Annotated in this window: 51 protein-coding genes and 3 tRNA genes (2 of these 54 cut by a window edge); 42 read left to right on the forward strand and 12 right to left on the reverse strand. The window is 52.2% G+C overall.

Annotated elements, in window-relative coordinates:
* From H1S01_RS00565 to H1S01_RS00580, 4 genes are all read left to right on the forward strand, one after another.
* Window positions 1-288: the 3' portion of a hypothetical protein gene (locus H1S01_RS00565; protein WP_341478999.1), read on the forward strand. Its footprint begins 81 nt before the window's first position; only the last 288 of its 369 coding nucleotides appear in the window; its start codon lies off the left edge, out of view; the stop codon is at window positions 286-288.
* Between the two features lie 69 nt (window positions 289-357).
* Window positions 358-1,116 (forward strand): glycosyltransferase, encoded by a 759-nt coding sequence (locus H1S01_RS00570; protein WP_188038192.1) that lies wholly within the window; start codon window positions 358-360, stop codon window positions 1,114-1,116.
* Entirely contained in the window at window positions 1,097-1,480 is a 384-nt protein-coding gene (locus H1S01_RS00575) for an EamA family transporter (protein ID WP_188038193.1), read from the forward strand. Before H1S01_RS00570 ends, H1S01_RS00575 begins: the two co-directional genes overlap by 20 nt.
* Window positions 1,447-2,928 (forward strand): ArnT family glycosyltransferase, encoded by a 1,482-nt coding sequence (locus H1S01_RS00580; RefSeq protein WP_188038194.1) that lies wholly within the window; start codon window positions 1,447-1,449, stop codon window positions 2,926-2,928. Before H1S01_RS00575 ends, H1S01_RS00580 begins: the two co-directional genes overlap by 34 nt.
* Window positions 2,929-2,991: 63 nt before the next feature.
* Here H1S01_RS00580 and H1S01_RS00585 read toward each other — a convergent pair whose 3' ends face one another.
* Window positions 2,992-3,402 carry a sulfite exporter TauE/SafE family protein gene (locus H1S01_RS00585; RefSeq protein WP_188038195.1) on the reverse strand — a complete coding sequence of 137 codons (411 nt, stop codon included), beginning with the start codon at window positions 3,400-3,402 and terminating at the stop codon, window positions 2,992-2,994.
* Window positions 3,393-3,770, reverse strand: coding sequence for a sulfite exporter TauE/SafE family protein (locus H1S01_RS00590; protein WP_341479016.1), 378 nt, complete (start codon window positions 3,768-3,770; stop codon window positions 3,393-3,395). The genes H1S01_RS00585 and H1S01_RS00590 overlap by 10 nt, the downstream gene beginning before the upstream one ends.
* A 212-nt stretch (window positions 3,771-3,982) precedes the next feature.
* On the opposite strand from H1S01_RS00590, the gene H1S01_RS00595 reads away from it, so the two are divergent.
* The 23 genes from H1S01_RS00595 to H1S01_RS00705 all read left to right on the forward strand — a co-directional run bounded on the left by H1S01_RS00595 (window position 3,983) and on the right by H1S01_RS00705 (window position 25,945).
* A complete protein-coding gene (locus H1S01_RS00595; protein ID WP_188038196.1) occupies window positions 3,983-4,738 on the forward strand; it encodes a ZIP family metal transporter in 756 nt (251 codons plus the stop codon).
* 75 nt (window positions 4,739-4,813) lie between these two features.
* Window positions 4,814-5,542, forward strand: coding sequence for a GerMN domain-containing protein (locus tag H1S01_RS00600; RefSeq protein WP_188038197.1), 729 nt, complete (start codon window positions 4,814-4,816; stop codon window positions 5,540-5,542).
* A gap of 306 nt (window positions 5,543-5,848) precedes the next feature.
* The gene (locus H1S01_RS00605) at window positions 5,849-7,177 is read left to right on the forward strand and encodes an N-acetylmuramoyl-L-alanine amidase family protein (RefSeq protein WP_188038198.1); all 1,329 of its coding nucleotides are present in this window, start codon (window positions 5,849-5,851) and stop codon (window positions 7,175-7,177) included.
* 85 nt (window positions 7,178-7,262) lie between these two features.
* Complete coding sequence (gene murI, locus H1S01_RS00610; protein ID WP_188038199.1) at window positions 7,263-8,114, forward strand: glutamate racemase; 852 nt, start codon at window positions 7,263-7,265, stop codon at window positions 8,112-8,114.
* 27 nt (window positions 8,115-8,141) lie between these two features.
* Window positions 8,142-9,137, forward strand: coding sequence for a 2-hydroxyacyl-CoA dehydratase family protein (locus H1S01_RS00615; protein WP_188038200.1), 996 nt, complete (start codon window positions 8,142-8,144; stop codon window positions 9,135-9,137).
* A gap of 97 nt (window positions 9,138-9,234) precedes the next feature.
* Window positions 9,235-9,978: an acyl-CoA dehydratase activase gene (locus tag H1S01_RS00620; protein ID WP_188038201.1), complete on the forward strand. Its 744-nt coding sequence runs from the start codon at window positions 9,235-9,237 to the stop codon at window positions 9,976-9,978.
* 102 nt (window positions 9,979-10,080) lie between these two features.
* Window positions 10,081-10,920, forward strand: a complete 840-nt coding sequence (locus tag H1S01_RS00625) for a fumarate hydratase (RefSeq protein ID WP_188038202.1) — start codon at window positions 10,081-10,083, stop codon at window positions 10,918-10,920.
* A gap of 31 nt (window positions 10,921-10,951) precedes the next feature.
* Entirely contained in the window at window positions 10,952-11,512 is a 561-nt protein-coding gene (locus tag H1S01_RS00630; RefSeq protein WP_155475768.1) for a Fe-S-containing hydro-lyase, read from the forward strand.
* A gap of 58 nt (window positions 11,513-11,570) precedes the next feature.
* The gene (gene rph, locus H1S01_RS00635) at window positions 11,571-12,302 is read left to right on the forward strand and encodes a ribonuclease PH (RefSeq protein ID WP_188038203.1); all 732 of its coding nucleotides are present in this window, start codon (window positions 11,571-11,573) and stop codon (window positions 12,300-12,302) included.
* 295 nt (window positions 12,303-12,597) lie between these two features.
* Window positions 12,598-13,239 carry an XTP/dITP diphosphatase gene (locus H1S01_RS00640; RefSeq protein WP_188038204.1) on the forward strand — a complete coding sequence of 214 codons (642 nt, stop codon included), beginning with the start codon at window positions 12,598-12,600 and terminating at the stop codon, window positions 13,237-13,239.
* A 121-nt stretch (window positions 13,240-13,360) separates the two neighbouring features.
* Window positions 13,361-13,645: a hypothetical protein gene (locus H1S01_RS00645; RefSeq protein ID WP_341479000.1), complete on the forward strand. Its 285-nt coding sequence runs from the start codon at window positions 13,361-13,363 to the stop codon at window positions 13,643-13,645.
* Window positions 13,646-13,854: 209 nt separating this feature from the next.
* Window positions 13,855-13,931, forward strand: a tRNA-Arg gene (locus tag H1S01_RS00650).
* Window positions 13,932-13,938: 7 nt separating this feature from the next.
* Window positions 13,939-14,013, forward strand: a tRNA-Gln gene (locus tag H1S01_RS00655).
* Window positions 14,014-14,081: 68 nt separating this feature from the next.
* A tRNA-Leu gene (locus H1S01_RS00660) sits at window positions 14,082-14,164 on the forward strand.
* Window positions 14,165-14,418: 254 nt separating this feature from the next.
* Entirely contained in the window at window positions 14,419-15,717 is a 1,299-nt protein-coding gene (tig, locus tag H1S01_RS00665; protein ID WP_188038205.1) for a trigger factor, read from the forward strand.
* A gap of 61 nt (window positions 15,718-15,778) precedes the next feature.
* Window positions 15,779-16,375 carry an ATP-dependent Clp endopeptidase proteolytic subunit ClpP gene (gene clpP / locus H1S01_RS00670; RefSeq protein WP_155475771.1) on the forward strand — a complete coding sequence of 199 codons (597 nt, stop codon included), beginning with the start codon at window positions 15,779-15,781 and terminating at the stop codon, window positions 16,373-16,375.
* A 19-nt stretch (window positions 16,376-16,394) separates the two neighbouring features.
* Window positions 16,395-17,657 (forward strand): ATP-dependent protease ATP-binding subunit ClpX, encoded by a 1,263-nt coding sequence (gene clpX, locus H1S01_RS00675; RefSeq protein WP_188038206.1) that lies wholly within the window; start codon window positions 16,395-16,397, stop codon window positions 17,655-17,657.
* A gap of 245 nt (window positions 17,658-17,902) precedes the next feature.
* Window positions 17,903-19,612, forward strand: a complete 1,710-nt coding sequence (gene lonB, locus H1S01_RS00680; protein WP_188038585.1) for an ATP-dependent protease LonB — start codon at window positions 17,903-17,905, stop codon at window positions 19,610-19,612.
* Between the two features lie 113 nt (window positions 19,613-19,725).
* Window positions 19,726-22,161: an endopeptidase La gene (gene lon / locus H1S01_RS00685; protein WP_188038207.1), complete on the forward strand. Its 2,436-nt coding sequence runs from the start codon at window positions 19,726-19,728 to the stop codon at window positions 22,159-22,161.
* Window positions 22,162-22,295: 134 nt separating this feature from the next.
* Window positions 22,296-23,039, forward strand: a complete 744-nt coding sequence (gene yihA / locus H1S01_RS00690) for a ribosome biogenesis GTP-binding protein YihA/YsxC (RefSeq protein ID WP_188038208.1) — start codon at window positions 22,296-22,298, stop codon at window positions 23,037-23,039.
* A 172-nt stretch (window positions 23,040-23,211) separates the two neighbouring features.
* Entirely contained in the window at window positions 23,212-24,258 is a 1,047-nt protein-coding gene (locus H1S01_RS00695; RefSeq protein WP_341479017.1) for an ABC transporter substrate-binding protein, read from the forward strand.
* Window positions 24,259-24,314: 56 nt separating this feature from the next.
* On the forward strand, window positions 24,315-25,112 hold the full coding sequence (locus H1S01_RS00700) for an ABC transporter ATP-binding protein (RefSeq protein ID WP_341479001.1): 798 nt from the start codon (window positions 24,315-24,317) through the stop codon (window positions 25,110-25,112).
* A gap of 2 nt (window positions 25,113-25,114) precedes the next feature.
* A complete protein-coding gene (locus tag H1S01_RS00705) occupies window positions 25,115-25,945 on the forward strand; it encodes an ABC transporter permease (RefSeq protein ID WP_188038211.1) in 831 nt (276 codons plus the stop codon).
* Between the two features lie 206 nt (window positions 25,946-26,151).
* On the opposite strand, the gene H1S01_RS00710 is transcribed toward H1S01_RS00705, so the two are convergent.
* The 3 genes from H1S01_RS00710 to iorA all read right to left on the reverse strand — a co-directional run bounded on the left by H1S01_RS00710 (window position 26,152) and on the right by iorA (window position 30,169).
* Entirely contained in the window at window positions 26,152-27,465 is a 1,314-nt protein-coding gene (locus H1S01_RS00710; RefSeq protein ID WP_188038212.1) for a phenylacetate--CoA ligase family protein, read from the reverse strand.
* 92 nt (window positions 27,466-27,557) lie between these two features.
* On the reverse strand, window positions 27,558-28,172 hold the full coding sequence (locus H1S01_RS00715; RefSeq protein WP_188038213.1) for an indolepyruvate oxidoreductase subunit beta: 615 nt from the start codon (window positions 28,170-28,172) through the stop codon (window positions 27,558-27,560).
* The gene (iorA, locus tag H1S01_RS00720; protein ID WP_341479002.1) at window positions 28,169-30,169 is read right to left on the reverse strand and encodes an indolepyruvate ferredoxin oxidoreductase subunit alpha; all 2,001 of its coding nucleotides are present in this window, start codon (window positions 30,167-30,169) and stop codon (window positions 28,169-28,171) included. Before iorA ends, H1S01_RS00715 begins: the two co-directional genes overlap by 4 nt.
* A 112-nt stretch (window positions 30,170-30,281) precedes the next feature.
* Here iorA and H1S01_RS00725 point away from each other — a divergent pair, with 112 nt between their 5' ends.
* The 12 genes from H1S01_RS00725 (at window position 30,282) to H1S01_RS00780 (ending at window position 45,406) form a co-directional block, all read left to right on the forward strand.
* Window positions 30,282-33,458: an efflux RND transporter permease subunit gene (locus H1S01_RS00725; protein WP_188038214.1), complete on the forward strand. Its 3,177-nt coding sequence runs from the start codon at window positions 30,282-30,284 to the stop codon at window positions 33,456-33,458.
* 257 nt (window positions 33,459-33,715) lie between these two features.
* Window positions 33,716-35,560, forward strand: coding sequence for an asparagine synthase (glutamine-hydrolyzing) (gene asnB, locus H1S01_RS00730; RefSeq protein WP_188038215.1), 1,845 nt, complete (start codon window positions 33,716-33,718; stop codon window positions 35,558-35,560).
* A 243-nt stretch (window positions 35,561-35,803) separates the two neighbouring features.
* The gene (locus tag H1S01_RS00735) at window positions 35,804-36,556 is read left to right on the forward strand and encodes a hypothetical protein (protein ID WP_188038216.1); all 753 of its coding nucleotides are present in this window, start codon (window positions 35,804-35,806) and stop codon (window positions 36,554-36,556) included.
* A gap of 158 nt (window positions 36,557-36,714) precedes the next feature.
* Complete coding sequence (locus H1S01_RS00740) at window positions 36,715-37,371, forward strand: energy-coupling factor ABC transporter permease (protein WP_188038217.1); 657 nt, start codon at window positions 36,715-36,717, stop codon at window positions 37,369-37,371.
* Window positions 37,364-37,696 carry a PDGLE domain-containing protein gene (locus H1S01_RS00745; RefSeq protein WP_243236868.1) on the forward strand — a complete coding sequence of 111 codons (333 nt, stop codon included), beginning with the start codon at window positions 37,364-37,366 and terminating at the stop codon, window positions 37,694-37,696. Before H1S01_RS00740 ends, H1S01_RS00745 begins: the two co-directional genes overlap by 8 nt.
* Entirely contained in the window at window positions 37,693-39,165 is a 1,473-nt protein-coding gene (cbiQ, locus tag H1S01_RS00750) for a cobalt ECF transporter T component CbiQ (RefSeq protein WP_188038218.1), read from the forward strand. The genes H1S01_RS00745 and cbiQ overlap by 4 nt, the downstream gene beginning before the upstream one ends.
* Window positions 39,166-39,379: 214 nt before the next feature.
* Window positions 39,380-40,561, forward strand: a complete 1,182-nt coding sequence (locus tag H1S01_RS00755; RefSeq protein WP_188038219.1) for an ABC transporter substrate-binding protein — start codon at window positions 39,380-39,382, stop codon at window positions 40,559-40,561.
* Between the two features lie 269 nt (window positions 40,562-40,830).
* The gene (locus H1S01_RS00760; RefSeq protein WP_188038220.1) at window positions 40,831-42,021 is read left to right on the forward strand and encodes an ABC transporter substrate-binding protein; all 1,191 of its coding nucleotides are present in this window, start codon (window positions 40,831-40,833) and stop codon (window positions 42,019-42,021) included.
* Between the two features lie 56 nt (window positions 42,022-42,077).
* Window positions 42,078-42,959: a branched-chain amino acid ABC transporter permease gene (locus tag H1S01_RS00765; RefSeq protein WP_170291750.1), complete on the forward strand. Its 882-nt coding sequence runs from the start codon at window positions 42,078-42,080 to the stop codon at window positions 42,957-42,959.
* A 9-nt stretch (window positions 42,960-42,968) separates the two neighbouring features.
* Window positions 42,969-43,955: a branched-chain amino acid ABC transporter permease gene (locus H1S01_RS00770; RefSeq protein WP_188038588.1), complete on the forward strand. Its 987-nt coding sequence runs from the start codon at window positions 42,969-42,971 to the stop codon at window positions 43,953-43,955.
* Window positions 43,936-44,715 (forward strand): ABC transporter ATP-binding protein, encoded by a 780-nt coding sequence (locus H1S01_RS00775; RefSeq protein WP_188038221.1) that lies wholly within the window; start codon window positions 43,936-43,938, stop codon window positions 44,713-44,715. The genes H1S01_RS00770 and H1S01_RS00775 overlap by 20 nt, the downstream gene beginning before the upstream one ends.
* Window positions 44,702-45,406, forward strand: coding sequence for an ABC transporter ATP-binding protein (locus tag H1S01_RS00780; RefSeq protein ID WP_155475788.1), 705 nt, complete (start codon window positions 44,702-44,704; stop codon window positions 45,404-45,406). Before H1S01_RS00775 ends, H1S01_RS00780 begins: the two co-directional genes overlap by 14 nt.
* Window positions 45,407-45,489: 83 nt before the next feature.
* On the opposite strand, the gene H1S01_RS00785 is transcribed toward H1S01_RS00780, so the two are convergent.
* Window positions 45,490-47,475, reverse strand: a complete 1,986-nt coding sequence (locus H1S01_RS00785) for a methyl-accepting chemotaxis protein (protein ID WP_188038222.1) — start codon at window positions 47,473-47,475, stop codon at window positions 45,490-45,492.
* A 275-nt stretch (window positions 47,476-47,750) separates the two neighbouring features.
* Between H1S01_RS00785 and H1S01_RS00790 the strand changes: the two genes are divergently transcribed.
* The 3 genes from H1S01_RS00790 to H1S01_RS00800 all read left to right on the forward strand — a co-directional run bounded on the left by H1S01_RS00790 (window position 47,751) and on the right by H1S01_RS00800 (window position 52,273).
* Window positions 47,751-48,176 carry a rod-binding protein gene (locus H1S01_RS00790; protein ID WP_188038223.1) on the forward strand — a complete coding sequence of 142 codons (426 nt, stop codon included), beginning with the start codon at window positions 47,751-47,753 and terminating at the stop codon, window positions 48,174-48,176.
* A gap of 97 nt (window positions 48,177-48,273) precedes the next feature.
* Window positions 48,274-50,781, forward strand: a complete 2,508-nt coding sequence (locus H1S01_RS00795; protein WP_188038224.1) for an AAA family ATPase — start codon at window positions 48,274-48,276, stop codon at window positions 50,779-50,781.
* Window positions 50,782-50,902: 121 nt separating this feature from the next.
* Window positions 50,903-52,273, forward strand: a complete 1,371-nt coding sequence (locus H1S01_RS00800; protein ID WP_188038225.1) for a glycosyltransferase family 39 protein — start codon at window positions 50,903-50,905, stop codon at window positions 52,271-52,273.
* A gap of 29 nt (window positions 52,274-52,302) precedes the next feature.
* Here H1S01_RS00800 and H1S01_RS00805 read toward each other — a convergent pair whose 3' ends face one another.
* The 6 genes from H1S01_RS00805 to H1S01_RS00825 form a co-directional block, all read right to left on the reverse strand.
* Window positions 52,303-52,488: a hypothetical protein gene (locus H1S01_RS00805; protein ID WP_188038226.1), complete on the reverse strand. Its 186-nt coding sequence runs from the start codon at window positions 52,486-52,488 to the stop codon at window positions 52,303-52,305.
* A complete protein-coding gene (locus H1S01_RS21800; RefSeq protein WP_279286922.1) occupies window positions 52,475-52,609 on the reverse strand; it encodes a hypothetical protein in 135 nt (44 codons plus the stop codon). Before H1S01_RS21800 ends, H1S01_RS00805 begins: the two co-directional genes overlap by 14 nt.
* 23 nt (window positions 52,610-52,632) lie before the next feature.
* A complete protein-coding gene (locus H1S01_RS00810) occupies window positions 52,633-52,956 on the reverse strand; it encodes a hypothetical protein (protein ID WP_188038227.1) in 324 nt (107 codons plus the stop codon).
* A gap of 155 nt (window positions 52,957-53,111) precedes the next feature.
* Entirely contained in the window at window positions 53,112-54,410 is a 1,299-nt protein-coding gene (locus H1S01_RS00815; protein ID WP_188038228.1) for a glycosyltransferase, read from the reverse strand.
* A 127-nt stretch (window positions 54,411-54,537) separates the two neighbouring features.
* Window positions 54,538-56,649: an anaerobic carbon-monoxide dehydrogenase catalytic subunit gene (gene cooS, locus H1S01_RS00820; RefSeq protein WP_188038589.1), complete on the reverse strand. Its 2,112-nt coding sequence runs from the start codon at window positions 56,647-56,649 to the stop codon at window positions 54,538-54,540.
* A 181-nt stretch (window positions 56,650-56,830) separates the two neighbouring features.
* Window positions 56,831-57,671: the 3' portion of a coiled-coil domain-containing protein gene (locus tag H1S01_RS00825; RefSeq protein WP_188038229.1), read on the reverse strand. 98 nt of this gene lie beyond the right edge of the window; only the last 841 of its 939 coding nucleotides appear in the window; the start codon falls outside the window, past its right edge; the stop codon is at window positions 56,831-56,833.

Consider the following 57,671-nt stretch of genomic DNA (forward strand, 5'->3'; position numbering starts at 1 on the left):
CCCGGAAATCATTTGCTTTGGAAACGGACACACGGCAATATCATTCTCGGCTTTACCAAGGAAGGGGGGCGGATGTACCCCGTAGGGATGCCCGTGCTGATCGTGACCAATCAAGAAGAAACCGTAGGTATTGGACGGATTCTCCGTTGCGAAATCCATGCGCTGCCGAATGGGAAGCAGACGACAGTAGTGGAATTCTCTGTGGTTCGGATGTTTGACCCTGACGAGGGTCCCGTCATATCGAAGGTGTTCAAAGAGATGTACGGTTATTTGCCGGAGGGGTTATAGGCCGATCGTCCCTTTGCAAAGCACCCATAGAAAACCTAAAAATGGAATCAGTTTCTGTAGAGGAGGGCGTTGGCCCTGTATATTCTGTTACCGGCTTACAATGAAGCAAAAAGCTTACCTGGTTTGATGCCGAAGTTCGCTGATCTGCTCCCCAAATTTCCTGACTTGCATGTGATCGTGGTGGATGATGGTTCAAAAGACGGTACAGCTGAAATCGCCGAAAGTTATCAACGGCTCTATCCAGTGACGGTGCTGCGTCATGAAGTGAACAAAGGTCTGGGCAGAGGTATGATGACAGGCCTGCGCTGGATCGCCGAAAACGGGTCGAGTGACGACGTCGTCGTCACGATGGATGCCGATGATACCCATGATCCGAGCATCATCCCGGCCATGGTGGAGAAAATCAAAAAAGGAACCCATGTGGTTATCGCTTCTCGCTACCAGGACGGCGGCGAGCAAATCGGACTATCCTTTTTCCGCAAGGTGATGTCCTGGGGAGCCTCCACGCTGCTCGGTTTCATCTTTCAAATCGATGGTGTAAGAGACTATTCTTCCGGCTTTCGGGCCTATAAGATCGGTGTTCTACAAGTTGCCTTCCAACGTTTTGGAGAATATTTTATCGAAGCCAGCGGTTTTCAATGCATGGCCGAGATCTTGCTGAAGCTGCGTACATTAGGGCTTCGCTTTGATGAGGTGCCTTTGGTGTTGCGCTACGACCGGAAAGCAGGACCGAGTAAAATGCCTGTACTGGAGACGGTGCTGCAGTATTTTTTCTTGGCTCGAAAAGTTTCCAGATTGGAGATCGTCCATGAAAAACGCCTTGGGTAGCGGATTCTATACGATCCTCATTTCGATTTTTTTGGGTGCCTGCGGGCAGGTGCTGCTTAAACTCGGTGCGAACCGACTCGCCATTGAGCCGGGTCCCTTGTGGGAAACGTTGGTTCAAGGGTTATTGCAGATGGCGAAAAATCCCCTCATTATCGGGGGGCTTTTCCTTTTCGGCTGTAGTTCCATTCTCTGGATTATGGCCGTGTCCAAAGTTCAGCTGAGTTTAGCCTATCCCATGGTCAGTTTATCCTATATCATCGTGCTTTTCGCCTCTTGGGCTCTATTGGGAGAGCCGGTAACGTTAATGCGAATCGGCGGGGTGCTAGTCATTTGTTTTGGCGTTTTCCTGATCGCGCAGAGTTAAGGGAATTGCGTTGGAATTTTTCCCTATGGGCGCTCACTATCATCGTCTTGATCGGTTTCGCCATGCGGCTAAAAGGCATTGAGAACCCTTTTGTCGATTTTCATGGCTGGCGTCAAAGCGATACGGCTGCCGTAGCTCGCTATTTTTATGAGCGGGAATTTAATCTGCTCCGTCCACAGCTTCCCTATTATGGAGCGCCGCCCAACTATGCCGAGTTGGAATTCGGTTTGGTTCCAGGCATCACGGCAGCATTGTATTACATATTTGGGGAAGTTCCCTGGGTAGCCCGTTTCGTAATCATCGCTTTTTCCTTGTGGTCCTTGCTGTCGGTCTACCGGATCGGCCGCCAGATCTGGGGTGAATGGGCTGGCCTCGCCGCCGCCCTTACTTTGGCTGTTCATCCCTTGTATGTTTATTTTTCTCGATCCTTTCAACCGGATGTACCCATGATTTCCCTTTCCCTGGCTGCGATGGCTAATTTCCTTGCCTGGGAAAAGGAGGCGGACCGCCGGTATATGTGGCGGGGCGTCCTATGGATGACCTTAGCTGTTCTCGTTAAACCGCCGGCAGCCATATTCTACCTGCCCCTCTTTTTCTGGTGGCTCAGGGCACGTGGGCCTAAATGGGAGGCGGGGCTCGCTTATGTCATCATTCCCCTTTTGTTTACGGCGGCTTATCTGCGGGCTATTCATGGCATCGCAGAACACCCTTTTGTATCAGGGCTCACTACTTCCTTTGCGGCAAGGCTCTGGCAAGAAGGGATTCCTCTCGATTGGTTTGCCGACGTCGGACGAGGTACTTTCTTTTTCGCCGTTACCCCATTCTTTATCATTCCCGCGATGATCGGTCTGCTGCGGGGCCTTTTTTCGCAAGAGCGCTTTTGGATCGTTAGCTGGATTGCTGCCCTGGCGGCATTCTTTCTGTTAGTCGGTAATCATGTCTTAAACAACCTGCAGTACTATTTCCTACCGGCAGTTCCCCTAGTCGCTCTGCTCACAGGGGCGACGGTCGACATGAGCTTGTCCGATTATCGGAGTTGGAAGCCGAGAGCGAGTTTGCTATTGCTGCTGTTGGTGGGCGGTTCTTTTCTCGTCTCTGCCTCATTTCAACGGTGGCTGCCGGAAAAGTGGCTGCGGGACCAGCCTTGGACCTATGAGCGTTGGTACGATGTCGACGAAAAGACGCTGAATATCGGTCTCGCTCTGGATAAGGCGACTCCATCCGAGTCGTGTCTGCTCATCAACGAATACTCGCCTCGCAGTCTCTTTTACAGCCGTCGCTTTGGTTGGTTTATCGACCCAGCCGAGTTTTCCGAGGATTTTCTCGAGGAGGCTCGTAAGGGAGGCGCTGACTATCTCGTCTGGATAAACGAAAAGCCGCCTCAAATCGGCGGCCTGCGGGAAGGGAAATGGTTTTCAGAGGGATTTTGGTTGATCCCGTTGAGGTAGCGAATACCCGATAACTCACCGGTAAATATCGAAGCGGTAACGTGTTGGCCGGTCGGTCTTATACTATGGGTTGCCCTGCCGTTCACTCGGTTGTTTTCCATTAGTGAGATCAGCTTGCCTTTTCGGCCGATAGAAAATCTCATAAGCACCCATGGCGACTAAAAAGATGCCGAAGACCTTCCGGAGAACTGGCCCTGGGAGATAGGCAGCTAGCGAGGCGCCGCCCACAGCACCGATGACGGCGGTCAAAGCCAACAAAAAGGCAAGACGAGGTCGAACGTTGCCATTCTTAAAATGGGTCACCAAGGCTACTGCTGACATAGGCAGAAAGGCTGTCAAGGCAACTGCTTGAGCTTGATGTTGTTCCACGTCCATGAGCAGGATCAGTGCCGGGACGAGCAGTGTACCTCCGCCCACAGCGAGCCCGCTCAATATTCCCGATAAGAGCCCCACGACAATCAGCATTATCTCCATAAGAGTCGCACCCCCGCAACGACCATCACGATCCCTAGTAGCATACGCAGGTGTTGGGGAGAGAACTTGTTCATCATTTTCGCCCCAATGTAAGCGCCTACCATGCCGGAGAGAGCGACCGAAAGGATCAATGACCATGCCAGGTATCCTTTTCGCCAGTATATAAAGGCGCTGGCTACCGATGTAGGCAGGATGATCGCCAGTGAAGTTCCATGGGCTTGATGCTGTGATACTCCCAGCAAAAAGACCATGGTGGGGATGACGATGGTCCCTCCGCCGATACCGATCAGGCCGTTGACCAACCCGGTGACGAGTCCTGATATGATTAGGATGATATTCGTCTTACCGTTTGCAAGATTAAAAATAATTTCGACCTCCGGTAAAAGCTTTCCCTCGCCATACTTCTTTTATCATGCACGGCAATTTTCCGGCTTTCCGTGAGCGATCTATTTCCCACCGTTCAAGGCGTCCCGCCTTTGAGCAGGTGGGTTTTTCTTTTTGGATGGGGAGCGGGATTCGTTCTTTTTCCCTCCAGGCACCATTATATATCTACAGAAATTCGGCTTTGGAGGGTCCCTTGATGGCTGAACTGCTTCGTGGCGTCGTACCACAGATGCTATTTGTTAGCTTGATTGCAGGGCTGGCGACGACGGCTGGAGCCCTCGTGGTCCTCATGCTCGGGGTGTTGGGAAAGCGAACCTTAAGCGTCATGCTCGGTTTTGCCGCCGGTGTCATGTTGAGCGTCGTCCTCTTCGATTTACTGCCTTCTTCCTATGCTTGGGGCGGTTTAGAGTCTATGCTGAGCGGTTTTTGTCTCGGTCTGATCATTCTTGCCGTGACCGATGTGCTGTTGACTCGTTTTACCTTGTCCAGCCGAAGGGGGAAAGAAGCAGGCCCGTTGCGTAAGATGGGCTATCTCATCGCCCTGGGTATTTCCTTGCACGATTTTCCCGAAGGGATCGCTATCGCTGCTGGTTCGGCTGCAGAAACCCATTTAGGCTGGCTCGTCGCCTTGGCGATTGGCTTACATAACATCCCCGAAGGCATCGCGACAGCAGCTCCTCTTAAAATGAGCGGGTTGTCGACATGGAAAATCTTTTTGTTGACGTTGGGCATGGCCCTGTTTACCCCTTTAGGTACGCTGCTCGGTTTTGGCATACTGGCTGTTTCCACGAAAATGTTAGCGCAGATGCTCAGCCTCGCCGGCGGGGCCATGGTGTACTTGGTTTGGGACGAGTTGTGGCCCGAGGCGAAGAAGCTCTCTCCCAGCCTCGCTCTGGCAGGGATCGCACTAGGAGGTACGGCCATGAGTACCATTTCGCTGCTCCATCATTAATATGAAAATACTGGAATAGTTTTTTTCCCTTGTCCATATGTATGAACCAAATGACTGCAAAGGGAGGAAGTATATATGGACAGGGAACGGAGCTGGTCCGCCGGTATCATCTTGCTGGTATCAGCGCTGGTGATTGCCTTTGGTTTAGGCGGATGCCAAGCGATTGATCGGTTTGTATCGATGAAAGCAGACTTTAAGGCCAAAGAAACAGGTCTAGCGGCAAAAGAACAGGAGAAGAGCCCGAGCCTGACTCCAGAACAGGTGATCCCTGTAGAGAGTAAAGAACAAGCGATACCTGCCGGGCAAGAGCAAGCGTTGACCTTGTACTTCGCTGACCCGAAAGGACAAAACTTAATCTCTGAGAAACGGGTGATCGCAAAAACAGGTAGTGTAGCCCGGGCTGCCATACAGGAATTGATCAAAGGTCCCAGCATCCAATCGAAAGGCATTGCAACCATCCCCGCTGGTACCCGATTGCTCGATATCAACGTGAAAGACGGGCTATGCACCGTGAACTTTAGCAAGGAGCTGCAAAAAAACCATCAAGGCGGCTCAGCCGGTGAAACGATGACGGTCTATTCGATCGTCAACACGCTGACCCAGTATCCGTCGATTGAAAAAGTACAAATTCTTGTTGAGGGGAAAAAGATTGAATCCCTCGCCGGTCACATGGACGTATCCCAAGCGATGGCTCGTAAGAAATCGATGATTATGGACGAAGCGGAGCCGGCGAAGGCAACAGGTTCTTCAGCGGCACAAGGCGATCCCAATTCATTGAGCAACAGTGATAAAAAAATCCAATAACAGGTTCAAATAAACGGTGACGGCTTTTAGCGCTGTCACCGTTTATTTTTCTCGCTAATTGGTCAATAACTCTGACAATCTATTCTTCCTCTGTCCATTCCAGCGAAAAAGGATTACAATAAAAAACGTAACAGAAAGATGACGGATTTTTTCCAACATCGACATAAAACAGGACGCATCTCCCGAATTATGTAGTATAAAGATCCGCTGGTTATTGCCTTCCGGAAAATGTCCTGTTACGTATAGGGAGGAAATATGAAACATCGTCGTCTATTGTCCATAGTCCTGGGGGGGACTTTTTTCCTTTTGCCGACATCAGGTGCGCTCGGGGCCGATACGAACGGAGATGCCGTCCCCGGATGGGCTTCGAGCAGCCTCAAGACATTAGAATCTCTCAAGCAAGGGTCAACCGTTACGGTGAACGGGCAGGTTGTCAATGTTCGTCGCGGCCCTGGAGTGAATTTCGATATCGTAACCATGGTGTTGAAAGGAAAAAAACTGGCTGTTCTAGAATCGAAAGAGGGGTGGACCAAGGTCCGCTTGGATAATGGGAACACCGGATGGATTGCCGATTGGCTGCTTGCGAAGGACGATTCCGCTCCGGCTTCCTCACCGCCAAGTGCCTCTGAATCTAACTCCCCCTCTTCACTGCTGATCATACCGCCCGGCACTTTCGGCCCAGAACCGAAGCCAGAACCGACACCTGAACCAATCACGGTCAACCCGGCTGCTTCAACGGGACCGGTTTTATCGAACCCACGGTCATGGAAGGTGACCATACAGTATTCGGCTAATATCCGTACTTCTCCCAGTCTTCAAGGCGATATTGTTAGAACTGCTGCGGTCGGTGAAGTTTTCGACCTGGGAAGTGTACAGGATGGATGGTACCAACTCCTCAACGGGGGAAAGCCTGGCGGCTGGATTGCCTCCTGGCTGACGACAGCTCAGCCAACGGCAACGAGTAAACCATCGACCCAACCGAGTCGGGGATCAACCAGCAGCACCGTGGCAGCCGTCGCTGGTTCCTTGGCCGGAAAGACGATTATCGTCGATCCCGGTCATGGGTACTTTAACACGAGCTACAATGTGGTCGACCAAGGTGCTTCCGGGCAAGGGGGAACGAAGGAAAAGGACGTCGTTTTAGACGTGAGCCGTCGTTTGGCCAGTGTTCTCCAGTCCAAAGGCGCCCGGGTGATCATGACTCGACAGAGTGATAAGGACATAAAGGGTGAAACGGTGGGCGATGACCTCACCTATCGTTCTGACTTAGCGAACAAAGCGAAGGCTGATCTCTTCGTGAGTATACATAACAATTCAAATTCCAGCAGCGATATCGGCGGCATCACGACGTATTATTTCAATAAAGAAGGTATGCCGAAAGCTGGAGAAGGGACCCGAATGCGATTGGCTGGTATGGTACAGCAATCGCTTGTCGCTGCACTACAACGGCAAGACCGGAGTACGCAAGGAGCAAACTTTGCCGTATTGCGGGAAACAAACATGCCAGCCATATTGATTGAACTGATGTTTCTCTCCAATCCGGAGGAAGAAAAACTGCTCAATCAGGGATCGATTCGGCAAAAAGCTGCCGAGGCGATCGCGGCTGGTCTACAAAGGCATTTTGAACAACCCTGAGCATGAGTCACCATTCTTTTCATAGCGAATAATATGTGCTATGGTTTAAAGGGTCCCATGCCGTAATGGCTAGGAGTGAGGTTTTTTGATTCGTTGCCAGCCTATTGGCGTATTTGATTCGGGTGTCGGCGGGTTTACCGTGGCACGTGAAGTTTTTCGGCAATTGCCGGGAGAAGAGATTCTCTATTTTGCGGATACGGCCCATGTACCCTACGGACCACGGCCAGCTGATGAATTGATCCGCTTTGCCTTTGAAATCGTCACCTTTTTGATCTCCGAAGGCGCGAAACTGATTCTTGTGGCCTGCAACACCAGTTCTTCACTGGCTCTTGACTTGCTACAGGAGCGTTTTTCCGTTCCGATTGTAGGCGTAGTGAATCCCGGCGCAGAGGAAGCCGTCAGCGTCAGCAAAAACGGCCGCATCGGTGTCTTAGCGACGGAAGCGACGATCCGTAAAGGGGCTCACGCCCAGCGCATCTTTGAACTGAACGGGCGAGCGAAGGTTTTTGGTCAAGCCTGTCCCCGTTTTGTTCCCCTCGTAGAGACGGGCAGCTACCTTGGTTCTGAAGCTCGGCAAGCTTCTCGAGAATACTTAACCCCTTTGTTAGAGAAGAACATTGACACGATTATTCTCGGGTGCACTCATTATCCCTTTTTGGAGCCGATCATTCGGGACACGATCGGTGAAGAGATCGCTCTCGTTGACCCAGCCTGTCAGACTGTGGCGCAGGGAAAAGAACTGATCGAAAAGGGAATCGTCTCACCCAGGGACCCTCGTCTGGGAAAACCGCGCCATCGCTTTTACGTCAGCGGAGATCCGCAAGCTTTTATTCGGGTTGGCAGTCCCCTCATCGGAGGGCGCCTTTTGTCCGATGTCCAGCAAGTTTGCTTGGACGGCATTTTGGACAGGGAAAATCAAAAAGTGGTTATTGCCTAAAGGTTCATAGGATGGATGTAGACGGAGATGACAAAAAAGATCGGTTTGACGACCACTGTACCCGTAGAGATCATCTACGCAGCCGGTATGGTTCCGGTCGACTTAAATAATATCTTTATCGCAGGAGATGCGCCCGGTAAAGCCATAGATGTGGCGGAACAAGCTGGATTCCCTCGCAACGTTTGCGGTTGGATCAAAGGGCTCTATACGACGCTTTTAGAATCCAACGATATCCGGGACGTCGTGGCGGTGACGCAAGGAGACTGTTCGAATACACACGCATTGATGGAAACATGGCAATTAGCAGGCGTAAGGGTCTATCCCTTCGCCTTTCCCTATGATCGGGACTATGATCTGCTCAAACTCCAGATGGAGAAGTTGATTTCTGCCTTCGGCACCGATTGGGAGCAAGTATACCAATGGAAACGCCGGCTCGATCATGTTCGTAAAAAGGCCTGGCAGCTCGATCAAATGACCTGGCAAATGGGAACGGTCACCGGCGAGAAAAACCATCTCGCTCTCGTCGGATGTTCCGATTTTAACGGTGATCCCGACGAGTATGAACGATATCTCGATGCGCTGATCGATGAAGCCAAGGGATCTGCCAAGGAGGGCTCTCCGAAGGTAGAGCCTGTCCGGATCGGATACATCGGAGTGCCGCCGATCACCACCGATCTCTATGCTTACATTGAGAGCATGGGTGGTCAGGTGGTCTTTAACGAAGTGCAACGGCAGTTTGCCATGCCTTTCCATGTGGACGACCTAGTCGAGCAATACCGGATGTATACCTATCCCTATTCGATTTTTGAACGCCTGAAAGACATCGAAGCGGAAGTGCAGCGCCGAAATATCCAAGGGGTCATCCATTATACGCAGAGTTTCTGTTTTCGGCAGATTGAAGATATCATCATTCGGAAGCAGCTGCCCGTTCCTGTGCTTACCTTGGAAGGCGATCGGCCTGGACCGTTGGACGCGCGAAGCCGTATGCGTGTCGATGCCTTTCTGGATATGCTTCAAGCATAGTTAAGAAGCAGGATGATTTGGATTTAAATAAACGGGACCAGGATTAAAAAAGAGTATTCGATTTGAAATACCTTGATGGAGGTAGGAAGAGCAACCTGTGAACATCGGTTTGGATCTCGGAAGCCGCTATGTGAAAGCCCTATTCATGCAAGACGGACAAGTTGTTGACCATCGTTTGTATGACACGTTAAAGTTTTATCGTGAATACGGCCGCAAAGTAAATGAAGAATTGCTCGTTGATTATGAGGCGCTGAACTGGCCTGAATTTGATCGGCTGGTTTCGACGGGCTACGGGCGCAATCTAGTCCAATTGGCAGGGGGACAAGTCATTCCAGAACTGCGCGCTCACAGCCGAGGGGCTGTCCATCAAACAGGTCTCAGCGATTTTACCTTGCTCGATCTAGGCGGTCAGGACAGCAAGGTGATCAAAATTCAGAAGGGCCGCATGGTCGACTTTCGGACAAATGATAAGTGCGCCGCCTCTTCCGGAAGATACCTGGAAAATATGGCGGAAGTTCTCGGGCTTAAAGTGCAGGATCTCGGCCATTGTCTAGAGAATCCAGTAGAGTTATCATCGACTTGTGCGGTTTTCGGAGAATCGGAACTGATCGGGAAGATTATTGAAGGCCATCCGATCGAAGACCTGGCCGCCGGTGTCAATCGAACCATCGTAAAGCGGGTCGAACCCATGCTCCGGGAATTGTATAGCCCCACCATCGTCTTCACAGGCGGTGTCGCCCAAAACAAGGCCATCGGACAGATGATCCGGGATATCTTGCAGGTGGAAGTGATCGTCCCGGCCAATCCCCAATTAAACGGGGCCATAGGCTGTTGTGTGTGAAAAATTTCACCCGTTGATTTTGAAGTCCCTGTCCGATTGACGGATAGGCGGCTTCATAAATAAATATATAAATATAAACGGACAAGTAAGGAGGAGCCTGGATTGCGTACCATCACTTTTGAACAAGTAGCTTCTGCGGTGGAGGAACTCTGCATCAAGGCCAACACCAACATCGGAGCCGACGTGACTGCTGCGCTCGAAAAAGCGAAAGCGACGGAAGAGTCCCCCCTGGGAAAAAGCATCTTAGGTCACATCCTGGACAACAACGAAATCGCACGGAATGAACTGGTGCCCATCTGCCAAGATACGGGCATGGCTGTCGTTTTTGTGACGATTGGACAAGATGTTCACGTTGACGGTGGTCTGACCGACGCCATCAACGAAGGCGTTCGCCGCGGTTATGAAAAAGGATACCTGCGCAAGTCTGTCGTCAAAGACCCTCTTGAGCGGGTCAACACGGGCGACAATACCCCTGCCGTCATTCATTATGATATCGTTCCCGGAGACAAGCTGCACATCATGGTAGCTCCCAAAGGTTTTGGCAGCGAAAACATGAGCCAGTTGAAGATGTTCAAACCGGCCGACGGCGTCGAAGCTGTCAAAAAGTTTGTCATTGAAGCGGTCGAAAAAGCCGGCCCGAACCCCTGCCCGCCCATTGTCGTTGGCGTCGGTATCGGCGGCACCATGGAAAAATGTGCCTTTCTCGCTAAGAAAGCCCTGCTCCGCCACATCGGCCATCGCAATGAAAAAGCGCATCTCGCCGCCCTCGAAGAAGAACTGCTGGAAAAGATCAACAACCTCGGTATTGGGCCCCAAGGTCTCGGCGGTCGCACGACGGCACTCACCGTCAACATCGAATCGTACCCGACACACATCGCCGGTCTGCCTTGCGCCGTCAACATCAACTGCCATGTGGCCCGTCATACCGAGATTGAACTGTAATCCGGCATAAGAGGGAAGGAGAGTTGGAAATATGAATGCTGTACGCTTAACCACCCCGTTGACTCAGGAAGCCCTGCGCAAACTGAAAGCCGGAGATACGGTTTTCATCAGCGGCACCATCTACACCGGTCGTGACGCCGCCCACAAACGGATGGTCGAAGCACTTGACCGGGGAGAAGATTTACCGTTTAATGTAAAGGATGCGACGATCTACTTCGTGGGACCCTGTCCGGCGAAACCGGGCCAAGTGATTGGTTCTGCCGGCCCCACTTCGTCGTACCGCATGGACTCCTACTCGCCCCGGCTCATCGAAAAAGGTCTCACCGGAATGATCGGCAAGGGCCTGCGCAATGCCGACGTGGTCAACGCCATGAAGGAACATGGCGCTGTATACTTCGTCGCCATCGGCGGCGCCGGCGCTTTGATGGCCCGATCCATCAAGGCATCTAAAGTCATCGCCTATGATGATCTCGGAACGGAAGCCGTACGGGAACTGATCGTCGAAGATTTCCCGGTGATCGTCTGTATCGATGCCGAAGGCAACAATCTCTACGAACAAGGGCGTGCCCAATACCAGCGAGCCGGAGCCTAAAGACTCTTTCCGCTGGCTATAGGCGTCTGCCTGCTCGCCCGTGGAAGGAGGAACGATTATGGTTCGCAAGGACGGTCGTGCCCCGGACCAGATTCGAAGCGTTCAGATAGAACGAAATTATCTCATTCATCCAGAAGGTTCTGTGTTGATCACTATGGGCAATACCAAGGTGATCTGCACGGCTACGGTGGAAGAGAAAGTACCGCCCTTTCAAAAAGGACAAGGAAAAGGCTGGGTCACTGCCGAGTACGGCATGCTTCCCCGTGCCACAGGCACCCGAACCCAGCGCGAAGCGACGAAGGGCAAGACGACGGGCCGTACCATGGAGATTCAGCGTCTCATCGGCAGAGCCTTGCGGTCTGTTGTCGATATGCAAGCTCTGGGAGAACGGACCATCTGGATCGACTGTGATGTGATTCAAGCCGACGGTGGAACCCGGACCGCTTCCATCACTGGAGCCTTTGTGGCCCTGAAAGATGCCTGTGATAAACTTCGACAAGCCGGTTCTATCAAAAAAGATCCTGTTCGAGAACAACTGGCTGCCATCAGTGTGGGCAAAGTGGGAGACCAGGTGGTCTTGGACCTTTGCTATGACGAAGATTCTCAGGCGGAAGTGGACATGAACGTGGTGATGACATCGAGCGGCAAGTTCGTCGAACTGCAGGGAACTGCCGAAGGCACCCCCTTCAGCCGCGAAGAGATGGATCAAATGCTTGTCTACGCGGAAAAGGGAATCCGTGATCTCATGCAGGCCCAACTGGGAGCGTTGGATCAACGCGAAAAAAGATAAGCTTTATCCGAACCTGTTCTGTGACCTATGACATGAAGGTTACATTGTGGTAAATCGGGGTGTAATGACTCCGCTCGCTTCGTCATTACACCCCAGATTTTACTTGCAGGTTCATAACTCCTGTTTGTATAAGAATGAAACGAAAATCGAGATCCATACTATGCAAAGAGCCGGAATGCGGCTCTTTTTCTCATGAAATCAATTCATCCCTGCTTGACAAGACCTTCCTTTGGGTCGTAGGATTATTTCGAAAAAACAAAAAAGGATAAACATACGGCGTAAGGGGGAAAGCCTCATGTATCAAATTATCCTGGCCACCCACAATATGGGGAAAGTTCGTGAATTTGAGGCCATGACCGGTGATCAAAGCTCGTCCTTTCCGATCCAGTGGCTGACCTTGCGTGACTTCCCCCACATCACAGAACTGATAGAAAACGGTGAGACCTTCCGCGACAATGCCATGATGAAAGCGGAACAGGTGGCTCGAGCTACAGGCATTCCGGCTATGGCTGATGATTCCGGTTTGGTCGTAGATGCCTTGAATGGCGCACCGGGTGTATATTCGGCACGCTATGCTGGTGAATCGAAGGACTCCCAGCGAAATAACGAAAAACTTCTCTTGGAACTGGCAAATGTACCTCCGGAAAAACGGACGGCCCGTTTTGTCTGCGTGCTCGCTTTAGCCCTGCCGGACGGACAGAAGTTTTTTTCGGAAGGGGTCTGTCAAGGTGTCATCACTGCTGAACCGAAAGGCGAAGGCGGTTTCGGCTATGATCCTCTCTTTTACTTACCGGCATATGATAAGACCTTTGCCGAGCTACCGGCAGAGATCAAGAATAAAATCAGTCACCGAGCCTCGGCGATGGAAAAGATGTTCTTCCTGCTCAGGGTATTGCTTTTTCCGGAACCGGAACCGATTTACCGGCCGAACTTATAAATAAGTATAACGATCCCGTCACGAGATGAGTGACGGGATTTTTTGCGCCCTAATAATGGAAACATTTTACATTTAGAAGACATAAGATAAATTATCCTGAGAGGAAGGGAGGTCATGAAAGATGTCGAGAGCCAGATTTCCCGTTACCGCAGCTTCTACTTCCATGTGCACCGGCGGAGTTCGCCCACCAGCGAGCGCCTGCCCTCAGCTTCCCGGTACATTGCTGAGAATCTTTATCCCCCCTGGTGCAGTGATCAACTTACTCAACTTGCTTGAAGTCAGTTCTCCTGCCGGGATATGCTTAATTGTACGAATTCCTCTATTAGGCGGCAGTGGCAGCACAAGCGCCCTTTCGAGCCTGATTCAACAGGTTCAACAATGTGGCGGGACTGTACAGTTTCAATAAGAAGTAAGAAATGAGACGGTTCGTATCGAATCGTCTCATTTCTCGTATCCTATTAGAAGTAAGCTTGATGTGACTAAGCTTAATGTGGTTAAGCTCGATGTAAAAACTGGATAATATTTTTGATGATTTTTTCTTGACGAGTGGTCGATAATATGATTAAATTTACAGGCGTCGGCATACGGAAGTTATGCGACGAAAGAAATAAATCTGCGCTTGTAGCTCAGTTGGATAGAGCAACCGCCTTCTAAGCGGTCGGTCGGGGGTTCGAATCCCTCCAGGCGCGCCACATCTGTTGGGGTGTAGCCAAGCGGTAAGGCAGCGGACTTTGACTCCGCCATTCGTTGGTTCGAATCCAGCCTCCCCAGCCATGACTTACTTGACAAATTTGCCTTCTTCGAGTATCATTCTAAGGTGTGAGAAATTCATCGGAAACGCTGCGGGAGTGGCGGAATTGGTAGACGCACTGGATTTAGGTTCCAGCGGGCAACCGTGGGGGTTCGAGTCCCTTCTCCCGCACCATGTTTTTTGGCAGAGTGGCTAAGATACAACCTCGGTGAGCAGTCGCCGAGGTTTTCATTTTAGAATTCTTTCGCGGAAGGAGAATGAAACTCGGAAATCTGGCAAAAATAAGAAGGCTTAAGATTGGATCCCCTGCACAAGCAGGAAATGTGAATTTGCCGTAGAATAACTATCTTATGCTTTTTAATTATAGGGTTATACTGAAGTAGTGAATACGATTTCATTACGATATACAAGATGAGAGGGGTACATAGGTGAAAGCGACGGTCGAAAAAATAGACAAGAATCAAGTGGTACTGCATATCGAAGTAGAAGCCGAAAAACTTGAGAAAGCCATTGAAAAAGCCTATAAAAAATTGGTAGGTAAAATCAACATCCCTGGTTTCCGGAAAGGTAAAACTCCCCGGAAGATCATCGAAGCTCGCTTTGGCAAAGAAGTCTTCTATGAAGACGCTCTGGAATTCGTCGTTCCTGAAGCTTATGCGGAAGCTATCGCGGAAAACAACGTCGATCCGGTCGATCAACCGGAAATTGATGTCCAGAAAATTGAACAAGGTCAACCGCTGGTCTTCAAGGCCACGGTCACCGTTAAGCCCGAAGTTCAATTGGGCGAATATAAAGGTGTAGAAGTCGAAAACAAACCAGTCACTGTGACGGACGAAGACGTGCAGCGTCAACTGGAAACCATGCAAAAACGGCATGCCCGTTTAATCATTGTCGGTGAAGAAGGGGAAGCCCAAATGGGCGACACCGTCACCATCGACTTTGAAGGATTCAAAGATGAAGTTCCTTTCGAAGGCGGAAAAGGTGAAGATTATCCCCTGGAGCTGGGCAGCAACACCTTCATCCCCGGTTTTGAAGAAGCCCTCGTCGGCGCCAAAGTCGGCGAAAATCGCGACTTGAACATTACCTTCCCTGCCGAATATCATGTAAAAACCCTGGCTGGCCAACCGGCTGTCTTCAAAACTGTTGTCAAGGAAATCAAGCGTAAAGAATACGCTACCATTGACGATGAGTTCGCTAAAGACGTCAGCGACTTTGACAGCCTCGACGAACTGAAGGCAGACATTCGAAAGAACCTGCAAGAATCTGCAGAAAAAGCCGGTGAACAGGCGAAACAAAACGCCGTACTCGATAAAGTCGTAGCCAATGCGGAACTGGATGTTCCCCAAGTCATGGTTGACAAACGAGTCGAGCAACTGCTCGAAGACTACGGTCAACGCCTCCAATACCAAGGTCTCTCCTTAGATCAATTTATCGAGATGACCGGCCAGTCGAAAGACGACCTGAAAGCCCAATTTGTGCCGGAAGGCCTGAAATCGGTTAAGCAAGAGCTCGTGCTGGAAGCGATTGCGAAAGCAGAAGCCTTGGCTGTGACCGAAGAAGAAGTAAACAAAGAAATCGAAACCATGGCGAACAATTATAAACAACCGGCAGCAACGATCAAAAAAATGTTGCTGTCCCGTGGTCAAATTGACAACTTGAAGCAAAGCATTCTTCTGGATAAGACGGTCAAGTTCCTCATAGAAACTGCGAACTTCGTTGAAGCCTAATTGAAATAGAAGAACTTGACATCTTCCCCGGACATAGACTGTACCTGAGGAGGTTCCTGGGATGAGTACTTTGGTTCCGATGGTCGTGGAACAAACCAACCGTGGGGAACGGGCCTACGATATTTACTCCAGGCTCTTAAAAGATCGTATCATAATTCTCGGCAGCCCAATTGACGACGTTGTGGCTAACTTGATTATCGCGCAACTGCTCTTTCTTGAAGCAGAAGATCCGGATAAAGACATTCACCTGTATATCAACAGCCCGGGCGGTTCTATTACATCCGGGTTCGCCATATACGACACGATGCAACTGATCCGGTGTGATGTATCGACCATCTGCGTAGGTATGGCTGCGTCGATGGGCGCCTTTTTGCTGGCGGCCGGCGCCAAAGGAAAGCGCTTCGCGACACCAAACGCAGAGATTATGATTCATCAACCTCTCGGAGGGGTAAAAGGTCAGGCGACAGAGATCGAAATTCACGCTCGACATATTCTAAAGACACGGGACCACTTAAACAGGATCTTGGCTGCTCGTACGGGTCAACCTCTGGAACGGATTGAACGGGATACCGATCGTGATTACTTCATGTCTGCCGATGAATCAAAAGCTTATGGCATCATTGACGGGGTGATGGAATTCAAGCCGGCGAAGGTATGAGCAGCAGAGAGGGGAGGTTATGTACAAAGGTTTCGGTGACGATAAAGGTCAACTGAAGTGCTCCTTCTGCGGAAAGCTACAAGATCAAGTTAAAAAGCTGGTAGCCGGCCCTGGAGTTTACATCTGTGATGAGTGTATTGAGTTATGCAACGAAATCATCGAAGAAGAACTGCAGGATGAAAATACTTTCGATTTGGGCGATGTTCCCAAACCGAAAGAAATTCGAGAAATCCTGGATCAGTATGTCATAGGGCAGGACCAAGCGAAAAAGGCTTTGTCTGTAGCGGTTTATAACCACTATAAGCGCATCAATCTGGGATCCAAAATCGATGACATTGAACTGCAAAAGTCCAATATCGTCATGCTTGGCCCCACCGGCAGCGGGAAAACCCTTTTGGCCCAAACATTGGCCAGAATCTTAAACGTTCCCTTTGCTATCGCTGATGCTACCTCGTTGACGGAAGCTGGGTACGTGGGTGAAGATGTGGAAAACATCCTTCTCAAACTCATCCAGGCAGCCGACTATGATGTGGAAAAAGCGGAAAAGGGTATCGTCTACATCGATGAAATCGATAAGATTGCCCGTAAGTCTGAGAACCCCTCCATCACTCGAGATGTCTCTGGTGAAGGAGTCCAGCAAGCACTGTTGAAAATCCTGGAAGGTACCGTCGCTTCCGTTCCGCCTCAAGGTGGTCGCAAGCATCCCCACCAGGAGTTTATCCAACTGGATACAACCAACATCTTGTTTATCTGCGGCGGTGCTTTTGATGGTATCGATAAGATCATCATGAACCGCGTCGGCAAAAAGGCCATGGGCTTCAACGCCGAAATCAAGAGCAAACAAGATAAAAACATCGGAGAAGTTCTTCGTGATATCCTACCGGGCGATTTGCTCAAATTCGGCTTGATTCCCGAGTTTGTCGGACGTCTACCGGTCATCGTCACCTTAGACGCTTTAGATGAGGATGCCTTGGTGCGCATCTTGACCGAACCTAAGAACGCCTTGATTAAACAGTATCAAAAATTCTTTGAACTGGATCAAGTGAACTTGGAGTTCCAAGATGAGGCGCTTCGGGCCATCGCTAACGAAGCGATTAAGCGGAATACCGGTGCACGGGGTCTGCGGGCCATCATCGAAGAAGTCATGCTGGACGTCATGTTCGATATTCCCTCGCGGAATGACGTGACTAAGTGCATGGTGACTAAGGAAGTTATTCTCAAACAGAAGGAACCGGTTTTGGTGACGGCCGATAGAAAAAAAAAGAAGGAAGAGTCAGCCTAGGAACGCAAGCTGAGGCTCTAGAGAAAGCCGCAGTTAAAGGTCCGAATGATGCAGAACCTTCCACAGCGACCAAACGGTCAGTAAAACCAAAACCTGGCAATCGCCGATAAGGTCTTCCTGACCTCACAGAAAACCTCCGAAGGATTATCCTTCGGAGGTTTTGTTTTACTGCGCAAACTCTCATAAAAAGAGCGAACCAATTAGATACTAAGACAGATTGGAACAGAGGAAACGGAGTGACCGCAGTGAATATTTGGTCGGGAATCGGTGGATTGCTAGGTCTCCTACAGATCTTCTTCGTCATCATCACCGGACTGTACTTCTGGCATCTGCTCAAAAATCAACAGAATAACCGGCAGGCGGTGGAACGAGAGTCCCGCAAAGAACTGGAAAAATTGCAACGCATGCGCAGGTTAGCCCTATCAGAGCCATTATCTGAAAAGACTCGTCCCAGCCGCTTTGAGGAAATCGTCGGTCAGGAAGACGGCCTTCAAGCCTTAAAAGCGGCCTTATGTGGACCGAATCCACAGCACGTGATCGTATACGGGCCGCCGGGTGTCGGTAAAACGGCAGCGGCTCGGCTCGTTTTGGAGGAAGCCAAGAAAAATCCTCTCTCTCCCTTTACGGAACAAGCCAAATTCGTGGAAGTCGACGGCGCCACAGCCCGTTTCGATGAACGAGGGATCGCCGATCCCTTGATCGGATCTGTCCACGACCCGATCTACCAAGGGGCAGGGGCACTCGGTATGGCGGGTATCCCTCAACCGAAGCCTGGTGCCGTCACTAAGGCTCATGGAGGAATCCTCTTTATCGACGAAATCGGTGAACTTCACCCGATCCAAATTAATAAACTGTTAAAAGTATTGGAAGACCGTAAGGTGCTCCTGGAAAGCGCCTATTACTCCAGTGAAGACCCAAATGTTCCGAGCCATATTCACGATATATTCCAAAACGGCCTCCCGGCAGATTTTCGTCTTGTCGGAGCCACCACACGGCAACCACAGGAGATTCCTGCCGCGATTCGCAGCCGCTGCCTGGAAATCTACTTTCGACCTCTCACCCGGGAAGAGATCGGAATTGTGGCCGTCAACAGTGCCCGCAAAATTGAGATGGATATTCCCGCCGCCGCCATAGAAGTCATCCAGCGCTACGGAACAAACGGACGGGAAGCCGTTAACATCGTTCAAATCGCGGCAGGATTGGCCTTAACACGCGGTGAAGACAGACTATCTGTCCAAGATGTGGAATGGGTCGTCCACTCCGGTCAATACAACCCGCGACCCGATAAAAAAATCCCTTCAGAACCCCAAATCGGCCTCGTCAACGGTCTTGCCCTGGCGGGACCATCGATGGGTATCCTCATGGAAATCGAAGCCACAGCGATACCAGCGCCCAAAGGCAAGGGAACCTTAACCCTGACCGGTGTCGTCGACGAAGAGGAAATGGGAGGTCTCGGCGGTCGAACGGTAAAGCGACGGAGCCTCATCAAGACATCCGTAGACAATGTGCTCACCGTACTGCGCAGCACCACGGCCTTAGAACCGGACGATTGGCATATCCACATTAACTTTCCGGGAGGTACACCGACCGATGGTCCCTCTGCCGGCATCGCCATTGCTATCGCTATTACTTCGGCAGTGAAGGGAGTTCCTATCGATAACCGGTTAGCCATGACGGGAGAACTCTCCGTAAGGGGTCATGTGAAGCCCGTCGGCGGTGTCGTCAGTAAAGTGGAAGCGGCTCGCTTAGCTGGTGCCAAACGAGTGTTGATCCCGGCCGAAAACTGGCTCGACCGCTTCGCCGGATTTTTGGACATCACCGTCATCCCTGTGCGAACTATCGATCAAGTCTTTGCAGAGACACGATTGGGAGAGCCGATTGCCGGTGATACCCCCCTCAACGTAAGTGCAGATCTGCTGACAGCATCAGCACTTGAAAGCGTAGCCCCCCGGTGAAACGATTTTCAAGGAAGTAAGTGGGAGGAAAAAGGCTGGGCTTTGATCCCGGAATATAGTAAAATGAGGATAATCTTCTGGTCCAGAACAGGAGAGCAGGAGGTGCTGCCCCAATGGCTGAAGAAAACAAGGCGCGACCGGAAATACAGGAACTCCCCTTATTGCCGTTGCGTGGTATAATCGTTTTCCCATACATGGTTGTCCATTTAGATGTAGGTCGGGAACGGTCCGTAAACGCCATCGAGGAAGCGATGGCCCAGGATCGGATCATTTTTCTGGCCACCCAAAAAGAAGCGCAAACGGATCAACCGGATAAAGATGACATTTTCCAAATCGGCGCGATAGCAGAGGTCAAACAACTGCTCAAACTACCGGGAGGAACCATCCGGATCCTCGTAGAAGGTTTGGCCCGTGCCAGCATCGACGACTTCCTGGAGATGGATCCTTTTATCCGAGTTCGAGTACGGGAACATCGAGAAAGCGAAACAAAGACAGCAGCCGTAGAAGCGCTCATGCGGTCGTTGATCAACCAATTTGAACAATATGTAAAGTTGTCAAAGAAGATACCGCCGGAGACCTTCGTATCTGTCGTCGCTGTGGAAGATCCGGGCCGGCTCGCCGATGTCATCTCATCCCATCTGACCTTAAAAACACCTGACAAGCAGCGGATCTTAGAAGCTCTGGACATAGAGGAACGGTTAGGCATCTTGACAGAAGTTCTGGCCAAGGAAATGGAAATCCTTGAACTGGAGCGCAAGATCAATTCCCGTGTCCGTAAACAGATGGAAAAAACCCAAAAAGAATACTACCTGCGGGAACAGATCAAAGCGATTCAGAAAGAACTCGGTGAAAAAGAAGATCGCCAGGCGGAAGGGGAAGAGCTTCGCGAGAAGATCGCTAAAGCGAAACTTCCCAAAGAGATGGAAGAAAAGGCACTGCGTGAAGTCGAACGCCTGGAAAAGATGCCGCCCATGGTGGCCGAGGCGACCGTTGTCCGTAACTACCTCGATTGGGTCTTAGCCTTGCCCTGGGCGAAGCAGACGAAAGACCGTCTCGATATTGAAAAAGCCGAGCAAATCCTCAATGAAGAGCATTTCGGTCTCGATAAGGTGAAAGAACGGATCATCGAATACCTGGCGATCCGTAAATTGGCCCAAAAGATGAAAGGCCCCATCATCTGCTTCGGAGGACCGCCCGGCGTCGGTAAAACATCCCTCGCCCGTTCTATCGCCCGGGCTTTGGAACGGAAGTTTGTCCGCCTTTCTCTCGGCGGCGTTCGTGACGAAGCGGAGATCCGCGGTCACCGCCGCACTTATGTGGGCGCCATGCCCGGTCGGATCATCCAAGGGATGCGGACAGCAGGGACGAAAAACCCTGTCTTCCTCCTCGATGAGATCGATAAGATGAGCAATGACTTCCGTGGTGACCCATCTTCAGCGCTCCTGGAAGTGCTCGATCCGGAACAGAACAGCACTTTTTCCGATCACTTCATCGAATCTCCCTTCGATCTGTCTAAGGTGTTGTTCATCACCACAGCCAACGCCATTCACAACATTCCCCGGCCGCTGCTCGACCGGATGGAAGTCATCTACATTCCCGGCTATACAGAAGAAGAAAAAGTACACATCGCCGTCGATCACCTCGTTCCCAAACAAATCAAAGAACACGGCTTGAAACCGGAACAGGTGCAAATCTCGGAAAACACTGTACGACGCGTCATCCGCGAATACACGCGAGAGGCTGGCGTTCGGAACCTAGAGCGGGAAATCGCCGCACTTTGCCGCAAGAGCGCCCGGGCCATCGTCAAGGATCCCAACAAAAAAGTATCCATCTCCTCAGGTAACCTTCCCACTTATTTAGGCATCCCCCGATTCCGCTACGGATTGGCAGAAGAAGAGTCCCAAGTCGGGGTGGCTACCGGTTTGGCCTGGACCGAGACCGGAGGAGACACGCTTGCCATCGAAGTGGCCTTGCTACCAGGCAAAGGCGGTCTGTCCCTGACGGGGAAACTGGGCGATGTGATGAAAGAATCAGCTCATGCCGGAATGACCTATGTCCGTTCCCGCGCGAAAGAGTTAGGTATCCCGGAAAACTTCTATCAGACTACGGATATTCACATCCACGTTCCCGAAGGTGCTATTCCGAAGGACGGTCCATCTGCAGGAATCACCATGGCAACAGCGCTGACGTCGGCTTTGACGAAGCGACCTGTTCGCCGGGAAGTGGCGATGACGGGAGAGATCACCCTCCGCGGCCGGGCCTTACCTGTCGGAGGGATCAAAGAAAAAATGTTGGCTGCCCACCGGGCCGGTTGTACAACGGTCATATTGCCGGCTGAGAATAAAAAAGATCTAGAAGACGTACCGGCCAATATCAAGAAGAAATTGCGGTTCGTCCTCGTGGACCATATGGACCAAGTCATTAAAGAAGCCCTGTTAGAGCCGGAACAATCGCCAGAACCGGAACCGCCGGAAACGATTCCGGCTACCCTGGAGCAGGGAACGATGAACGTTTATCCAGAAATCTTGGGAGATACTCCGCAGAATTAATAGGAGGGGAGGTACCCTTTTCGGAGGGTACCTCTTCGACTACCCTAGAAAATAATCATGGAAAATTCAGAGTACCGTCACCCCCTGTTCATCCTCTTTAAATGCAGGTGAATTTTGAAATGAGGTTTCATTAGATGAGCGATTCAAATCAACGAGACGGTCTAAGTGCCGATGAACCGAATGCTGCCGAGTCAAATGCTGCCGAACCGAATGCGACCAAACCGAATACCGGCGAACCGAATACTGCCGAACCAAAAGCACCGGAGCCGTTAAAAATCAAGGAAGCTGAATTCATCATCAGTGCCGTCAAACCGGAACAGTATCCCGTCGACAATTTACCAGAGGTAGCGATGGCCGGTCGTTCCAACGTGGGCAAATCATCGATGATCAACAAGCTTTGCAACCGCCGTCATTTGGCCCGCACCTCATCGACGCCGGGAAAGACCCAAACCTTAAACTTTTATCAGATCAACAAAGCCTATTACATCGTCGACCTTCCCGGGTATGGCTATGCCAGCGTGTCGAAGACCTTGCGAGCCGGATGGGGGCCCATGATGGAGAACTACTTGCGCAATCGTCCCCAGTTAAGAGGGGTTATCCAACTGGTAGATATTCGCCATCCACCTTCCAAAGACGACATCGCCATGTACGAATGGTTGACCCACTTTCAAATCGCCACCGCTGTCATTGCCACCAAGTCCGATAAAATCTCCCGGGGGCAGCATGGGAAGCATGTAAAAGTCATCCGGCAAACCCTCAATGTGCCGAAGGAAGTTCCCATTCTCACCTTTTCCTCAGAGACTGGAGAGGGGAAAGAAGATGTTTTGGATTTGCTCGGCTATCTTTGGGGAACGGAGATACTCGAGGCTCATCTATAGACAAGCTGTAGGAAAAAACTGAATCAAAAAGGCAATCAAACTTCCAATCTGAAGGATTTACCTTGATTGGAAGTTTTTGTTTTTGTCTTTACGCACCTTTTCCCTATAAAAGTGCATATACATTTGGAGGAAAATATTTCAGCTTATCTGAAGAAGGGAGGCTTTCCGTTTGGTGCATTTTCGAGAAACTGGGTTTAAGCTGTTTCTTAGCAGCCTGCTGACGACAGCTCTCTTGCTATCGGGCTGCTCTTTTGGCAAGGACAGTCCGACGGGCAGTACCAGCAGCGAACCTGGTAAAACCAAAAAAGTCCGACTCACGGAAGTGGTTCATTCCGTCTTTTATGCCCCCCTCTATGTGGCCTTGAACCAAGGCTATTTTCAACAGGAAAACCTGGATGTTGAGAAGACCACCGCTTGGGGCGGTGACAAAGCTATGACAGCACTGGTGGCTGACCAAGCTGACATCGGTCTGATCGGACCAGAAACGATCATTTACACGTATCAGCAAGGTTCTGACAAAAAGATCATGACCTTTGCTCAACTCACCCAGAGGGACGGCTCATTTTTGGTGGGCCGTAAGGGCCAGCCCTTCTCTTGGGAAGGCCTGAAAGGAAAGTCGATCATCGGTGCTCGAAAAGGCGGCGTGCCGGAAATGGTCTTAGAATGGACGCTGAAGCAAAAGGGATTGAAGCCCTTGGATGATGTGAACATCATTCAAAACATTCAATTCACCGCTACGGCGGGTGCCTTTACCTCGGGTACCGGCGATTACGTAGCCTTGTTTGAACCAACCGTATCTGAACTGGAAGCTGGTGGTGCCGGTCAGGTTGTCGCTTCCTTAGGGGTTGAGGGAGGCGCTCTTCCCTACACTTGCTTTATGGCTAGCGGTGACTATATCCAACAGAACCGAGAGGCGGTCTTAGCCTTCACCCGGGCCATCTATAAAGCTCAGCAGTGGGTTTCGACTCATAGTGTCGACGAAATCACCGATGTCATCATGCCTTCTTTTGAGGGAAGTGATCGGTCCATCATTCGCAATGCCGTAGCGCGGTATCAAGGGCAGGACACCTGGCCGAAAGACCCGAGAATACAACCGGGCGGCATAAAGTACTTGCAAGACATTATCGAATCGGCAGGGGAACTGAAGCAACGTGTACAAGAGGAACAAATGGCGCTCACCGATGTAGCTGAAGAAGTCATGGCCTCCGCTAAGCAATGATCTGTAGCCGCTCACCCATCTCGGTGGGCGGCTTTTTTCTAGGAAGGGGTGAAGTTGTGACCGATTCGGCCATAGAACTGCAGAACGTGACGGTGACGTACCAGACACCGAAAGGGGAAATTCCTGCCCTAGAGGACATCCAGTTGAAAATTACACCGGGTGAGTTTGTAGCCCTCGTCGGCCCGAGCGGGTGCGGAAAAAGCACGATTTTATCGCTCATCGCCGGTCTCTTTGATCCCACCTACGGCAAAGTCTTCGTCAAAGGCGAACAGCCTGGGCGACATCAAAGCCGTATCGGATATATGTTGCAACAAGATTTTCTGCTGCCATGGCGAACCGTTTTGGACAATGCCAAACTGGGGCTGGAACTGCAAAAGGACCGGGGAAAAGAGAACCTGGTGGAAGATTTGCTCAATACGTATGGGTTGGGAAAATTTCTGCATCATCATCCAACAGAATTATCGGGGGGAATGCGTCAGCGGGTCGCCTTGGTGCGCACCTTGGCCGTTGATCCAGATATATTTTTGCTTGACGAACCTTTTTCGGCGTTAGATTACCAAACCCGGACGACGATCCAGGAAGAAGTTTGGCAGGCACTGAAATCACGCCGCAAAACAACGGTCCTGGTCACCCATGACGTAGGTGAAGCGGTAGCGATGAGCGATCGAGTCATCGTTCTTACATCAAGACCGGCAACAGTGAAACGAGATCTGACGATCGAATTTGGCGAGGAACACCCCGGCCCTTGGCAAGCACGCAAATCGAAAGGTTTTGTCGAGTATGTAGACCTCATCTGGGATGAACTCCGGGAATATGTAGACCGGGACTTGCTACCGGAGAAAGGGGGAACGTAGCCATGTCGACGATTCCCCGGCAGCAGTATCTACAGAAGATCCGAAAGGAAAAGTGGTTGATTATCTTAACCCAGGCTTTTATCGTCATCGCTTTTATCGTCGCCTGGGAGGTTATGGCCTCCGCACGCATCATTGATCCATTTCTGTTCAGCCGGCCTTCGCAGATCCTTGAACTGTTGATCAAACTTGCCCAAGAAGGAGAACTGCTTCACCATGTAGGCGTTACCGTTGGGGAAACTTTGGCCGGCTTTTTCCTGGGAACCTTATTAGGTTTACTGGCAGCTGTACTGCTCTGGTGGTTTCCTTCCTTAGCCCGGCTGATGGATCCCTTCCTGGTGGTGCTCAACAGCACGCCCAAAATCGCCTTAGGCCCCATCTTCATCGTGTGGATGGGCAACGGCTACGGGGCAATCTTGACGATGGCCCTGACGATCTCGGTGATAACCACGATTACGGTCATCTACAGCGGTTTTACGGAGGTGCCGGAAGGGTATGTGAAGCTGATCCGCGTCTTTGGCGGGAATCGCTGGGATATCCTGCGCAAAGTCATCTTGCCAGCATCGGTACCGACGATCATTGCGGCCTTGAAGGTAAACATCGGGTTGACTCTTGTCGGCGTCATCGTCGGTGAATTTCTCGTCTCCAAATCTGGCCTGGGCTATTTAATCATCTATGGCGGTCAGGTCTTTCAACTGACGTTGGTGATCACGAGCATCGTCATTTTAGCCGTCGTGGCGGCTGCGCTCTATCAATTCGTGGCCTGGTTTGAGCGACATTGGACGTCGAACCCAACGAGCGGGAGTGCCCGGGCGCGAGTGGGATCGGGGGGATAAGCAATAAGCCTATGGGCTATTTACAATAAGCCTTTTATTAATCAGTCATTGATGAGCCATCGATGAGCCATCGACGAGGATGCCAAAATAAAGAAAGACTGCCCAAACTCGGGCAGTCTCTTACGGTAAATTAAAGTTTATCCGCAGTTCTTTTGCAGTTATTTACTATTGTCTATACAGAACTGATAAACAGCGGTTGCTATGTATCAGCCTTGATTCAAATAGTCGTAACGATGGTCAAAGACTCGCTTCGTCTTTCGCTCTGTTCGTGGCAGAGCGCCATGAGGGAGCACTTCCACATCAGCTAAGATGCCGATGGTCGTCTTTATATTTTTGCGGCAGGCTTTAGCCACTTCATCGACGCTGTGTCCGTTGGCCAGTTCGACACGGATGCGGATGTGATCTTTATTATCGATCCGCTCCAAAACGATCTGATACTCGCTGGATACGCCGGGGGTGTGGCGTAGGACGTGATCGATTTGGCCGGGATAGATATTGACCCCTTTGATCTTGATCATGTCATCAGTGCGTCCCAAAACCCGTCGGATCATCGGATAGGGGCTGCCACAGGAACATGCTGCCGGGATGATCGTCGTTATATCACGCGTCCGGTAACGGATCAGGGGCATGCCTTGCTTGGCGATGGCGGTGATGACCAGTTCGCCTTCCTCGCCGGGCGGAAGCACAGAACCAGTTTCAGGATCGATCACCTCGAAGATGAGATAGTCAGACCAGAAATGCAACCCTTCATGGCAAGGACAGTCGATGGCGATCCCAGGACCGTATATTTCCGTTAGGCCGTATATGTCGAAGGTCTCCATACCGAGAAGGCTTTCAATGCGTTCCCGCATCTTTTCGCCCCACCGTTCAGAACCGAAGACACCGATGCGAAGGCGCAGTTGGTCGAGAATTCCCCGTCGCTCCGCTTCTTCTGCCAAAAGCAGTCCATAAGAGGAGGTGCCGATAAGAACGGTCGTTTGCAGGTCCGTCATCATTTCCAACTGTTTATCAGTGTTGCCGGGGCCCGTCGGAATCGTCATGGCGCCGAGCTTTTCTACACCGGCCTGAAAGCCGATACCGGCTGTCCAGAGGCCATAGCCGGGAGTCACTTGCACACGGTCACGGCGGTGTACGCCAACCGTTTCCAGACACCGTGCCATCATGACGGCCCAGTCGTCCACGTCTTGTTGGGTGTAGGGAACGATGACCGGTTTGCCTGTCGTGCCCGAGGAGGAATGAATGCGTACCACGTCATCTTCGGCGCAGGCCATCAATCCGAGCGGATAGCCTTCCCGCAGGTCCTGCTTTGTCGTAAAGGGGAGGCGGGCTAAGTCTTCCAGGCTGCGAATGTCCCCCGGTTGAATGCCGGCTTGTTGGAACCGTTCCCGATAGAAAGGACTTCTCTCATAAGCGCGGTGAATGGTACGGATCAGCTTGGGCAGTTGGGCCTCTGCGATTTGTTCGAAATCGATCGGGCGGTTCATCACTGCCCGTTGGCAAGCATTGCTGTGCATGGCCATGTCTTTCTCCTCTCAAACTCATCTAACTCGTCAATAAAGAACCTCTCGGCTCGGCTCGATGGCCGTCTCCGGGGTGGGAAAACTTCTTCTCTTTAAGATACCAGAGGGGTCGCTTGCGGACAAGCCCCTAAGGCTTGGCCGGCCAAAAAGGCCTTTCGGTTTACCTCATGCAGGCGGGGAGGAAGAATTCTTTCGGCAGCCTGCCAAAGCATGTCGGCGCTTACGGGCAGATTCGGCAAGGTGGACAGAGCACCGAGCATGACCATATTTGTGGCTCGAGCGGTTCCCGCGTCGATGGCAGCCGAGGTCGCATCAAAGAGACGGACTCGGTTTCCCTGGGACTGAAGAAAGGCCACAATCTCCGCTTCTGGGTACTGAGTCAGTCCCAGTCCTACGGCCGGCGGGATGATCGTATGTCTGTTGATGACGGCCTGTCCTTGGGGGGATAGTTTCGACCAGCCTTTCAGACTTTCCGACAGTTCCAGGCTGACTAAAAGATCGGCTGTGCCTTCGGGGATTAACGCCCCTTGCAGTTTCTCGCCGATGCGGACATGGCTGATCACGGAACCTTCCCGCTGGGCCATGCCGATCGTCTCGGAAGTTCGCACTTCATATCCGGCGGCGAGGGAAGCCTCGGCAAAAACGCGGGAGGCCAGCACGCCACCTTGCCCGCCGACACCGGTGATCACTAGATTGAAGGTCTTCATCGTTGCACCTCCGGAGAAATGGCATCCCAGGGGCAGACTTGGGCACAGGCGCCGCAGCCGAAACATTTTTCCCGGGCGATGCGCACAGCACCGCTTTTCCGTCCTTCTTGCCGTTCCTCCTCCGTGAGAGGCGCTTCAAATAATGCGGGACAGCCAAACTGACGGATACAAAGGCCGCAACGGCGGCAAGCTGCATGATCGATCTGGTGGGGGATCTGACGTTTGGCGATGCTGATGCAGTCCCGCCGGGCGATGATGACCGATACACCAGGGTACTCCACAGCCTCTTTTGCCGCAGAGATCATGGAGGGTAAGTCATAAGGGTCGACGGTGCGAATCCATTCGACGCCGCAAGCCTGAGCGATGGCGGCAATATCGATGTAAGGAGCCGGTTCCTGCTTGCCTTTCCAGCCGAGACCCGGATGGGGCTGATGGCCCGTCATGGCAGTGGTACGGTTGTCCAAGACGACCAGGGTCATGCGAGCCTGATTGTAGACGGCGTTGATCAACGGCGGGATGCCGGAGTGGAAAAAGGTAGAATCGCCTAAAAAAGCAATATGGGGGCGATCCGGTTCTACTCGGTCAAAACCAGCGGCCATTGCTACCGATGCACCCATACAGACGATGGTATCAGCCGCCCGCAAGGGAGGCATTACACCTAAGGTATAACAGCCGATATCGCCAGTGAATAGAGCATCCTGTCTTTTCAGGGCCTGTTTGAAGGCGTAGAAAGAGTTGCGGTGAGGGCAGCCGGCGCAGAGGATCGGCGTCCGCAGGGGAGGAGCGGGGATATCTGTCAGGCCAGCCTGCGCTGCCGGCACTTCCGGCAGGCTGAGTTCGGGCAGTACTTCCGCAAAGTACCGCCGCAACGCTGCCTGTACCGTATTCGTGTTGAATTCGCCCTCGCGGGGGAGGTGGCCCGATAACTTGCCGAAAAAGGGAATTTGCATGCCGCGGTGGAAGGCCGCCACCGTCAGTTGCTCCTCGATGACCGGCTCCTGTTCCTCCACGATGAGCACCGCCTGCTTGCCTTGCAGGTAGTCGAGCACATCCTCAGCCGGTAAAGGAGTGGGACCGCCCACCTTGTATACGGGCAGGGATACTCCGAGATTCGCTAAGGCTTCCTGCACATAATTGTAAGAGACACCGCCGGTCACGATACCGACCGAAACTGTATCAGCGTCGCTGCATCCAGGCACAACCCGGTTCAGTCCTTTTTCTACAAACCAGCGGCCCATATCTTTTTGACAAGCGTTTAACCAGCGATGCTTTTTAGCCGATAAAGTAGGTAGGATGGCCCAATTCGGATCCCGCTCAAAATGAAGAGGAGGAAGAGGTATGGCCGGACGGGGAGGGGGACTGAACTCCACATCCTGACAAACATGGGCCGTCCGCGTCGTTGGGCGCAAGATGACGGGAACCTTTAAGGACTCGGACAGTTCGAAGGCCAGTTTCGTCATTTCCCGAGCTTCAGCCGGCGTCGAAGGGTCGAGAACGGGAAGCTTGGCAAAGCGGGCAAAGAGCCGTGTGTCCTGTTCCGTCTGAGAACTGTGCGGACCCGGGTCATCGGCCACCACCAGGACCAGACCGCCTTTGGTGCCGAGATAAGCCAGCGTCATCAAGGGATCGGAGGCCACATTCAGGCCGACTTGCTTCATACAAGCCATGGCGCGAGCGCCAGCCCAGGATGCGGCTATCGCTGTTTCAAGGGCCACCTTCTCATTGACGGACCATTCGGCATATATGCCATAATCAGCGGCGTGCTGAATGATATGTTCGGTCACTTCGGTAGAGGGAGTCCCGGGGTAGGCGGCGACGACGCGAACACCCGCCTCAATCGCTCCCCAGGCGATAGCTTCATTTCCCATCAAAAGCTGTCGAGATGATGGGGTTTCTGTAGTAAGGCTCATCAGCAGTATCCTTTCCATAGAACGTTCGCTTGGGCAATCGATATCTAGCTTTATTTCGACGTCGATCCATAAAACCCTCGTCATCATTGAATTTCATCCCTCGAAGGGGTAATCTTTCTTCCAACTCCCTATGTTATAATAGGGTTTACACCGACCAGTCAGTCCGGATTCGCATGTAAATAAACCGGGAGGAATGCTTTTGCGTTTAACTGAACTCGCTCTCAAACGGCCCGCCATGATGACGATGGTCGTGCTCTTCTTTGTGGTGATCGGTCTATACAGCTACCGGAGCATCGGTGTGGAGCTGTACCCGGCTTTGAATACGCCTTTCGTGACTGTATCTGTATCCTACGACGGTGCCGGTGCGGAAGAGATGGAGACCCAAGTCATCAAGCCGCTGGAAGACGGCCTCTCTTCGCTGCCCCATTTAAAGAAGATCACTTCCGTAGCCAATGAAGGCCGGGGAAACGTACTATTAGAGTTTGAATTGACGGCGAATGCGGACCAGGCAGCCATCGATGTTCAGAAAAAAGTGGACAGCGTCAAGGGCCGCCTCCCCGATGATGTTTCGGACCCGGTCGTGATCAAACGGGATATGAACGCAACCCCTGTCGCTTCCATCTCCTTCAGCGCCCCTCGTCCCCTTTATGAGACCTTTGACATCGCTAAAGACGTGATCAAAGAACGGCTGCAAAAAGTCAACGGCGTTTCTGATGTGACGATCACCGGCGGACAGGAACGGGAGATCACCATCAATATCGACAAGACCAAGCTCCAGATGTACGGATTGTCCATCAATCAAGTGATCCGGCGGCTTGAACAGGAAAACTTGAACGAACCTTCGGGACGCCTCGATCGTCCCGACAGGGAATACATGGTCCGCGTTCTCGGTGAATTCCGCAGCGTCGAAGAAATTAAGAACCTGGAAATTCCCACAGCTAACGGTAGCAACATCCCCTTACGGCACATCGCCGACGTGAAAGACGGATATAAAGAAATTCGCGAGTATGCTCGTTTAAACGGCGAACCGGCCCTCGCGATCATGGTGTTTAAACAATCCGACGCCAGCCTCGTCGATGTAGGGGACCGGTTGAAAAAAGAACTGGAGAACATCAAAGCAGACCTTCCGGAAGGTTCTCAGCTCGTCATCGCCCGGGACTTTTCGAACTACATACGCCTCTCCGTCGGGGGAACCCGTTCCAGCATCATTGAAGGCATCCTCTCCACCAGCTTCGCCTTGCTCTTTTTCCTCCGCGATTGGCGGTCGATGGTATCGGTCTTGATCGCCATCCCCACGTCGCTCATCTCCACCCTGGCGGGGATGTACTTCGCCGGCTTTACCTTCAACGTCATGTCCCTCATGGGTATGGCCATGTGTATCGGGATCCTAGTAGACGACTCCATCGTCGTCTTGGAAAATATCTATCGCCACCTCGCCATGGGGAAAAGTCCGAAAAGGGCGGCTCTGGACGGCCGTTCCGAAATTGGACTCGCTGCTATCGCTATCACCGCCTCTGACATCGTCGTCTTTGCACCTATCGCCTTCATGGGGGGGATGGTGGGCCAGTTTTTCCGACAGTTCGGCTTGACTGTCGTCTTCGCCACACTCATGTCTTTATTCGTGTCCTTTACCCTCACGCCATTGCTCGCATCTCGACTCTTAAGGCCTATGGGAGAAGGAGAGCAGATGCACCCGCTGGCTGGCGTTTCCTGGTATAAAGGCGTGCGCAAAGCCTTGCAGCGCTTTTTCATCCCTATCGATCACTTTGCCTGCAAATTCCGGGACACTTATCTGCGTGTCTTGGACTGGTCCTTCGGCCACCGAAAAACCGTTTTGACAGCAGCCCTAGCCGTCTTTTTGTTAGCGGTAGCGTTGATTCCCTTAAAGCTCATCGGGATGGAGTTTTCTCCCCAATCCGATCAGGGGGACTTACAGGTAAACGTAGAATTGCCGATTGGTACACCGATACAGAAAACAGACCAGGCATTAAAAGAAGTGGAAGCTTACATCCAAACTGTCCCGGAGGTCCGCTACTTTCAAACAGCCATCGGCTCTTCCGGTGGAATCGGGATGAGCTCTACCGGTTCCAATATCGGCCGTGTCGGTGTTTCCCTGGTGAACAAAAAGGATCGTGACCGATCGATCTGGGAAGTATCGGAGCAGATCCGCGATTGGTCGAAGACGTTCCCTTATGGAAGAGTTACTGTCGCTGAAAGCGACAGCATGCATTCCAGTTCTGGAGGAACGGTTGCGATTGAGATTTCCAGTTCCGATCACCAGGCGCTGTTGGAAGCCTCCGAGAAGATTAAGGACATCGTCGCTCAAACTCCCGGCAGCCGGGATGTGGATACCAACTGGCGAGTCGGCCAACCTGAGGTAAAAGTCCAAATCGACCGGTTGAAAGCGGCCTACTACGGTATATCGGTGAAAGAAGTTTCCGAAACCCTCCGTGCATCCCTCAATGGCAACGTGGCTACAGAATATCGCCAAGGCGATAAAGAGGTTGACGTTACCGTAAAGATGACCGGTTTGAATAAATCCGAACTTGATGCACTCCGCAGTGTAAACCTGGCCACAAGTGACGGAAAGGTCATACAGCTTCAACAGGTGGCGAAAATCAGCATCGGCTCCGGACCGACGGAAATCCGCCGTTCCGACCGTCAGCGAACGATCACCATCAACGCCGGTTTGCAGGGACGAGTTTTAGACGATTTCCTCAAAGACGTCGATAAGGAGATCAAGCAAAAAGGCCTCCCGCGCGGCGTTTCCTACAAATTCACTGGCTCGGCCCAAAACATGCAGGAATCCTTCACAGAACTGGTGGCTGCATTGCTTTTATCGATCGTGCTCGTCTACATGGTGCTCGTCATGCTCTATGAGTCTTACATGACCCCCTTTATCCGGATGCTCTCTTTGCCGCTAGGCATCGCCGGCGCCCTCTTCGCGTTGGCCATAGCGAGAAACTCGCTCAACATCTTTTCCTTCATCGGCATCATCATGATGGATGGCCTCGTCGCCAAAAACGGCACTTTGCTCATCGATTATACCCACACCTTGCTGGAACAGGGGCGCACATTGCGGGAAGCCCTGGTGGAAGCTGGCCGAACCCGCCTTCGGCCGATCATCATGACGACGATCACGATGATCTTTGGCATGATGCCTTCCGCACTCGCCTTAACCGAAGGCAGTGAAAGCCGCTCGAGCATGGCTTGGGTCTTGATCGGTGGATTAATTACATCGACCTTTTTCACGCTCATCATCATCCCCGTCGTCTATACGATTATGGATGAATGGAAAGGTAAACTCGGCATGCGGTGGCAGAGAGTGAAGTCTAGATGGACAGGGCCTGCGGCGGAGAACAACGAAGCGTTATAGCATCAAGAGTTCTATAGTGACATGACCGTAAGGTAAAAAGGATAAGCCTTCGCGAGAGGTAACTCTGCCTCACGCGAAGGCTTTTTACATTGATTCGGCCGAAGAGATAACCCACGGACCCCCGGACAGGCACATTCCGTCATTCTTTGCATATTCATGCAAGGCTACCCGATAGAACATCTGAACGGCAAGCAGCATACAATGGCATCAAATAAATTGAAAATGAAAATCAATCCCAAGAAAGAGAGGCGATAGACATGTGTGGAATCGTTGGTTGGATCGATTGGGAAGGGGATCTCTCTCAACGGGGGCCGGTCTTGCACAGCATGGTGGAAACGCTCACTCACCGGGGACCTGATGCATCAGGCGTCTGGATATCACCGCAAGCCCTGATCGGCCATCGCCGTTTGATCGTGATCGACCCTGTTGGCGGCGTTCAACCTATGATCCGGCAAGCAGGAGAGCGCAAGTATGTACTGGCCTACAACGGCGAACTGTACAACGCGGCAGAACTGCGGGAAGAACTGAAGTCGAAAGGCCATTCTTTCCGTTCTCATTCCGATACGGAGGTGCTACTCGTCGCTTTTATCGAGTGGGGGGAGGCTTGTGTAGAACGTTTCAACGGGATCTACGCCTTCGCCGTCTGGAACGAAGCGGAACAAAGTCTCTTTTTAGCTCGTGACCGCATGGGTGTCAAACCGCTCTTTTACGCCCAACGAGGCAGCGCCTTTTTCTTCGCCTCCGAACTGAAAGCGCTCTTGGCCCATCCGGATATACCTGCCCAGTTGGATGCCGAGGGATTGGGGGAAATCTTCGCATTAGGGCCGGCACGGACACCGGGTCATGGTGTGCTGAAGGGCATAGCGGAAGTTCGTCCCGGCTGTGCCATGCGAATCGATCGCCAAGGTGCCCGTACACGCCAATACTGGTCTCTCGTAAGCCGGCCTCATCAGGATGACCTCGAAAAAACCACCGAAACAGTGCGAGATCTGCTCCTCGATGCGGTGGAGCGTCAGCTGGTCTCCGATGTCCCCGTATGTACACTCCTCTCCGGCGGCCTCGATTCGAGCGCCCTCTCGGCGATCGCCGCCAACTATTACCGCCGAAATCACCTCGGTACGTTACACACCTATTCCGTAGACTATCAGGACAATGATCGCTACTTTACACCGAGTGATTTTCAGCCGAACGCCGATGCACCTTGGATTCAACGCATGACAGAATACCTCGGAACGGTCCACCATCCCGTGGTCGTCGATACGCCCCAGTTGGTGGAGGCGTTGAAGGTATCCCTGCGAGCCCGGGATCTGCCGGGGATGGCTGACGTAGACTCATCCTTGTATTTGTTCTGCCGTGAAATCAAAAAGGGAGCCACAGTAGCCCTTTCTGGGGAGTGCGCCGATGAGGTCTTCGGCGGCTATCCCTGGTTTCACCGGGAAGAGGCACTCTGGGCCGACACCTTCCCCTGGTCCCGCCGTTTGGCCGACCGGGTAAGCCTCTTGGCTCCGGAGATCAAAGAGTATATCCAACCGGAAGCCTACGTTCGCCGCCGGTACGAAGAAACACTGGCTGAAGTTCCGCGATTGCCCAGTGAAGATCGGGAAGAAGCACGCCGCCGGGAGATGTTTTATCTGAATATCAACTGGTTTATGGCTAATCTGCTCGATCGCAAAGACCGCATGAGCATGGCTACAGGGCTGGAAGTGCGGGTTCCCTTCTGTGACCACCGCCTCGTCGAATACGTGTGGAACATCCCCTGGTCTATGAAGACTTGTGAAGGCCGGGAAAAAGGGATCTTACGGCGCGCACTGCAGGGGATTCTTCCAGAAGACGTTCTCTGGCGCAAAAAAAGCCCCTATCCCAAAACCCACCATCCCGCCTATACGTCGGCGGTTCGGGAAGAACTAGTCCAAATTCTCGATAACCCATCGTCGCCTTTGCTCAAGCTGATCGATGTGGAAAAAGTCAGAGCACTGACCCGGGCCGAAGCGGCCACCACTTCTTTACCCTGGTTTGGCCAACTGATGGGCATACCGCAATTGTACGCATACCTAGCCCAGATCGACTCCTGGCTGCGAGAGTACCGGGTCACCGTTTGCTGAACCACTCTTGTCGAAGAGATAACGATGCTTAACCCCACGTCTATACCCACAAGTTTCTATCCCAAAGTTCTATAGTCTTTGAAGACCCCGGAATTTAATTTTCCCGGGGTCTTTTGTCTATTTCGGGATTGCATAATGTATTGAATATTGCAAAGAAGCTAATACTATTTCCTAAATAAAGCAATCACATAGCGGAACTTTGAAAATGAGATGTGATTCGAATTTGGAGGGTGGTTTTCTAACATGGGTTCCTTACAGGATCTAGCCACAAGGGAGAAAGCTTTACAGACACTAGACGAAGAGTATCGCCGCTACCGGCAAGCGCTCGAAGCCGCCTTTTCTCTGGCCGAAGAAATGATGCAAAAAGCCCTTGAGCCGGTCCGGTCAGAGTTGCAAACCATCCGTGAACGGTTGGAAACGATGCCTTCTAACGCCGATTACGCACAAGGGGTAGGTCAGGGAATTTTAGCAGATCTGTCGGAGAGTGCCCCCAATTTGGCGAACTCCGTCGTCTCCGGCGAGAGCCAGTCCTCGTCAGCTCAACGGCGGACCCGGCCCCGGAAAAAAGAAAAAGAAGAAGAGCGGATGAAAGGTTCCCGCATTCGCTGGGGCAACACGGATGACGAAATCCGCAATACCGTTTTTGAGCAGTTGAAAGCCTTGGAAGAGCGGGGAAAAGAGATCACCATCACCACGATCAAAGCAGAAGTGCCGAGCATGATGCGTTACGTCTACGGGGAGCGGGCTTTGTTCAAAGGCATCGGTGATCTGCTGGAAGAATATCGAACAGCGATGGGCAAAAAAGACTCCCTTTCGATCGCATCGCGAGTGATCGAACTGCCCCATCGACCGGAAAACGCTGACTTTGACGGGCCGGACCCAGATCCGGGTCCGATTAGTTCTCCCTCGGTAGGTGTAGAGACGGAAGCGGCACTTTTTCCGGTAAACCCCTTGCTGCCCAAAGAAGGAAATTTCTTTGATTTGTCGAAGCTATAAAAAGAATTCGATTTGGTAAGCAACCGCCATTAAAGAAATCATGGGCATGAAGCCCATCAAGGCCACGAAGGTCGGCAGGAGGTCATTCTGTTGACGTCGTGGCCTTTTTGCAGCTATACTGTATTTTTACGCTGTATGGGAAGAAAGGAGTGCCCCTTTTGCATATCCCCGACCATTTTTTAAGTCCCACCACCTGGATAGGAGCATCGGCCATAAGTGGAGGCGCTTTGGCTTATGCTGCGAAGAAAACTCAAAAAAAGCTCGATGAACGGCAGGTACCCTGGATGGGCGTGATGGGCGCCTTTATCTTTGCGGCGCAGATGGTGAACTTCCCCGTCGCCGGCGGAACATCAGGCCATTTGTTAGGCAGCATGCTCGCTGCCGTCGTATTGGGACCCTGGCCGACGATGATCATCATGGCCACTATACTGGGCATACAATGTCTCTTTTTTCAAGACGGAGGGATCACCGCCTTAGGAGCTAACATCTTGAACATGGCTGTCGTCGGCACATGGGCCGGATACGGAACCTATCGACTCCTGCTCCTCCTGTTGCCAGGAACATGGGGGCAGAAGGCCGCCTTATTTGCGGGGAGCTGGATGTCGGTCTTCCTGGCGTCCATAGTCGCCGCATTTGAACTCGCCTTTTCTAACACACTGCCATTGAGCCTCGCCTTACCCGCGATGGTCGGCTGGCACAGCCTGATCGGCATCGGTGAAGGGCTGATCACCGTAGCTGTCATCCAATACCTGCTGCGGGTGAAACCAGAACTGAACATCGCTCCAATAAAAGGAGGGATGAATGTTCATGGTTGAACGGAAGAAAAACATGGGCCGCTGGATCGGCCTGCTCGTCATCGCGCTGGCGATCGCCGCCTTCCTTTCACCGTGGGCCTCGTCCTCGCCGGATGGATTGGAACGAGTCGCTGAAGATTACGGCTTTAGCGAAAAGGCGGATGAATCAGTACTGGAAGGAATTTTCCCGGACTATGTCATTCCGGGCCTGAAAAATAAAGGACTGGCCACTGCCGCAGCCGGTATCGTCGGTACGGCAATCACCTTTGGGCTATTAACATTAGTCGGTAAAAAAATGGCCCGCCCCTCTGCAGATTCTCGAAAGGGAGAGGAAGTCAGCGATTGAACCGGCAGCAGCACCTCGGAAAAAACCGCAACAGCTATCGCCATGTAGCTGTTGCGGTTACCTTTGTTTTCATCGCCTCGATCGGCTTGATCGAAAACCTATACATACTGACGGCGCTGCTGTTGGGGATGTGGTCCCTGGGATTTTTCTCCGGTGTCAGCTTCCGGACCATCCTATCGCGGTTGGCTTGGCTCATTCCCTTTTTGGGCCTTACTTTACTTCTCTTTCCCTTTTGGTACCCAGGAGAGACCATCTGGGCTTGGACGGCTCCCTGGGGAGGGAACATTCATCTATCCCTCGAAGGCTTGCAGAAGGCACTGCGCTTAGGATTGCGGGTGGCCGTTGCCATCAGCACCTTGACCGTTCTCATGGCGTCGATGAGCCAGAGCCAGTTTTTTCAGGCCCTGCGTCGACTGCGCATCCCGGCTCTCTTTATCCAACTGGCCGAACTGATCCTGCGCTATGTGGAAGTCTTTCGGGATGAAGCGCGACGGATGTCACGGGCACGGAAAGCTCGCGGCTACGAGGAAAAAGGAGGGATTCTAAACCCCCGCGTCCGAGCCGTTTACGCGGGCTTTTTGGGAACGTTGATGCTCCGAGCCATGGATCGGGCGGAACGAGTCTATCTAGCGATGCTAGCTCGTGGCTACAGCGCTACGGATTCCACTTGGCAATTGGGGCAAAAAAGGGAGGGAAGTCGCCTGGCAGCCGGAAGATTGCAAGTAAAAAACCTATCCTACCGCTATCCGGGGTCAAATCGACCGGTCGACGCCCTGCGCCAGATCCGTCTGGAGATAGAGCCCGGTCAGAAGGTAGCTCTCCTCGGTCCGAACGGAGCCGGCAAATCGACACTGATTCATCACCTTTGCGGACTCACTATCCCCCAGAGCGGGGAAGTCCAAATCGATGATCTGTCACTGACCGAAAAAACGGCCCGAGAGATCCGCCGCAGAGTGGGTTTGGTCTTTCAAGACCCCGACGACCAGTTATTCTGCGCAACTGTGGCCGAGGATGTGGCCTTTGGACCACAAAATCTCGGTCTCCCTGAGAATGAGGTCGAAAAGAGGATGGAATCAGCCCTGGCCGCAGTACAAGGTCTCGATTTAGCCGGATACGCACCGCATCAACTCAGCTACGGACAAAAGAAACGGGTCGCCATCGCCGGCGTGCTCGTCATGGATCCGGACATTCTCATCTTGGACGAGCCTATGGCATACCTCGATCCCCAAGGGCAGGATGAAGTCATGCAAATCTTGCAGAACTGTAGCTGCCGGGGAAAAACAATCATCATGGCGATTCATGATATCGATCTCGCCGGGAGTTGGGCCGATCGAGTCGTCATCCTACAGGACGGAGCCATCCTCGCCGATGGCGGGACGGAAATTCTTGAGAACGAAAAGCTGCTCCAATCGGCTCGGCTGTTGAGCAATTTCTCCCAATTGCGTAAACGAAAACAAGCAATTGAATAATCAAGAGGCCTCGGAAATCACCTCCAGAGGCCTCTTTTTCTTGAAATTAAAATATAAAAAAATTCTTACAAATAGGTTGAAAAAATAAAGAGGAAGTGTATTTGCATATAGGACATTGTTTCTTGTTGACGAACAGAGTATGGAACTCTATAATTAGTTTTAAGATTTACAATCATCAATGAATGATTGGTTTCTTAGAAAAAGGAGGAGAAAAATGGTCAAAAAGACATGGCTGAAAGGGATAGGCCTCTTTCTCAGCTTGGCAATGTTGGCTGGTTGTTCCGGTCAATCGAAGCCGACGGCAGGAGCCGGACAAGACAGCAATGAAATTGTCATCGGCGCCAACTTCGAACTCTCTGGGGACGTTGCTACATACGGTACATCATCATTGAACGCAGCTATGATCGCATTTGACGAGATCAACGCCAAAGGCGGCATTAACGGCAAAAAGATTCGAGTTGTCAAATATGACAATAAATCCGATAAGACCGAATCGATGAACGTAGCGACTCGCCTGATCACCCAAGACAAAGTCAGCGCCATCATCGGACCGGTCACCTCCGGCAATACCCTTGGCGTGGTTCCCGTTGTCAACTCCAAGAAAGTTCCTGTCCTGACTCCGACAGCGACCAACCCTGACGTTACGATCGACCCGAACACGAAGAAAGTCAACGAATATGTCTTCCGGGCTTGCTTCCTTGATTCCTTCCAAGGAAGAGCAGCTGCCGAATTCGGCCTGAAAAAAGGCAAAAAGGCTGTCGTCCTCGTCAGCCAAGCTGACGAATACTCCAAAGGTCTCGCTAAATTCTTCAAAGAAGGATTTACAGCCGGCGGTGGTACCATCGTCAGCGAAGAAGCCTTTAACAAAGATGACAATGACTACCGGGCTATCTTGACGAAAGTCAAGAGCGAGGAACCGGACGTAATTTATCTCCCTGCCTACTATGAAGTCGTCGCAAAAATCGTTAAACAAGCTCGCGAACTGGGCATCAAAGCTGCCTTTGTCGGCGGTGACGGCTGGGATTCTCCGAAGCTGGTCGAAGTGGCTGGCAAAGACGTTCTGAACAACTGCTTCTTCACGAACCACTACACCCCGGAAGATCCCGATCCGGCTGTACAATCTTTCGTAAAAGCCTACAAAGAAAAATACGGCCAGACTCCCGATGCCTTGGCTGCTCTCGCTTATGACGGCGCCCGACTGCTCGCCGACGCGATCCAACGGGCCGGCAGCACCGATCCCGAAAAGATCAAAGAAGCCCTGGCTGCCACAAAAGACTTCCCGGCGATCACCGGTAAGTTCACTCTCAATGAAAACCATGACCCCGTCAAAGACATCGTCATCATCGAATTAAAAGACGGCAAACAAGTGGTCAGCGAAAAAATCAAATCTAAATAAAATTGACATGTCCATGAGCAGGACAGTAAAATAAAAATGACTCACTTAACTCTCTAGCAATCCAACCGTTAATGGATAGAGGTCGGACAATGAAGTTCGCCGTCAATTGACGACGTCAAAATTGCCCGGCCTTCTTTTTGTATTCAGGGCGCTTTACTGCCGACATAGACCCAATGCGTCCGAGGGGGTGAAGGATTACATAGGGTTTCGGGTCTTGAGGACATATTCCAACCGGTAAATAAACAATCAGTGAGGAGGTCTACGTTCGCATGAAGTGGAAAAAAGGAATCGCAGCAGTTGTTTCCCTCCTTTTCTCTGCCAGCTTACTGACGGCATGTTCTGGAGGGGGAGACAAAAAAACGTCAGCCAATCCCGCACCGGCCGATGCATGGGTGATCGGCGGTAACTTTGAACTCTCTGGTGGGCAGGCCACCTTCGGCAAGGCCGCCGTCAACGGCGCTCAACTGGTCTTTGATGAAGTCAATGCCAAGGGCGGTATCAACGGTAAGCAGATCAAATTCGTCGCCTTAGATAACAAATCAGAGGCAACCGAGTCGACGAACGTGGCGTCCAAACTGATTAACCAGGAAAAGGCTGTCGCCATCCTCGGCTGCACCACCTCTGGCGATACCTTGGGAATGGTCCAATTGGCCATGGATAAGAAGATCCCCGTCCTTTCTACCTCAGCGACAAACCCGAAAGTGACCGTCGATGAAAAGACGAACAAGACCAATGACTACATCTTCCGAGCCTGCTTCATCGATCCCTTCCAAGGAACGGTGATGGCCAACTTCTCCTTGAACAACTTAAACAAAAAAACGGCTGCTGTTTTGACAGACAACCAGGCACCCTATGCGAAAGGCTTGGCCCAGTTCTATAAGGAAGCCTTCACGAAAAAAGGCGGCCAAATCGTCGCTGATGAAGGCTATGTAACAGGTGACCAAGACTTCAAAGCGATCCTGACCAAAATCCGTGCGACCAACCCCGACGTGCTCTATGTTCCTGGTTATTATGAGGAAGTCGGTAAAATCGTTAAACAAGCTCGCGAACTAGGGATGAACATTCCTGTCATGGGCGGCGACGGTTGGGATTCACCGAAACTAGTTGAAATCGCTGGCGCCGGTGCCTTGAACAACACCTTCTTCTCCAACCACTACTCCTCGGAAGACAAAGACCCTATCGTTCAAGATTTTGTGAAGAAATACAAAGAAAAATACAACGAAGTTCCCGATTCCATGGCTGTTCTCGGCTATGACGGCGCCCTGATCCTCGTCGACGCCTTGAAGCGGGCTGGTGAACCGAACGCTGAAAAAATCAAAGAAGCGCTGGCCGCCACGAAAGACGTACAAACCGTTACCGGTAAAATCAGCTACGACGAGTTCCATAACCCCATCAAAGCCGCAGCCATCATCGAAATGAAAGACGGAAAACAAACCTTCAAAGACAAAGTTCAACCGTAAATCAGAAGGGGGGGCTTCCCCCCTTCTTACTCAACAAAGAGGAGGGGCTGACAAACGTGGATGTATTTATTCAACAATTAATCAACGGCCTCTCTCTGGGTAGCATTTATGCTCTTATCGCACTCGGCTATACCATGGTTTACGGCATCATCCGCCTAATCAACTTTGCGCACGGAGATGTATACATGGTGGGTGCCTATGTGGGGTTTTGGGCGACGACCCAGGGATGGGGATTTCTTCCCGCTTTAGTCTTATCAATGGTGGTCAGTGCGATCTTAGGCGTTGTCATTGAACGTCTCGCTTACCGCCGCCTGCGTAACTCACCGAAAATCGCCGTACTCATCACCGCCATCGGCGTATCTTTTCTCTTGGAAAACGGCGGCGTATTGGCATTAGGTGCGAAGATTAGAACGTTCCCCAACGTGTTTCCCGAAGTGCAGTATCATTTTTTCAACGGCGCTGTGGTCATCACCAACCGCCAGTTAGTCATCATGGTGGTCACTACCTTACTGATGCTTTTGCTGCAATATGTGGTGCATAAGACTAAGACCGGCAAGGCGATGCGTGCCGTTTCCCACGATACGCAGGCTGCCATGCTGATGGGGATTAACGTAGACAACACCATCTCTGCCACCTTCGCGATCGGTTCCGCATTGGCTGCGGCGGCAGGCGTCTTGGTGGGGATTTACTATAATGCCATCAACCCCTACATGGGCATCATGCCTGGTTTGAAAGCTTTCGTTGCCGCCGTTGTAGGTGGTATCGGCGTCATCCCCGGGGCCTTTGTGGGCGGCATCTCTCTTGGGGTTATCGAAGCGCTCGTCAGCGGATACGGACAATCCTTGTACCGCGATGCCGTCGCTTTTGCGCTCTTGATCATCATCTTGATTGTCAAACCGTCGGGGCTGTTCGGCAGCAACGTACGGGAGAAAGTGTAGGTGACAGAGATGTTGAAACAATATTTCAAGCTGTCCAATATTCTCGTCACCGTGGCCATCCTTGTCTTATTTGCAGCGGTCAACATCGGGATCGAAACGGGATTCATCGACGATTATTACAAGTTAAACCTTTTTCTCATCTGCATTAATATCATCCTCGCCGTATCGCTGAACATCATCAACGGCATGACGGGACAGTTCTCCATCGGTCACGCCGGCTTTATGGCCATCGGTGCTTACGGTTCGGCCATCATGACCTTAAAGCTCGGCTATCCCTTTGCCGTCGGCATCCTCGTCGGTGCTGTCGCAGCGGCTCTTTGTGGGATTTTAGTCGGTTTGCCGACGCTGCGTCTCAAAGGGGATTACCTGGCTATCGCCACCTTGGGATTCGGCGAGATCATCCGCGTCGTCATCTTGAACATCGACTATGTCGGTGGGGCTGCCGGCTTAAACGGTATATCCCAGTATACGGACTGGCCTTGGATCTTCTCCCTGACCGTCATCACCGTCTTGGTGATCAAAAACTTCATGACCTCCACCCACGGCCGGGCCTGCATCTCTATCCGTGAAAACGAGATCGCTGCGGAGACGATGGGGATCGACATCACCCGTTATAAAGTCATCGCCTTCACCATGGGCGCCTTCTTTGCCGGAGTCGCCGGTGCGCTCCATGCTCACTATTTCTACACCATCCAGCCGACCACTTTTGGCTTTTTAAAATCCTTCGACATCCTGGTCTATGTTGTACTCGGCGGACTCGGTTCGATGACCGGATCAGTCATCGCTGCAACAGGCTTGACGATTCTCTCGGCTTACCTGCAAGACTATGCCGAACTGCGCATGGTGATCTATTCGCTCCTTTTGATCGTCGTCATGCTCGTCCGCCCGCAAGGCCTGCTCGGTACGGCAGAACTGAGTTTTGACGGCATCCGCCGGTTCTTCTCACGGCAGACTGGAAAAGGAAGGGGGGCTGGCAATGATTCTGCTGTCGGTTAACCACCTGAGCAAAACCTTCGGAGGATTGAAAGCCGTCTCCGACGTAAATATGGAACTGAAAATCGGTGAACTGGTCGGCCTCATTGGTCCGAACGGCGCCGGAAAGACGACCGTCTTTAACTTGCTGACAGGTGTCTACACACCGACAGAAGGGGACATCGCCCTGCGCCGGGAGACGCTGGTCGGCTTAAAACCTTGGCAGATCAACCAAAAGGGCATTGCCCGCACCTTCCAGAACATTCGTCTCTTCTCCAACCTGACCGTCATGGACAACGTCAAAATCGCCTACCATCAGCACCGCAGCTACGGCATGCTCAGCGCCATTCTTCGCCTGCCCGGTTTTTATCGCGGTGAAGAAGAGATGGTGAAAAAGGCGGAAGACCTTTTAGAGATCTTCAAGCTCTCCCATAAAAAGCACGAAGTGGCTAAGAATCTTCCCTACGGTGAACAGCGCCGCTTGGAAATCGCCCGGGCCTTAGCGGCACAGCCGCAACTGCTCCTGCTGGACGAACCGGCCGCCGGCATGAACCCTCAAGAGACGGCGGAACTGATGGAGATGATCCGGTGGGTGAGAAAGCACTTTAATCTCACCATCCTGCTCATCGAACACGATATGTCCTTGGTCATGGGCATCTGCGAACGGATTTATGTCCTCGATTATGGTCAAATTATTGCCCAAGGCACGCCGAACGAAATCAAGTCGAATCCGAAAGTCATCGAAGCTTATCTCGGGGAGGATGTGTCCCATGCTGTCAGTTAAAGATCTTCACGTCTATTATGGGGCCATCCATGCCCTTAAAGGGATTTCCTTGGATGTGGAGCAAGGCGAAATCGTCACCCTCATCGGCGCCAACGGTGCCGGTAAGACGACGACCTTGCACACCTTGTCCGGCTTGCTCAAGCCAAAACAGGGCCAGATTCTCTTTCAGGGTCAAGACATCGCCGGTATGGCCGCCCAAAAGATCGTCTCCTTAGGCATGTCCCAAGTTCCCGAAGGGCGTCGCATTTTCGCCAACATGTCCGTCTTGGAAAACCTCGAACTGGGCGCCTTTTTGCGCAATGACAAAGAGGGCATCAAGGAAGACATGGAAAAAGTTTTTCAACGGTTTCCCCGCTTAAAAGAACGGATTCAGCAGATGGCCGGTACCCTCTCCGGTGGGGAGCAGCAGATGCTTGCCATGGGCCGGGCACTCATGTCCCGCCCGAAGCTCTTGTTGCTGGACGAGCCCTCCATGGGCCTGGCGCCGCTCTTGGTTCAAGAGATCTTCAACATCATTAAAGATATCAACAAAGCAGGTACGACGATCCTCCTGGTTGAACAGAATGCTCATATGGCCCTCTCCATCGCGCATAAGGCCTACGTTCTGGAAACTGGGAAAATCGTTCTCTCAGGCAATGCGAAAGAACTGGCTGAGAGCGAAGAGGTCAAAAAAGCTTACCTCGGCGGTTAATCAAAGGGCAAGCATGCCTATAGAAATCGGTGGATAAAAAAAGAGCTCATGGGCTTGTTAGGCCCTATGAGCTCTTTTGCTTGTCATTCTTTGTTTAAGATGAACTTACAGACCAAATCATCTAAGCTATTCGCCATCTTCGCCAAGACTTCCGTTGTGGCGGCGATTTCCTCCATGGTCGCTGTCTGCTCTTGGGACGAAAAAGCGATGCTTCGGGAACTGGCATTATTGTTCTGGGCGATGTGCGAGATACGGTCGACGGCTTGCATGACGGCGGTCTCTTCCCCGGCGATCTGCTGTACGGCCGCTAAGATGGATTGCATCTTCGCCTCCACATCATGGACAGAGCCGAGGATCTCTTGGAAGGCATGGCCGGCTTCCTGCATAACCTGCAAGCCAGCTTCAACGGTTTTCGTCCCGCTATCGACGGAGGTGACAGCCCGAGCGCTTTCCGTCTGAACCGCCTCGACGAGCCGGGCGATCTCTTGCGCGGAATGGCGAGATTGCTCGGCTAATTTGCGGACTTCTTCGGCGACGACAGAGAATCCTCGGCCATGTTCGCCAGCTCGCGCCGCTTCAATGGCTGCATTAAGGGCCAGCAGGTTTGTTTGGTCGGCAATAGCCGTGATCACTTCCACGATGCGGGAAATATCGGTGGAGCGACTGCCGAGAGATTGCATGACCTGTGCCGTCCCTGAGACGGTATCATGAATCACACCCATTTGCTCGATCGCCCTACGGATCGACTGCTGCCCTTCACCAGCCCGGCGAAAGGCCGATGAGGAGGAGTGAGCCACCTCTTGGGCGGTGGAAGTCAATGTGACCAGTTGGGATGTCATCTTGCGTACAAGAGATGCCGTCTGTTCCGTCTCCCGCTCTTGTTCCATCGCGCCGGAAGAGACCTCCTGGACGGCGTGAGCGATCTCTTCGGTGGCGTTGGCTGTTTGGATGGCCGCTGCCTGTAGGTTCTGCGTCAATTGGTTGACTTGACGGGAACTTTGCATAATGCTGTCCACGAGAGAGCGAACGTTTTCGATCATGTGGTTGAAAGCCCGCCCTAACATGCCTACTTCATCATCTTGGCGAATGTCGACAGCGTGGGTAAAATCCCCCTGCGCCAGTTTTTTAGATACTTCAACCATCGAATGGATGGGACGGACGATGATCAAGGAGATGATCAGGATGCTCGTGCCGGCTAAACCGATGAGCGAGACGATGGCCACAATCGTTAGTTTCCAGATGAGCTGATGGGTACGGGCAGCGATCAACTGGTCGGCCCGTTCTTTACTGATGGAAATGCGAAAACTGCCCCAGTGTTTCCCGTCAATATAGATAGGGTAAGACATATCCCACATGGTGACGGTTCGCCCGTCGATCTTTCGTTCATAGACCGTCTTCTGGGGCTTATCGCGGTTTTCGTTGGCGGTAGCCGTTCCTCCGGCAAGGTCATTGAAGATCCGGTTGGCCCGGTATTTTTGGCTTAATAGACCGATGGCGCCCCAATTATCACGAGACTTTTCGGGATCGGTCGGGCTGTATAAGCTGTTGTGGGTAGGAATAAAGCCTGTTTTCGCCGGATCGGCAGAGTACTTGGTCGGCAGTGCGAACACGACATCAGGATCGCCCATAAAAGCGTCGATATACTGCTGCCAATAGGTGTCTGTATAGGGGTCCGCTTTGGACATGTATTTATACTCGTACTGGGCCATGGGGATATCGACCCCATCAAAGCGCTTGACCATTTCCGTCGGTTTATAGCGTTTATCGGCCTCTAGCTTGCTCTCTGGAATCAAGGTCAGTTCATCATCAAAAAGCATCTGTGTCAGTTGGGCGCAGCCGACGGTTGTGCCGTTCGGCAACTTTACGCTGTTTCGGATGTGGTCGTTGGTCATAGCCTCCAAGCCTTTCGTTGCTGAGATAATCAGCGCTTCTCCTTTGGAAGTGAGATCCCCTTCGACCCGTTCCTTCAATCCCTGCGTCTCCCAAAAGCCGTAGACAGTGAGTGTAGCGACGAGACCCAAAGTGAGGGTCGAGCAGGTCCAAGCCATCAACTTTGTTTGGAGTTTCATCGCCACCCCACCTTTTTCTGAAAATTCAATATAATCTAATTTTACGGGAAAGCCAGAGAAGATTCAAGATGTTCCCAGAAACTCTTTACTAAAAAGGACGGTAATTTTGCCGGTATCGAATTTTTAAAATTCAGATACGTTGACCATTCTTTGCTCCCCGACTAGAATGGGTTCTAGAGAAGAAACTTGTGCGAGTTTGAGCGAATGAAGGGAAGGAATCCTGTTAAAGTATCGCAACCGAAAGAACGATACTTATAGATAGGGGGGAATGGACCTTGCTGTCACCAATCCAAAACGCCGGTGGGTTGTTGTCCGCCGATAATAATCAAACCAAAGCATCCGGCTTATCCGGTGTCAATCCGGCCAGTGGACAAGGCTTTCAAAACTTGCTTGAGGAATCAGTCAAGAAAAAGGCGGAAGAATTGAACAAAGAGAGCACCGGGTCCATGACGGAAGAGGAGAAGGCGAAAAAACGGAAGCAACTTCGTGATCTTTGCCAAGAGTTCGAATCAGTCTTCATCTATCAAATGTTCAAAGGGATGCGCAGCACCGTCATGAAGTCGGACTTCGTGGAAGCTGCGCCGGGACGAGACATCTGGGAAGACATGCGTGACCAAGAATATGCGAAGCAGATGGCCAAGCGGGAAGATATGGGATTGGCCAAGATGCTCTATACAGAACTAAGCCGCTCATTGAAATGATGAGACGGCTTTTTTTCTTGCCCTGCCCGGGGCAGGAACCCCTTTAGACCTTCGCGAAATAGATTAACGGTAGAGGGAAAAGGAGGAATGGCCACCGGTGACAAAGACCAAAGCGATACCTGATGCTCTATTGAAATCGCGACGGTTGGAACCAGGACAGTTACGGACCGATTACGATCCTGTGCTGTTTTCATTTACCTCAACAGACGAAATCACTGCCATGGAAGACGGTATCATCGGCCAACCCCGTGCAGTCAAAGCGATGGACTTTGGACTCTCAGCCAAACATCCCGGTTTTCATATTTTCATCACCGGCCCTGTCGGTTCCGGGAAGACCAGTTTTGCCGTGACGAAAGTAAAATCGGTGGCGCAAGGAAATGCGACACCGCCCGATATCTGTTTTGTCAATCATTTCGATCAACCCGACCGCCCGATCGTGCTCTTGCTTTCGCCGGGATTAGGCAGTGAACTGCGGCGGGATACGATCGAATTGGTTAAAGAGCTGCAGACGGAAATTCATAAGGCGCTGGAAAGTGAAGAATACGAAAAAAGCCGAACCGCCTACCTTCGCCAAGTGGAGACGAAGCTGACGGCGCTGTTTAAAGAGATGGAAGATATGGCGCAAGCCGAGGGATTCACCTTGCAAAAGGGCCAGTCAGGCATCTTCACGGTACCGCTGAACGAAGAAGGTAAAGGGATGTCGAAGGAGGAATTTGAGGCCCTCGAGGATGAACAACGGCAGGACATCTCCGACCGGGAACATAAACTCGAATCTCGATTGGGTGAAATCTTGCGCCGTTCCCGGGCGCTACAAAAAGAAGCGGCTCACCAGCTCAAAGAGATAGAACGGGAAACGGCGGAGTACGCCTCGAACGATTTGATGGAAGCGGTCCGGGAAAAATATAAAGACTACCCGAAAGTGCTCAGTTATTTTGCTAAAGTGAGAGAAGAGGTCATGGAAAGCGTGACCGAATCGAAAGAAGAGAGCTCCGGTGAAGAGACGATACCGGCTTCGTTGATGGGTTTGCTCAAGCAACAAAAAAGAGCGATCAGCAATCGCTACGAAGTGAACCTCTTTGTCGAGAATGCCAGCCAAATCGGTGCGCCTGTTGTCGTCGAGTCTAATCCCACGTTCACCAACCTGTTCGGCAAGGTGGAATACCGCAGCTCCTTCGGCAGTTTAGCTACTGATTTTACGATGATCAAACCAGGTTCGCTCCACCAAGCTAATGGCGGCTACCTCATCGTGCAAGCGCTACCCTTGTTGACCTCACCGGGCGCTTGGGAAGGCCTCAAACGGGTGCTGAAAACGCGGGAACTGCGCATCGAAAACCTTGGAGAGCAACTGGGATTGCCCTCGACGGCCACTTTAAAACCGGAGCCGGTTCCGATCGACGTCAAAGTGATCTTGATCGGCAGCCCTCGCATCTATCATTTACTATACGAAGCGGATGAGGACTTTCGGAAGTTCTTCAAAGTCCGCGTGGACTTTGACAGTGCCATGGAACGAAATGAATCGAACATCAGCAAATATGCCGCCTTCATCCGGTCTGTTTGCCAACGGGAAAATCTGCTCCCCTTTACGGCCCAAGCGGTAGGCGCCGTGGTCGACTATTCGAGCCGGCTCGTCGCTCACCAGCGCAAGCTGTCGACAAGCTTTCATGACATCAAAGACATCGTCGTCGAATCAGCGCTGTGGGCACAAAACCAGGCTGCGGAAGCGGTCGATGAAGCCCATGTGGAACAAGCGATCGAAGAGAAAGAGTTCCGCGTCAATCGCATCGAGGAGAGGGTCCAGGAAGCGATGCAGGAGGGGACCCTTTTGGTCGATACGGAAGGAAGCGTCGTCGGGCAGGTGAACGGGCTGGCTGTTCTCGGCCTGAGCGACCACGCCTTCGGTAAGCCCAGCCGCATCACCGCCCGAGTGTATTTGGGGCGGGAAGGGGTTGTCAATATCGAGCGCGAGATCCGCATGAGCGGTCTGTCCCACTCCAAAGGCGTCCTCATCTTGTCGTCCTTCTTCTCTTCTCGATTTGCCCAGGACCACCCGCTGTCCCTGTCGGCCACATTGACTTTTGAACAGCTTTACGAAGGTGTCGATGGAGACAGCGCTTCATCGACGGAACTGTATGCGCTGTTATCGGCCATCACCGGCCTGCCCATCCGCCAGGAGATCGCTGTCACCGGATCGGTCAATCAGCGGGGAGAAATCCAGCCTATCGGTGGCGTCAACGAAAAAGTGGAAGGTTTCTTCCGTCTCTGTGAAGCTCGGGGGCTCACAGGAAAGCAAGGCGTGATCATCCCTGTACAGAACGTTCCGAACCTGATGCTGGCGAAAGATGTCGTCGAAGCGGTACGAAAGGAACAGTTTCATATTTATGCGGTTAAACATGTCGATGAGGGGATCGAGATCCTCACCAGTGTCGTCGCCGGGGAACGGGGAGCCAACGGCAATTACCCGGCTGGAACGATCAACTACATGGTGGCCGAGAAATTGCGCTTGATGGAGGAAAAATGGCAGGCTGCGGCGAAACCGCCCCGAGCCAGCCGAAAGACTGCCGCGACGACCCAGAAGAGTCGGACGAGCGGGAAAACAAAGCTATGAAAATGATTAATTTTCGGATAGAAATATGCATAGTTTAATAGATAGGATTAGTTGATCATATGAGACTCTTGCAAAAAGGGTCTGCTTCAGATACAGCACAGATATAGAAAGAAGGATCTTCGTGTATTCGACGGATAAGGACCGTCCTTCCGAGAACGGCCATAAGATGCTTCTTGGGGCCATTCTTTTTCTGGCCCTCCTGCTTCGATTCGGAGTGGTCTATGTTCAAGGCCCTGAATTGCTATTAAATAGTGATGACCGTGGGTACGTTCAGTCGGCGGCCAAATGGCTCACGACAGGGACGATGACGTTCTACTCCGATAGTCCATCGGCTTTTATCGGACCGGTCTATCCAGCATTTTTGGCAGTCATCTTTTCCGCCTTTGGCAGTGGCGAGGAAGGGTTACAAGCCGTACGATATGTGCAAGCTCTGCTCGGCGTCCTCATCGTACTGTTGACCTACCTGTTGGCCCAGCGTGTCACAGAGCCACGGACGGCATTGCTGGCCGCCTTTTTGATGTCTTTTTACCCGCCCAATATCTTGATCAACGGGCTGTTTCTGACGGAAACTTTGTTTACCGCCTTAAACTTAGCGTACATGCTCTTGCTAGTGAAACTGAGTCATGACGAGCAGTTGAGTGAAAAAGGGGAGACCTTTCTCTTCGGATTGTTAGGGGCTTTTACGGCCTTGTTAGCCCTTACCCGAGCCACTTCGGCTCTCTATCCAGCCGTTTTCACGGTCTATTTGCTCTGGCGGCGGAAGCTGCCGCTGCAGCGGTGGCTCCGAAACGGCTTGGTCCTTTTTATGGCTTTCTCTATCTTCATGTCCCCTTGGTGGATTCGAAACTATGTGCAGTTTGACCGTTTCATTCCCTTTTCGACAGGTGCCGGTGATCCCTTATTGCTGGGTACCTATATAGACATGGAGGGAATCGTTGACGGAGTGGGACCGGATTGGCCGACGGGGAATGGTGAGTTAGATCTGCAAGAAAAGTATAAACAATATGCCATCGAACGGCTGAAAGAGAATGTGCCTAAGGAGCCCTGGCGGTATCTGAAATGGTACACCGTCGGTAAATTTCTGCTCATGTGGGGCGGGCCCTTTATGTGGCCGTCGCTCTGGGACAACCTAAGGCCTTGGGTAGATTACTATCACCAATATTTGATGCTCTTTGCTTTTGGCGGTGCCGCCTTGGCACTGTGGCGCTGGTGGAACCGCCGCAAGGAGCTCGAAGGGATGGGCGGCGGACTATACCAAGATCAAGTTCCCCGAGACCGTTGGGGTGCTGGCGGGCAGTTTTCGGGGCCTCTGCTGCTCCTGTCGATTCCCACCTATTATTCGATCTTGCATAATCTTTACTTCGGATTTGGCCGCTATAACATCCCTTTCATGCCGCTCGTGCTTCTCTTTGCTTCCTATTTCATCGTGGAAGTCTATGATGTGCTGATGGGTGTGCGAAAAGGCGATTACGCGAAAGGGATCCTGCGGTAGGAAACGGAAAGACCCTGAGCACAGGATGCTCAGGGTCTTTCGTCAGGCGGGTGTTTACTCGGCCAAGGTCCGGGATCGCTCGGCTTGTCGACCGTCGGCTGATGGTCGATGAGCAGATCGTCTCCCAAGTTATTAGCCTCTTCCGTGAGAGCCATATGATCGAAACGGGTAAACCGGGAGCGCTGTTCCGGTGGTTCTGGATTACCAGGTTTCAACTTCAGGCTCCTCACAGGCGCCGCATTTTCCCGCTTTGTTCGGGGTCAGTTCGTTGGCGGCTTCCATCTGATGGGCGTTGGTGTTTTTGGCTTGTTGATCGCATTTGTTTTTGCTATCCAAAATGATCACCTCCGCCATTAGTGTTAGCCGTGGCAGATGGAAACATACGGGCGAAGGTGGAGCCATTCGGCAAACATATCGACGTCGACAATCGTCTGAAAGTGACATTGTATCGCACGCAAGGGTCCCTCAGGACGGTTCTTGATGAAAGCGGTTCGAGCCGTGCGGTATATATCTCCAGAAAAATCATCTATGTAGGGGTAGTATCCATAGGTCCCATAGAACCAGGCGCAGAAGGCTTGAAGGCGATTGAAGATACGGGCCAGTTCTTTTTCCCGCATCCCCGGCGGGAGGGTTGCCATGTAGTCGTCGATCAAGCGGTCTAAAGCGACGATCTCTTTCTTCAAACCTGTCCCCCCTTGACTTCGCATCGTCCTGCATGAAGCTTGTCCTATACTCCTTTAAGTATATCAAATTTCGACGGCCTTTGAGCGATTGGATAAAAAGACCGTAAGCGAGGATGCTTACGGTCTTTCAACAGCGGATAATTATGAGACAGCGCCTAGTTTTGCGATGAAAAATGATGATTTGCCTGACTGGTCTTACTTCCTTTATTTATATCGTCCCCGAAGAAGTTAACCCGAATGAGAGGATCAAATTCTGGTCCATCGAAAATAGCCTCAAAAAATATCTCTAGAATGCGGTTTGCCCGATGGGACCAGGACAAAGATCGAGCCCTGTCTACCCGCCGGAATGGAAGAAAAGAATCTTTACGTAACACTTCATCTCGTAAGGCTCGGTTGAGTGCCCGCAAAATGTCGTCGTGACTTTCACCCACATAGATAAGGTCTCGAAAACGCAGTGCACTGGGAAGAGCCGACGAAAGGATCGGTTTTCCGGTAGCGAGATACTCGTAAAGCTTCAGCGGGTCAGAGGCGAGCGAATGGGGCTGATAGTTGCGCGGCAGCAGAAGCACATCGAATTGGTGCAGAAAGTGGGGCACCCGTTCATAAGGTTGAGCACCGAGAAAGATGACGTTAGGCAGGGATTTCAGTGCCTCCATGGCCCTGTTGTCGACCGCAGATTCAACGACAGGACCGACGAGCACCACCGTTCCTCGCGGCAGAGATTCGGCGATTTTCCGAAGCAATTCTAGATCGATCCAGCTGGTGATGGCCCCGACAAAGCCCAGCAAAGGCCGTTCTAGCCCAGCTAGTTCGGGCAACGCCTCGCTATAGTCCGGACGATAGGCGAAGCGATCTACATCGACACCGTTGGGCAACCAGGCCGCCTTTTGCTCATGGTCACAGGAGATCTTATCGACGAGATGGTTGGAAACGGCGGTCACCACCGTCGCATCCCGGAGAAGTTGGGCAAACTGGTGATAGAGGGACTGCAATTCCGAGTCGGACAATCCGGGAAAACCGAGGTTGTCATCGAGAACATCGAAAATGCTGTACCGTGGATGGAGCGCCTGGAAGATCTCATAGGATTGCCCGATTCCTCCAGACGATACATAGACGACTGTCTGATCCCGCCACGATGTGCCCAGCATTTGCTCGACAAACCGAGGAAGCTGCTTTGAAGCCCAGCGGCGTTTCACACGGTGCAGATGAAAGGCTGCAGGCAATCGTTCCAGAGGCGGCGTACAGATCTGTACGTCACCGTCGAGACGGCTTGTCCATCCCGTCTGCCAAGGATAACGATCCAGTCGCGCTTGGCGGGCACCGACAGTGGGATTCAAAAAGATCTTCCGGCGTAGAGGAAAAGCACTGGTCATCATCCGCATGGTGTCACTGAGTTCCTGATGATGCCAAGGATAAGGATACATGCCTAGAACGAGAACGTTCTCAAGGGGCATAAATTCACATCCAGACAGTGGAGAATCTTAAGAAAGTCCCGGGAAAATGTTCTCCCGGGACTGCTTTTTTGGCTTTAGTATATTCGAAAAGGGGATTTTAGTCAAAGAAGTTTGTGGAATTTGTAGATTAGTGGATATCTGTCGAGGAGAGTCCTAGCGCCTTTCGTTTTGCTTCGATCTCGTCTAGATAGATCTGAACAGTTTTTTCAGCGTCCAGTTCCACGACCACTTTGCCTAGACCTAATGTGGCCGTTGTCTCCGTAAGCGTCTTGACGACGACGTCACTGCCGGTGATGGAAGGAACGGGTGCGACGTGGACCATCCAGCCGAGGGCCAAGGCGGTGCAGGCGTCAGCGACGGCTTTTTGCTCCAAGTATTCGGGAGCGCCGATGACGAGAGGCAATTGATTGGTGTCCACATCCAACTCATCGGCGATCTCTTTGGCGGTCAAGGTCATCTTGCCGATGTCTACACATGCACCGAAGGAGAGGACCGGCGGGATGCCAAGGGATTGACAGACTTTCCGAAGCCCCTCGCCGGCTTCGGAAGCCGCCGCCGGATCGGTAAGACCGGTGTATTCCATGACGGAAGAGGTGCAGCCGCCGGAAAGGACGAGCACATTGTTCTTGATGAGCCCCTGGGTGATTTTAAAGATATTGCTGCCGCCTTGGCCGTAGCGGGCGGTTGTACAACCGACGATCGTGGCGATACCGCGGATGTTCCCTTGGACGATCTGGTCGATGAGCGGTTTGAATGAACCGCCCAAGGCGGCTTTGACCGATTCGGTCGAGAAACCGACCATGCATTTGTCGCTCACGTAAGGTGGGATGTAGACTTCCCGGTTTTCCGCTTTCCGTTTTTTGAAGGAGTCGATCGCCATCTGGAGCGCTTTCTCCGCTTGCTGGCGCATGATCTCAGGCCGGAAATCGAGAATCTCCGTATCAGGCATGCGGATGACCGGGTCGACGGAGACCATTTTAACGCCGTATCGTTTCGCAAAGAGGGGCAGCGTGGGCACGGTACAGTTGTAATCGAAGGTCCACAGGTCGACAGCACCGGTGGCAAAGAGGTATTCTTCAGAGAGCCATTCGCCTTCTTGGCCTGCGTAGGCTGGCTGATTGTGGGTCCCGTCGTAGTTCATCAACTGCTGGCCTTCGCAGACGTGGCCGAGCACTTGAATCGATTCGGCGCCAGCCTCACGGGCTTTTTTCTGCCATTCTTCCGATGAGGCCACTTCGACGAGGACATGGGCCAAGTGGGGCATGTGCCCGTTGGTGATGATGTTGACCTTATCCTTATGAAGCAGGCCCATGTTCTGTTTTTTGACCACCGGCTGCTGGGTGCCCATGAGGATTTCCTGAATGATATTGAGCATGAGCAAGCCCTGGTACTCGTTGGCGATACCGAGACGAACCGCTTTTAATAGGAAGTAAATGGGGTCGGCATTCAGGTTGGTCATACACATGGTCTGGGCCATGGCCACTTCAGCGTTGGCGCCGCCGGGGAAGATGTCCAGCTTCTTCCAGAGTTCTTTTCGTTTGGCTGGTGCGAAGGCTTCTGTCGTCTGGGAAGGCTCATAGTGGGGACGGCAGATGTCAGCGATGACCCAGTTAGCGAAATCCACAGCCAGGGCATTGGTGTCTTTGTTCGTATCGAGCCCGGCTAGAGAGGCCCAGTGGCGAAGCTTCTCCGGTTCCCGGATCTTCATGCCTGATTCGGGATGCTGGGCTGCTGCTTTTAAGGCCCGGGCGACTTGATGGCAGTGATAGACGTTGGCGGCCGTACCGATCGTCACGTGGCGGTACATAAAGTTTCGGGCTACCATGACATGAGCGTCCACACCGCAGACGCCCCGTTGCACTTTACCGGAGATACGGCAGGGGCCATTGGCGCAGAGCTGGCAGGATAAGCCTTCGACGCAGAACTTACAACGGAGCTTTTCCTGCTCGGTAAAGCGGTCGAAAACGTTCGTCAAGCCCTGTTCGTGGACAGACTTGTACATGATCCGCATGGCCGGATCAATGATAACATTCAGCGGATAGCCTTCTTTGGACTGATCATCCTTATGGGCGACATGTTCTCGCTGCCAGCGGTGCACTTCGTTTGGGGGCGGTGAGACTTTTTCGTCGATGATAAACCTGGGAACCTTATCGTGATCGTCATGGTGGGCCGACGGGTCGTTCGTTCCGGAAGAGGGTTGGCTCGTGGGAGCGTGCTCCAAGGTTTTTCCTGGGATCATGGAGTCGGTCGCATGCTGCAAATCCTTAGCGGAATAATCGCCGGAAGGGGAGGGAGCCATGTTTTTACCGGGCTGCTGGTCACCGGGAAAGCGTTTGTCTGTCATCGTTTGCGGTGCACTCCTTTGTTTATGTTGAAAAGGGGCAGCTTCTTCAGCAGAAGTGCCCCCTTCGTTTCACCGTTTAGAAACCGGTCGAGGAGCCGGAGAGGTTGGTGGAACCACCAAAACCGCTGGTCATCATGCCACCGGAGGTGCTTCCCAAGGACTGCCCCGATCCGAAAGACTGTTGACCGCTGCTCATCATACCGGAGGCACCGCCGAAAGAACTCGTACCGCTCGAACCGAAGGAGGCGCCGGTGGGGCGAGAACCTTCGAAACCAGGTGTGGGGCCGAGGGACATGGCACTCGGTTGACCGCCGTAGGGAGCATCACCGACGAAGCCGGGCGTCGGCGAATAGATAGAAGAGCTAAATCCAGCAGAGGGGCTGAGCGAGGAGGTCAAGTTAGTGCTTCCGCCGAGACCGGAAGTGGAGAAAGTGCCTGTCGTGCCGCCAAAACCGGATGTGCCTGCACCGCTCGAATAGGCCGAGCTATACTGGATAGGTCCGCTCGGACCGTCTCCTTCAAAACCGGGAGTGATCCCCACCGACGTGCCGGAATAACCGCCGAGGTTGGAAGTGCTGCCAAAACCGGAGGTGCCGCCGAAGTTGGAGGTACCGCCGAAGTTGGAGGTACCGCCAAGACCGGAGGTGCCGCCGAAGTTGGATGTACCGCCGAGGCCGGAAGTGCCGCCGAAGTTCGAGGTGCCCCCGTAGTTCGTGCTGCCGAAACCGGAGGTATAGGAAGCGGTCATCGGAGAAACGCCGAGAGAACCGATTTCATAAGCGGCTGAAGTCATTTGCTGGGATTGGTTGGCCAAGGTTTGCAGTTGCTGGGTCATCTGGGCGCACATGCTTTGTAGTTGACGAAGCTGGTTTTGGGCTTGGCCTTCCCGTTGGGCCAGGTTGGTCAATTGTTGTTCA

The organism is Heliobacterium chlorum (genome assembly GCF_014502795.1).
Lineage (GTDB): Bacteria > Bacillota > Desulfitobacteriia > Heliobacteriales > Heliobacteriaceae > Heliobacterium > Heliobacterium chlorum.

Excerpts from the sequence above, each read along its gene's own strand:
- H1S01_RS00745 (WP_243236868.1), top strand. The coding sequence starts at position 37,364 with ATGGTTGAACGGAAGAAAAACATGGGCCGCTGGATCGGCCTGCTCGTC.
- iorA (WP_341479002.1), bottom strand. The coding sequence starts at position 30,169 with ATGATGACGAGGGTTTTATGGATCGACGTCGAAATAAAGCTAGATATC.
- H1S01_RS00585 (WP_188038195.1), bottom strand. The coding sequence starts at position 3,402 with ATGGAGATAATGCTGATTGTCGTGGGGCTCTTATCGGGAATATTGAGC.
- H1S01_RS00735 (WP_188038216.1), top strand. The coding sequence starts at position 35,804 with ATGGGTTCCTTACAGGATCTAGCCACAAGGGAGAAAGCTTTACAGACA.
- H1S01_RS00595 (WP_188038196.1), top strand. The coding sequence starts at position 3,983 with ATGGCTGAACTGCTTCGTGGCGTCGTACCACAGATGCTATTTGTTAGC.
- H1S01_RS00785 (WP_188038222.1), bottom strand. The coding sequence starts at position 47,475 with ATGAAACTCCAAACAAAGTTGATGGCTTGGACCTGCTCGACCCTCACT.
- H1S01_RS00600 (WP_188038197.1), top strand. The coding sequence starts at position 4,814 with ATGGACAGGGAACGGAGCTGGTCCGCCGGTATCATCTTGCTGGTATCA.
- asnB (WP_188038215.1), top strand. The coding sequence starts at position 33,716 with ATGTGTGGAATCGTTGGTTGGATCGATTGGGAAGGGGATCTCTCTCAA.
- clpP (WP_155475771.1), top strand. The coding sequence starts at position 15,779 with ATGAGTACTTTGGTTCCGATGGTCGTGGAACAAACCAACCGTGGGGAA.
- H1S01_RS00715 (WP_188038213.1), bottom strand. The coding sequence starts at position 28,172 with ATGAAGACCTTCAATCTAGTGATCACCGGTGTCGGCGGGCAAGGTGGC.
- H1S01_RS00760 (WP_188038220.1), top strand. The coding sequence starts at position 40,831 with ATGAAGTGGAAAAAAGGAATCGCAGCAGTTGTTTCCCTCCTTTTCTCT.
- H1S01_RS00710 (WP_188038212.1), bottom strand. The coding sequence starts at position 27,465 with ATGGCCATGCACAGCAATGCTTGCCAACGGGCAGTGATGAACCGCCCG.
- H1S01_RS00815 (WP_188038228.1), bottom strand. The coding sequence starts at position 54,410 with ATGCCCCTTGAGAACGTTCTCGTTCTAGGCATGTATCCTTATCCTTGG.
- H1S01_RS00770 (WP_188038588.1), top strand. The coding sequence starts at position 42,969 with ATGTTGAAACAATATTTCAAGCTGTCCAATATTCTCGTCACCGTGGCC.
- cooS (WP_188038589.1), bottom strand. The coding sequence starts at position 56,649 with ATGATCCCAGGAAAAACCTTGGAGCACGCTCCCACGAGCCAACCCTCT.
- H1S01_RS00630 (WP_155475768.1), top strand. The coding sequence starts at position 10,952 with ATGAATGCTGTACGCTTAACCACCCCGTTGACTCAGGAAGCCCTGCGC.
- lon (WP_188038207.1), top strand. The coding sequence starts at position 19,726 with ATGGCTGAAGAAAACAAGGCGCGACCGGAAATACAGGAACTCCCCTTA.
- H1S01_RS00575 (WP_188038193.1), top strand. The coding sequence starts at position 1,097 with ATGAAAAACGCCTTGGGTAGCGGATTCTATACGATCCTCATTTCGATT.
- H1S01_RS00775 (WP_188038221.1), top strand. The coding sequence starts at position 43,936 with ATGATTCTGCTGTCGGTTAACCACCTGAGCAAAACCTTCGGAGGATTG.
- H1S01_RS00640 (WP_188038204.1), top strand. The coding sequence starts at position 12,598 with ATGTATCAAATTATCCTGGCCACCCACAATATGGGGAAAGTTCGTGAA.
- H1S01_RS00705 (WP_188038211.1), top strand. The coding sequence starts at position 25,115 with ATGTCGACGATTCCCCGGCAGCAGTATCTACAGAAGATCCGAAAGGAA.
- rph (WP_188038203.1), top strand. The coding sequence starts at position 11,571 with ATGGTTCGCAAGGACGGTCGTGCCCCGGACCAGATTCGAAGCGTTCAG.
- H1S01_RS00615 (WP_188038200.1), top strand. The coding sequence starts at position 8,142 with ATGACAAAAAAGATCGGTTTGACGACCACTGTACCCGTAGAGATCATC.
- clpX (WP_188038206.1), top strand. The coding sequence starts at position 16,395 with ATGTACAAAGGTTTCGGTGACGATAAAGGTCAACTGAAGTGCTCCTTC.
- yihA (WP_188038208.1), top strand. The coding sequence starts at position 22,296 with ATGAGCGATTCAAATCAACGAGACGGTCTAAGTGCCGATGAACCGAAT.
- H1S01_RS00755 (WP_188038219.1), top strand. The coding sequence starts at position 39,380 with ATGGTCAAAAAGACATGGCTGAAAGGGATAGGCCTCTTTCTCAGCTTG.
- H1S01_RS00780 (WP_155475788.1), top strand. The coding sequence starts at position 44,702 with ATGCTGTCAGTTAAAGATCTTCACGTCTATTATGGGGCCATCCATGCC.
- H1S01_RS00645 (WP_341479000.1), top strand. The coding sequence starts at position 13,361 with ATGTCGAGAGCCAGATTTCCCGTTACCGCAGCTTCTACTTCCATGTGC.